This is a genomic window from Microbacterium sp. KU4F, from assembly GCF_056868075.1.
The window spans coordinates 1,403,956-1,461,626 of record NZ_CP200324.1 but is presented as its reverse complement, the minus strand read 5'-3'; the positions used below and the strand labels follow the sequence as shown (position 1 = coordinate 1,461,626).

Annotated in this window: 44 protein-coding genes, 1 tRNA gene and 2 pseudogenes (2 of these 47 only partly in view); 33 read left to right on the top strand and 14 right to left on the bottom strand. The window is 69.4% G+C overall.

The window, feature by feature from the left end; translation table 11 throughout:
• Positions 1–376, top strand: the end of a protein-coding gene (locus AC1VNH_RS07390; RefSeq protein ID WP_483110638.1) for a hypothetical protein. It extends 632 nt beyond the left edge of the window; only the last 376 of its 1,008 coding nucleotides appear in the window; its start codon lies off the left edge, out of view; the stop codon is at positions 374–376.
• 170 nt (positions 377–546) lie between these two features.
• On the opposite strand, the gene aceB is transcribed toward AC1VNH_RS07390, so the two are convergent.
• Positions 547–2,241 carry a malate synthase A gene (aceB, locus tag AC1VNH_RS07385; RefSeq protein WP_483110637.1) on the bottom strand — a complete coding sequence of 565 codons (1,695 nt, stop codon included), beginning with the start codon at positions 2,239–2,241 and terminating at the stop codon, positions 547–549.
• Between the two features lie 39 nt (positions 2,242–2,280).
• Complete coding sequence (gene aceA / locus AC1VNH_RS07380) at positions 2,281–3,597, bottom strand: isocitrate lyase (protein WP_483110635.1); 1,317 nt, start codon at positions 3,595–3,597, stop codon at positions 2,281–2,283.
• Between the two features lie 136 nt (positions 3,598–3,733).
• On the opposite strand from aceA, the gene AC1VNH_RS07375 reads away from it, so the two are divergent.
• From AC1VNH_RS07375 to AC1VNH_RS07340, 8 genes and pseudogenes are all read left to right on the top strand, one after another.
• Positions 3,734–5,191 (top strand): helix-turn-helix domain-containing protein, encoded by a 1,458-nt coding sequence (locus AC1VNH_RS07375; protein WP_483110634.1) that lies wholly within the window; start codon positions 3,734–3,736, stop codon positions 5,189–5,191.
• Between the two features lie 304 nt (positions 5,192–5,495).
• Complete coding sequence (locus tag AC1VNH_RS07370; protein WP_483110632.1) at positions 5,496–7,076, top strand: glucoamylase family protein; 1,581 nt, start codon at positions 5,496–5,498, stop codon at positions 7,074–7,076.
• A 13-nt stretch (positions 7,077–7,089) separates the two neighbouring features.
• Positions 7,090–7,737, top strand: coding sequence for a TetR/AcrR family transcriptional regulator (locus tag AC1VNH_RS07365; protein ID WP_483110631.1), 648 nt, complete (start codon positions 7,090–7,092; stop codon positions 7,735–7,737).
• 101 nt (positions 7,738–7,838) lie between these two features.
• Entirely contained in the window at positions 7,839–9,101 is a 1,263-nt protein-coding gene (locus AC1VNH_RS07360) for an extracellular solute-binding protein (protein ID WP_483110630.1), read from the top strand.
• A gap of 4 nt (positions 9,102–9,105) precedes the next feature.
• Positions 9,106–10,056, top strand: coding sequence for a carbohydrate ABC transporter permease (locus AC1VNH_RS07355; RefSeq protein WP_483110629.1), 951 nt, complete (start codon positions 9,106–9,108; stop codon positions 10,054–10,056).
• 26 nt (positions 10,057–10,082) lie between these two features.
• Positions 10,083–10,923: pseudogene (locus AC1VNH_RS07350) on the top strand (carbohydrate ABC transporter permease).
• Positions 10,924–10,955: 32 nt separating this feature from the next.
• Positions 10,956–12,800, top strand: a complete 1,845-nt coding sequence (locus AC1VNH_RS07345; RefSeq protein ID WP_483110628.1) for a glycoside hydrolase family 3 protein — start codon at positions 10,956–10,958, stop codon at positions 12,798–12,800.
• 38 nt (positions 12,801–12,838) lie between these two features.
• Positions 12,839–13,981: a LacI family DNA-binding transcriptional regulator gene (locus tag AC1VNH_RS07340; RefSeq protein ID WP_483110627.1), complete on the top strand. Its 1,143-nt coding sequence runs from the start codon at positions 12,839–12,841 to the stop codon at positions 13,979–13,981.
• Between the two features lie 38 nt (positions 13,982–14,019).
• Here AC1VNH_RS07340 and AC1VNH_RS07335 read toward each other — a convergent pair whose 3' ends face one another.
• Positions 14,020–15,378 (bottom strand): helix-turn-helix domain-containing protein, encoded by a 1,359-nt coding sequence (locus tag AC1VNH_RS07335; RefSeq protein ID WP_483110626.1) that lies wholly within the window; start codon positions 15,376–15,378, stop codon positions 14,020–14,022.
• A gap of 254 nt (positions 15,379–15,632) precedes the next feature.
• Here AC1VNH_RS07335 and gabT point away from each other — a divergent pair, with 254 nt between their 5' ends.
• From gabT to AC1VNH_RS07310, 5 genes are read left to right on the top strand one after another with little or no spacing between them, the layout of a single operon-like run.
• On the top strand, positions 15,633–16,988 hold the full coding sequence (gene gabT, locus AC1VNH_RS07330; RefSeq protein WP_483110625.1) for a 4-aminobutyrate--2-oxoglutarate transaminase: 1,356 nt from the start codon (positions 15,633–15,635) through the stop codon (positions 16,986–16,988).
• A gap of 32 nt (positions 16,989–17,020) precedes the next feature.
• A complete protein-coding gene (locus AC1VNH_RS07325) occupies positions 17,021–18,382 on the top strand; it encodes a flavin monoamine oxidase family protein (protein ID WP_483110623.1) in 1,362 nt (453 codons plus the stop codon).
• Positions 18,382–19,263, top strand: coding sequence for a universal stress protein (locus AC1VNH_RS07320; protein WP_483110622.1), 882 nt, complete (start codon positions 18,382–18,384; stop codon positions 19,261–19,263). Before AC1VNH_RS07325 ends, AC1VNH_RS07320 begins: the two co-directional genes overlap by 1 nt.
• Positions 19,260–20,807 carry an APC family permease gene (locus tag AC1VNH_RS07315; RefSeq protein WP_483110620.1) on the top strand — a complete coding sequence of 516 codons (1,548 nt, stop codon included), beginning with the start codon at positions 19,260–19,262 and terminating at the stop codon, positions 20,805–20,807. The genes AC1VNH_RS07320 and AC1VNH_RS07315 overlap by 4 nt, the downstream gene beginning before the upstream one ends.
• 32 nt (positions 20,808–20,839) lie before the next feature.
• Complete coding sequence (locus AC1VNH_RS07310; protein WP_483110619.1) at positions 20,840–22,207, top strand: NAD-dependent succinate-semialdehyde dehydrogenase; 1,368 nt, start codon at positions 20,840–20,842, stop codon at positions 22,205–22,207.
• A 42-nt stretch (positions 22,208–22,249) separates the two neighbouring features.
• Here AC1VNH_RS07310 and AC1VNH_RS07305 read toward each other — a convergent pair whose 3' ends face one another.
• Positions 22,250–26,881, bottom strand: coding sequence for an HSP90 family protein (locus AC1VNH_RS07305; RefSeq protein WP_483110618.1), 4,632 nt, complete (start codon positions 26,879–26,881; stop codon positions 22,250–22,252).
• 147 nt (positions 26,882–27,028) lie between these two features.
• On the opposite strand from AC1VNH_RS07305, the gene AC1VNH_RS07300 reads away from it, so the two are divergent.
• From AC1VNH_RS07300 to rplA, 8 genes are all read left to right on the top strand, one after another.
• Entirely contained in the window at positions 27,029–27,469 is a 441-nt protein-coding gene (locus AC1VNH_RS07300) for a pyridoxamine 5'-phosphate oxidase family protein (RefSeq protein ID WP_243232926.1), read from the top strand.
• Positions 27,466–28,356: a hypothetical protein gene (locus AC1VNH_RS07295; RefSeq protein WP_483110617.1), complete on the top strand. Its 891-nt coding sequence runs from the start codon at positions 27,466–27,468 to the stop codon at positions 28,354–28,356. The genes AC1VNH_RS07300 and AC1VNH_RS07295 overlap by 4 nt, the downstream gene beginning before the upstream one ends.
• Complete coding sequence (locus tag AC1VNH_RS07290; protein WP_483110616.1) at positions 28,353–28,805, top strand: hypothetical protein; 453 nt, start codon at positions 28,353–28,355, stop codon at positions 28,803–28,805. The genes AC1VNH_RS07295 and AC1VNH_RS07290 overlap by 4 nt, the downstream gene beginning before the upstream one ends.
• A 144-nt stretch (positions 28,806–28,949) precedes the next feature.
• A tRNA-Trp gene (locus AC1VNH_RS07285) sits at positions 28,950–29,022 on the top strand.
• 45 nt (positions 29,023–29,067) lie between these two features.
• Positions 29,068–29,334 (top strand): preprotein translocase subunit SecE, encoded by a 267-nt coding sequence (gene secE / locus AC1VNH_RS07280; RefSeq protein ID WP_483110615.1) that lies wholly within the window; start codon positions 29,068–29,070, stop codon positions 29,332–29,334.
• Positions 29,335–29,387: 53 nt separating this feature from the next.
• On the top strand, positions 29,388–30,476 hold the full coding sequence (gene nusG / locus AC1VNH_RS07275; RefSeq protein WP_483110614.1) for a transcription termination/antitermination protein NusG: 1,089 nt from the start codon (positions 29,388–29,390) through the stop codon (positions 30,474–30,476).
• Positions 30,477–30,922: 446 nt separating this feature from the next.
• A complete protein-coding gene (gene rplK, locus AC1VNH_RS07270; RefSeq protein ID WP_483110613.1) occupies positions 30,923–31,354 on the top strand; it encodes a 50S ribosomal protein L11 in 432 nt (143 codons plus the stop codon).
• A 14-nt stretch (positions 31,355–31,368) separates the two neighbouring features.
• Complete coding sequence (gene rplA / locus AC1VNH_RS07265) at positions 31,369–32,061, top strand: 50S ribosomal protein L1 (RefSeq protein ID WP_137417827.1); 693 nt, start codon at positions 31,369–31,371, stop codon at positions 32,059–32,061.
• Between the two features lie 52 nt (positions 32,062–32,113).
• Here rplA and AC1VNH_RS07260 read toward each other — a convergent pair whose 3' ends face one another.
• The gene (locus tag AC1VNH_RS07260; protein WP_483110610.1) at positions 32,114–32,389 is read right to left on the bottom strand and encodes an acylphosphatase; all 276 of its coding nucleotides are present in this window, start codon (positions 32,387–32,389) and stop codon (positions 32,114–32,116) included.
• Between the two features lie 89 nt (positions 32,390–32,478).
• The gene (locus tag AC1VNH_RS07255; RefSeq protein WP_483110609.1) at positions 32,479–33,099 is read right to left on the bottom strand and encodes a LysE/ArgO family amino acid transporter; all 621 of its coding nucleotides are present in this window, start codon (positions 33,097–33,099) and stop codon (positions 32,479–32,481) included.
• A 68-nt stretch (positions 33,100–33,167) separates the two neighbouring features.
• Between AC1VNH_RS07255 and AC1VNH_RS07250 the strand changes: the two genes are divergently transcribed.
• The gene (locus AC1VNH_RS07250; RefSeq protein ID WP_483110608.1) at positions 33,168–34,061 is read left to right on the top strand and encodes a LysR family transcriptional regulator ArgP; all 894 of its coding nucleotides are present in this window, start codon (positions 33,168–33,170) and stop codon (positions 34,059–34,061) included.
• On the opposite strand, the gene AC1VNH_RS07245 is transcribed toward AC1VNH_RS07250, so the two are convergent.
• The 4 genes from AC1VNH_RS07245 to AC1VNH_RS07230 form a co-directional block, all read right to left on the bottom strand.
• Positions 34,048–35,076, bottom strand: a complete 1,029-nt coding sequence (locus AC1VNH_RS07245; protein ID WP_483110607.1) for an NADP-dependent oxidoreductase — start codon at positions 35,074–35,076, stop codon at positions 34,048–34,050. The two genes, AC1VNH_RS07250 and AC1VNH_RS07245, sit on opposite strands and share 14 nt — an antisense overlap.
• Before the next feature lie 174 nt (positions 35,077–35,250).
• A complete protein-coding gene (locus tag AC1VNH_RS07240; RefSeq protein ID WP_483110606.1) occupies positions 35,251–35,721 on the bottom strand; it encodes a MarR family winged helix-turn-helix transcriptional regulator in 471 nt (156 codons plus the stop codon).
• A 10-nt stretch (positions 35,722–35,731) separates the two neighbouring features.
• A complete protein-coding gene (locus tag AC1VNH_RS07235; protein WP_483110605.1) occupies positions 35,732–37,423 on the bottom strand; it encodes an MDR family MFS transporter in 1,692 nt (563 codons plus the stop codon).
• A gap of 142 nt (positions 37,424–37,565) precedes the next feature.
• Positions 37,566–38,219 carry a YqaJ viral recombinase family protein gene (locus AC1VNH_RS07230; protein ID WP_483110604.1) on the bottom strand — a complete coding sequence of 218 codons (654 nt, stop codon included), beginning with the start codon at positions 38,217–38,219 and terminating at the stop codon, positions 37,566–37,568.
• 313 nt (positions 38,220–38,532) lie between these two features.
• Between AC1VNH_RS07230 and rplJ the strand changes: the two genes are divergently transcribed.
• The 3 genes and pseudogenes from rplJ to AC1VNH_RS07215 all read left to right on the top strand — a co-directional run.
• On the top strand, positions 38,533–39,021 hold the full coding sequence (rplJ, locus tag AC1VNH_RS07225; RefSeq protein ID WP_137417805.1) for a 50S ribosomal protein L10: 489 nt from the start codon (positions 38,533–38,535) through the stop codon (positions 39,019–39,021).
• A 51-nt stretch (positions 39,022–39,072) separates the two neighbouring features.
• Positions 39,073–39,456, top strand: coding sequence for a 50S ribosomal protein L7/L12 (rplL, locus tag AC1VNH_RS07220; protein ID WP_036290173.1), 384 nt, complete (start codon positions 39,073–39,075; stop codon positions 39,454–39,456).
• 155 nt (positions 39,457–39,611) lie between these two features.
• Positions 39,612–43,640, top strand: a pseudogene (locus AC1VNH_RS07215) (ExeM/NucH family extracellular endonuclease); the annotation flags it as partial.
• Between the two features lie 929 nt (positions 43,641–44,569).
• On the opposite strand, the gene AC1VNH_RS07210 reads toward AC1VNH_RS07215, so the two are convergent.
• On the bottom strand, positions 44,570–45,601 hold the full coding sequence (locus tag AC1VNH_RS07210) for a LacI family DNA-binding transcriptional regulator (protein ID WP_483110603.1): 1,032 nt from the start codon (positions 45,599–45,601) through the stop codon (positions 44,570–44,572).
• A 282-nt stretch (positions 45,602–45,883) separates the two neighbouring features.
• On the opposite strand from AC1VNH_RS07210, the gene AC1VNH_RS07205 reads away from it, so the two are divergent.
• The 4 genes from AC1VNH_RS07205 to AC1VNH_RS07190 all read left to right on the top strand — a co-directional run bounded on the left by AC1VNH_RS07205 (position 45,884) and on the right by AC1VNH_RS07190 (position 52,173).
• On the top strand, positions 45,884–47,215 hold the full coding sequence (locus AC1VNH_RS07205; protein ID WP_483110601.1) for an ABC transporter substrate-binding protein: 1,332 nt from the start codon (positions 45,884–45,886) through the stop codon (positions 47,213–47,215).
• Between the two features lie 99 nt (positions 47,216–47,314).
• Positions 47,315–48,649, top strand: a complete 1,335-nt coding sequence (locus AC1VNH_RS07200; RefSeq protein ID WP_483110599.1) for a carbohydrate ABC transporter permease — start codon at positions 47,315–47,317, stop codon at positions 48,647–48,649.
• The gene (locus tag AC1VNH_RS07195; protein ID WP_137417799.1) at positions 48,646–49,620 is read left to right on the top strand and encodes a carbohydrate ABC transporter permease; all 975 of its coding nucleotides are present in this window, start codon (positions 48,646–48,648) and stop codon (positions 49,618–49,620) included. Before AC1VNH_RS07200 ends, AC1VNH_RS07195 begins: the two co-directional genes overlap by 4 nt.
• An 87-nt stretch (positions 49,621–49,707) precedes the next feature.
• A complete protein-coding gene (locus AC1VNH_RS07190) occupies positions 49,708–52,173 on the top strand; it encodes an HAD-IC family P-type ATPase (RefSeq protein WP_483110598.1) in 2,466 nt (821 codons plus the stop codon).
• Here the strand turns inward: AC1VNH_RS07190 and AC1VNH_RS07185 are convergent.
• The 3 genes from AC1VNH_RS07185 to AC1VNH_RS07175 are packed head-to-tail and all read right to left on the bottom strand — an operon-like array spanning position 52,128 to position 53,937.
• Positions 52,128–52,550, bottom strand: coding sequence for a hypothetical protein (locus tag AC1VNH_RS07185; protein WP_483110597.1), 423 nt, complete (start codon positions 52,548–52,550; stop codon positions 52,128–52,130). The two genes, AC1VNH_RS07190 and AC1VNH_RS07185, sit on opposite strands and share 46 nt — an antisense overlap.
• 24 nt (positions 52,551–52,574) lie before the next feature.
• Entirely contained in the window at positions 52,575–53,228 is a 654-nt protein-coding gene (locus AC1VNH_RS07180) for a DUF305 domain-containing protein (protein WP_483110596.1), read from the bottom strand.
• Between the two features lie 4 nt (positions 53,229–53,232).
• Positions 53,233–53,937, bottom strand: coding sequence for a DUF3105 domain-containing protein (locus tag AC1VNH_RS07175; RefSeq protein ID WP_483110595.1), 705 nt, complete (start codon positions 53,935–53,937; stop codon positions 53,233–53,235).
• A gap of 214 nt (positions 53,938–54,151) precedes the next feature.
• On the opposite strand from AC1VNH_RS07175, the gene AC1VNH_RS07170 reads away from it, so the two are divergent.
• From AC1VNH_RS07170 to AC1VNH_RS07160, 3 genes are all read left to right on the top strand, one after another.
• A complete protein-coding gene (locus AC1VNH_RS07170) occupies positions 54,152–55,501 on the top strand; it encodes a multidrug effflux MFS transporter (RefSeq protein ID WP_483110593.1) in 1,350 nt (449 codons plus the stop codon).
• A 54-nt stretch (positions 55,502–55,555) separates the two neighbouring features.
• Positions 55,556–56,182: a phosphatase PAP2 family protein gene (locus AC1VNH_RS07165; protein WP_483110591.1), complete on the top strand. Its 627-nt coding sequence runs from the start codon at positions 55,556–55,558 to the stop codon at positions 56,180–56,182.
• A 67-nt stretch (positions 56,183–56,249) separates the two neighbouring features.
• On the top strand, positions 56,250–57,671 hold the 5' portion of the coding sequence (locus AC1VNH_RS07160) for an SDR family oxidoreductase (RefSeq protein WP_483110589.1). 111 nt of this gene lie beyond the right edge of the window; the window shows 1,422 of its 1,533 coding nt (coding positions 1–1,422); its start codon is at positions 56,250–56,252; its stop codon lies beyond the right edge, outside the window.

The following is a 57,671-nucleotide window of genomic DNA, read 5'->3' as shown; positions in this document are numbered from 1 at the left end:
CGCGACGGCCGTCCCCGTGCCGCTGCCCCCGCTACCCTCCGCCGACGAGGTGACCGGGATGCGGGTCTGTCGATACGCCCCGGCGTCGCTTCCCGCCGACGGCGCTGTGGTGAGCATCCAGGGGGTACTCCCGTACGCGGGTGTCGACGACCTCGACCGGGAGGGGGCCGCGCGAGCGCTCGCCCTCATCGGCGAGGCGGGTCCCGCGGGGACGTGCGAGGTGGAGGCCACATCCACGGTGGTCCTGCATCCGCTGCCGATGGCACCGGGAGGCCCGACGGCGACCGTGGAACTCGACGGGTGCGGGCGTCTCGTGGGTCCGGATCTGCGGGCCGCTGTCGCTCCGGACGAGCTGCTCGCCCTCCTCGCCCCCTGACGTCCGCGGCTCCCCGCGGGTGGTGCGGATGCTGCCGCGGTCCGAACTCCTGCAGAACACCGTGTTCGCCCGCAGCGAGGCGCATTTCGTGCGCCTTCTGCAGGAGTTCGGGCACGCAGAATCCCCGGCCGCCCCGCAGGGAGCGAAGCGACCGGGGATTGCGGGGCGGATCAGCGTTCCACGAGGAACCGGGAGTACGCGCCGAGCGTCAGGAACGACGGGAACTCCGCGCCCAGGGCGACGTCGCGGAACACCTCGGCCGCGTCGTCGAACCGGTCGCCGTCGCGCCGTTCCACCTCGCCGAGCACCTGTGCGATCAGACCCTCGATGTACTCGCGGGTGATGCGGGTGCCGTCCTCGGTCGAGCGGTCCTGGTGGATCCACTGCCAGACCTGAGAGCGGCTGATCTCGGCGGTCGCCGCATCCTCCATCAGGTTGTCGATCGCGACGGCGCCGAGTCCGCGGAGCCACGCCTCCATGTAACGGATGGCGACCGAGACGTTCCCGTGCACCCCCGCGGCCGTGATCGGGCGCCCGATGTGCACGTCGATCAGCTGGGCGGCGGTCACCTCGACGTCGTCACGCTGGCGGTCCAGCTGGTTCGGCCGGTCGCCGAGCACGGCGTCGAACTCCGCACGGGCCACGGGGATCAGGTCCGGATGTGCGACCCACGTGCCGTCGAAGCCGTCGCCGGCCTCGCGCTTCTTGTCGGCGGCGACCTTCTCGAAGGCGCGCTCGGTGACCTCGGGGTCGCGCCGGTTGGGGATGAAGGCGCTCATGCCGCCGATGGCGAAGGCTCCGCGCTTGTGGCACGTCTTCACCAGGAGCTCGGTGTAGGCGCGCATGAACGGCACCGTCATCGTGACCTCGCTGCGGTCGGGGAGCACGAAACGCGCCCCGCGGCCGCGGTAGTTCTTGATGATCGAGAAGATGTAGTCCCAGCGTCCGGCGTTGAGCCCCGCGCAGTGGTCGCGCAGTTCGTAGAGGATCTCCTCCATCTCGAACGCGGCGGGCAGCGTCTCGATCAGCACGGTCGCGCGGATCGTGCCGTGTGCGAGACCCAGCCGTCGCTCGGTGAAGCTGAAGACGTCGTCCCACAGCTTCGCCTCTTCGCTCGACTCGAGCTTCGCGATGTAGAAGTAGGGCCCGGCGCCGTTCTCGATCAGCCGGTGCGCGTTGTGGAACGCGTAGAGGCCGAAGTCGACGAGCGAGCCGGATGCTGCCAGCGTGCGGCCCGAGCGATCGGTGAACCCGAGGTGCTCCTCGACGAGGTGCCAGCCGCGCGGGCGCATCACGATCGTCGGGGTCTCGGTCGCCGTGACCTCGTAGCGCTTGCCCTCGCCGCTCGTGAACGACAGCTGCCCGCGGATCGCGTCGAACAGCGACAGCTGCCCCTCGATCACGTTGCGCCAGGTGGGGCTCGTGGCATCCTCCTGGTCGGCCAGCCACACCTTCGCGCCCGAGTTGAGGGCATTGATCGTCATCTTCGGGTCGGTCGGACCGGTGATCTCCACCCGGCGGTCCTCGAGTCCGGGGCCGGCGCCGGCGACGCGCCATGACGCATCGTCGCGGATGCGGGCCGTGTCGTCGCGGAAACGGGGGTCGTGCCCGTTGCCGATCTCGTAACGGCGCCGCATCCGGTCCGCGAGCCGGTCGTGCCGGCGCCCGGCGAAGCGGTCGTGCAGCTCGGCCAGGAAGCCGAGCGCGTCGGGGGTGAGGATCTCGTCGTACCGCGCGCGGAGCGGGCCGCGCACCTCGATCGTCGGTGTGTGGGGCCCGGTGGCGATCGGGCCGGTGCCGGGGTGGCGTTCGTCGCCGCGGATGCGGGTGCTTTCGGGCGCGAAGCCCGTTGCGGTGGGGGTCATGGCACTGCCTTTCGAAGGCGGGAGGAAACAGAAGAAGGGTCAGTGGAACTGGGCGGTCTCGGTGGAGCCGGCCAGTGCCAACGTCGCGCTGTCGGGGTTGAGCGCGGTCGAGACGTGGTCGAAGTAGCCGGTGCCCGCCTCGCGCTGGTGGCGGGTGGCGGTGTAGCCGCGCGCCTCGGCGGCGAACTCGGCCTCCTGCAGCTCGACGTAGGCGCTCATGGCGCGCTCGGCGTAGCCGGCGGCGAGGTCGAACATCGCGTAGTTGACGGCGTGGAATCCGGCCAGGGTGATGAACTGGAACTTGTAGCCGAGGTTCGCGAGGTCCTGCTGGAACGTCGCGATCTGCTCGTCGCTCAGGTGTCGCTTCCAGTTGAAGCTGGGCGAGCAGTTGTAGGCCAGGAGCTTGCCGGGGTAGCGCTCGTGGACGGCCGCGGCGAACGCGCGGGCGAGCTCGATGTCGGGCTCACCGGTCTCGACCCAGATGAGGTCGGCGTACGGCGCGAAGGCGAGGCCGCGGCTGATGACCGCGTCGATGCCGGGTCGCACCCGATAGAAGCCCTCGGACGTGCGCTCACCGGTCGTGAACTCCTGGTCGCGCGGGTCGACGTCGCTCGTGAGCAGGTCGGCGGCGAGAGCATCGGTGCGGGCGATGATGACCGTCGGCACGCCCGCCACATCCGCCGCCAGGCGCGCGGCGTTGAGGGTGCGGATGTGCTGCTGCGTGGGAACGAGCACCTTGCCCCCGAGGTGGCCGCACTTCTTCTCGCTGGCCAGCTGGTCCTCCCAGTGGATGCCGGCGGCACCGGCCGAGATGAGCGACTGCGCGAGCTCGTAGGCGTTGAGCGGGCCGCCGAAGCCGGCCTCGGCATCGGCGACGATGGGGGCGAGCCAGTCCTGCGTGATCTCGCCCTCGGCGTGCTCGATCTGGTCCTGGCGGATGAGCGCGTTGTTGATGCGGCGCACGACCGCGGGCACGGAGTTCGCGGGGTAGAGGCTCTGGTCGGGGTAGGTCTGGCCGGCGAGGTTGCCGTCGGCCGCGACCTGCCATCCCGACAGGTAGATGGCCTTCAGCCCCGCGCGCACCTGCTGCACGGCCTGTCCGCCGGTGTAGGCGCCGAGCGCGCGGATGTAGTCCTCCGTGTGCAGGAGGTTCCAGAGGTTCTCCGCACCGCGGCGGGCGAGCGTGTTCTCCTCGCGCACCGAGCCGCGCAGGCGAATGACGTCCTCGGCCGAGTAGGTGCGCTCGACGCCGTCCCAGCGGGGATCCGTGTTCCAGATCTCCTGCAGCTCGGCGGCGGTCTGCGTCATGTCACCCGCGCGCAGCGGGCCCTGGGCGAAGGGGGCGGTGCTGGTCATGTCGGTCTCCTGTGATCGAAGGGACGGTCGTCGTCCCGAGGCGTGTGACCACTGTGGGTGAAGATCAAGGCCGGAAACGGAGGTTTCCGGGGAGAAGATTGCTCGTTCTTCTGTTCTTGTGACACAATCCCGATCCATGACGATCGAAGAAGATCCGATGACCGACGACGCCGACGCCCTGACGATCGGGCGCCGCATCCGCCAGCTGCGCACCGCGCAGGGCATGACCCTCGACGCGCTCGCCGCCGCGGTCGACCGTGCGCCCAGCCAGCTGTCCATGATCGAGAACGGCAAGCGCGAGCCTCGGCTCACGATCCTGCGAGCGATCGCGAAGGCGCTCGGCACGACCGTCGATGCGCTGCTGGAGGCCGAGCCGCTCGATGAGCGCGCCGCGATGGAGATCGCGCTGCAGCGGGCGATGAAGGGTCAGACGTTCCAGGCGCTCGGGATCGACGCGTTCCGCATCGGCAAGACCGTGCCCGACGAGGCGCTCCGGGCGATGCTCGCCCTGCACGGCGAGATCGATCGCCTGCGCGACGAGCGCTCCGCCACGCCCGAAGAGGCGCGACGGGCGAACGTCGAACTGCGCGATCTCATGCGGGAGCAGAACAACTACTTCGCCGAGCTCGAGACCGAGGCCCGGGCGATCCTGGATGCGGTGGCCCACCCCGGCGGCCCGCTCACCCAGCGATCGGCGAGCGACATCGCCGCGCACCTGGGCTTCACGCTGCACTACGTGCCCGACCTGCCCCAGACGACCCGCAGCGTCGCCGACCTCAAACACGGGCGTCTCTACCTCTCGAGCCGGGTCGCCGCGAAGGGCGATGCGCGCACGGCGGTGCTGCAGGCGCTGTCCAGCCGCATCCTCGGGCACCGGGAGCCCACGAGCTACGCCGAGTTCCTGCGCCAGCGGGTCGAGACCAACTACCTCACGGGCGCCCTGCTCGTCCCCGAGTCCCACGTGGTGCCGGTGCTCACCGATGCCAAGGCCGACCGGGCGATCTCGATCGAGGATCTGCGCGATCTCTACTCCGTGTCCTACGAGACGGCCGCGCACCGCTTCACGAACCTCGCCACGGTGCACCTCGGCATCCCGGTGCACTTCCTCAAGGTGCACGAGTCGGGCACCATCACGAAGGCGTACGAGAACGACGACGTGAATTTCCCGGCCGACCGGCTGGGCGCGATCGAGGGGCAGATGTGCTGCCGGCGGTGGACGAGTCGCGTGGTCTTCGACGTCGACGACCGCTTCAACCCCTACTACCAGTACACCGACACCGGTAACGGCACCTACTGGTGCACCGCCCGCGTCGAGTACTCGAGCGAGGGCGCGCACTCGATCAGCGTGGGTGTCCGCTTCGAGGACACGAAGTGGTTCCTGGGGCGAGACACCGCCAACCGCGGGGTCTCGCGGCACTCGGTCGAGGTGTGCTGCCGACGCGCGCCGGCCGAGCTCGAGAGCGCGTGGCGGGAGAACTCCTGGCCGAACGTCCGCACGCCCCGCACCCTGCTCGCGACCCTGCCCACCGGGGCCTTCCCCGGGGTCGACACGACCGAGGTCTACGAGTTCCTCGAGGCGCACGCGCCCAGCTGAGCCACGCGGAGATCGCCGACCTGTCGCTCGTATTGGCGCCGGCGGGTGCGACGTTCCGCGATGAGCTCGAGCACACCTCACGGGCGGTGCACGCCGTGTTCGGCGAGGTGCTCGTGGATGCCGACGCCGCCGAGCTAGGGGAGCGGTCTCCCCGCATCCGGGCTCAGGTGCTCGAGATCCTCTCCGAGAACCTCGCCGACCGCGGCCGCCCTGCGCCAGCCGGGACCTTGAATGAAAACCGATCACGTGTAAGGGTTTGGGGACACGGTTCCCCCCGGAGCCGCTTTCGATGAGGAGAGCGACGATGAGAAAGACCACCCGTTTCGTGCTGGCCGCCGCATCCGCTGCGGTGCTGGCGGTGACGACCGCGACGCCCGCGCTGGCGGATGCGGTGCCCGCAGGCCACGGCCATGGCCACGGCCACGACAACAGCGAGACCCGCACGTTGGAGCGCTACGCCGCCGACACCTGGGCATCGCTGGTGGCGATGACCGACCCTGACACCGGTCTGCCGTCGGACAACATCGACGGCGCGCTGCAGACGGCGGGCGCCTACACCTCGCCGACGAACATCGGCGGCTACCTGTGGTCGACGGTGACCGCTCGCGACATCGGGCTGATCGATCGGCGGGAGGCCCGCGATCGGATGCGGACGACCCTCGACACGCTGGACCACCTCGAGCGCAACGATGCCAGCGGCATGTTCTACAACTGGTACGACCCGGCGACCGGCGCGAAGCTCACGACCTGGCCCGATTCGGGCGACCCCGTCGAGCCCTTCCTGTCGACGGTCGACAACGGCTGGCTCGCCGCATCCCTGCGCATCGTGCGCGAGGCGGAGCCGAGTCTGGCGCGCCAGGCGGACGCCCTCTACCGGTCGATGGACTTCGGCGCCTTCTTCGACCCGGCGGGAGCGGCGGGTCTGCCGGCGGGCACGAACCGCGGCGGCTTCTGGGACTCGGCACCCACGGGCTGCAGCGTCGAAGCGCCCATGTACAACGGCTCCGGTGAGACCGCGTACTACACCTGTCACCACTACGACACCACGGTGAGCGAGAGCCGCATCGCGACGTACCTGGGCATCGCGAACGGGCAGATTCCGCCGACCGCGCTCTACGGTACCCACCGCACGATGCCGCCGGGCTGCGACTGGGCCTGGCAGGAGCAGCTGCCCACCGGCACCACACGCACCTACTCCGGCGTCGACGTCTGGGAGGGCGTCTACTCCTACGACGGCATGAGCTTCGTGCCCAGCTGGGGCGGCAGCATGTTCGAGGCGCTCATGCCCGATCTGCTGATCCCCGAGACCGAGTGGGGCGAGCGCTCGTGGGCGCTGAACCACCCCATCACGGTCGCTGTCCAGGAGCGCCACGGTGAGGACGCGGGCTACGGCTACTGGGGCTTCTCGCCCGCTAGCGATCCGTTCGGCGGATACGCGGAGTACGGCGTAGACCTCGCGGGGATGCGTTCGGACGGCTACACCTCCGACCGCGAGAAGACGGACGTCGACGTCGACCGGCCCGGTTGCTCGATGGGCGCCAACCCCGCCCCGCAGTTCGGTGACGGCGTGGTCACCCCGCACGCCAGTTTCCTCGCCCTGCCCTACGATCGCGATGGGGCCCTGGAGAACCTCTCGCGCATCGAGAACGACCTCGGTGCCTACGGTCCCGGCGGCTTCTACGATGCGGTCGCGGTGCACAGCGGCACGATCGCCGAGCGCTACCTCTCGCTGGACCAGTCGATGATCATGGCCGCCATCGGCAACGAGTTGACCGGCGATAGCCTCAAGGACTACGTCGTGGATCGCGACATGGAGCGCACGCTCCGCCCCGCGATGCAGGCACAGGTGTTCAGCTCGAGCTGGGGCGAGTCGGGCGGTCGATGACGAGAGGGATGCGGTGAGCACACCCGATGAGGCGACCGGGGAGGAGGCGGTCCACGACGCCGTCTCCTCCCCGCCCCGCGGCAAGCGCGGCAGCTACGCGAAGGGGCAGGCTCGTCGTCAGCAGATCGTCGAGGAGGCCCTCGTCGTGTTCGCCCGCAGTGGCTTCGACGCGGGGTCGCTGCGGGCCATCGCCCGGGGCGTGGGGATGACCCCCGCAGGCGTGCTCCACCACTTCTCGAGCAAGGAGGAGCTGTTCGTCGAGGTCCTCCGCCAGCGCGACGAGCGCATCCGAGCGGCCGTCGGTGACCCCGCCGAGCACAGACTCATCGAGCAGAGCGCGGATGTGGTCGCCCACAACCAGGGCGCGCCGCGCGGCCTCTCCGCGCTCTACACGACCGTCGCCGCGGACGCGATCGATCCCGCCCACCCCGCGCACGGAGAGTTCGTCGAGCGCTATCGCGACTCGGCCGCATCCGCCGAGCGCATCATCGCCGCGGGGCAGGCCGCGGGCGAGATCCGCGCCGATGTCGATCCCGCTCGCGCCGGCAGGCTCATCAGCGCGGTGATGGACGGGCTCCAGCAGCAGTTCCTACTGGATGAGGAGGTCGACATGGTCGCCCTCTTCGACGAGTTCGTCCGCGGCTATCTCCGCCCGCTCTGACCTCGCCGTCCACAGGCCCCGTCGATGGGGGTTGCGCGTTCTTAAGCGCTTAAGTACCGTAGTTACGACGCCATCAGGTGTGTCTCGTTCAAGGAGGAACCATGAAACATGTTCGGCTCGGCGCCGTCGCGCTGCTCGCCGTCGCCGCCCTCAGCCTGGCGGGATGCGGACGAGCGGATGATGCGGGAACAGCGGCCCAGGAAGCGACGACCATCGGGAGCGAGCCCGCGGCGGGCAAGATCACGATGTGGGCGATGGGTACCGAAGGGGAGGCTCTTCCCGACTTCGTCAAGACGTTCGAAGAGGCCAACCCCGGCGTCGAGGTCGACGTCACAGCGATCCCGTGGGACTCCGCGTACAGCAAGTTCCAGACCGCGATCGCGAGCGGCAACACCCCCGACATCGCCATGATGGGCTCGACCTGGATGGCGGACTTCGCCGACGCGTTCCAGACCGTTCCCACCGATCTCGACACCTCCGGCGCCTTCGATGGCGCCGTCGAATCCACCAAGGTGGGCGATCGTGCCGCGGGTGTGCCGTGGTACGTCGACACGCGCGTGCTCTACTACCGCACCGACATGGCCGAGCAGGCGGGGTGGACGAGCGCGCCCACCACGTGGGACGAGCTCAGTCAGATGGCCGCTGACCTGAAGTCCAAGGCGGGAGCGGAGTACGGCATCCGCCTGCCCGCAGGTAACGACTCCTTCCAGGGCACACTCTGGATGCCCTGGTCCAACGGGGCCTCGCTCGAAGACGGCTCGACGTGGACGCTCGACACCCCCGAGATGGTCGAGGCGTACGAGTACTACCAGAGCTTCTTCACGGAGGGTCTCGCCAACCCGTCCGCCGATCGCTCCTCCGGCGCACAGGAGGCCGACTTCGTGGCCGGTCGCACGCCGATGCTCATCGACGGCCCCTTCATGATCGGCTCGCTCGAAAAGCTCGGCGGTGCGGACTTCTCGTCGAAGTTCACGACGGCGGTGCTTCCGACGAAGGAATCCTCCACCTCGTTCAGCGGCGGTTCGAACCTCGTCGTGTTCGACGGCTCCGACAACGCCGGCTCCGCCTGGAAGCTCGCGAAGTGGCTGACCGAGCCCGAGACGCAGGCCCGCTGGTACGACCAGACCGGTGACCTGCCCGCCGTCCAGGCGGCGTGGCAGGACGATGCGCTGGCCTCGCAGCCGACGCTCGCGGCCTTCGGTACCCAGCTCGAGACCGCGAAGTCCGTCCCGGCGACGACGACGTGGGTCAAGGTGGCCGCGGCAGGAGACGCCGTGCTCGAGAAGGTGCGTCTGGGAACCATGACCCCCGCCGACGCGATGAAGGAGCTTCAGAGCAAGGCCGACGCGGTGGGGCTGGACTGATCCCATGACGCAGACATCACTGGCCGCGACCGGGGCGGCGCTGGCCGGCTCCGGTCGCGCCGGCGGTGGCCGCCGCTCGAGCCGTCGCCGGCGTCAGGGCCTGATCGCGTGGGGCTTCGCTCTCCCGTTCGTCCTCGTCTTCGCCGCCTTCATGGTCGTGCCGATCGTCGGCTCGTTCGCGATGTCGTTCACCGACTTCCGCGCGCAGGACATCCGCTCGCCCTTCGCGGTCAACTTCGTCGGCCTCAACCAGTACCTGGCCGTGCTGGGAGACCTCACCTTCCTCAAGTCGGCGGGCGTCACCGCGACCTTCGTCGTGATCGGCATCCCCGTCACGATGGCGGTGGCGCTCGCGCTGGCTCTGGCACTCAACTCGGGCGGTGGGCGGATCGTCGCCTTCCTCCGGGTCGGGTTCTACGCGCCCGTGGTCACGAGCATCGTCGCGGTCTCGGTCGTGTGGCGGTACATCCTCCAGCCCGAGGGGCTGCTCAACGCCGCCCTCGCCGTGGTGGGCGTCCAGGGGCCCGACTGGCTCAACGACACCACCTGGGCCCTGCCCTCGCTCATCGCGATGGCGGTCTGGCGCAACGTCGGAACGCTCATGGTGATCTTCCTCGCCGGGCTCCAGGCCATCCCGACCGACGTCAAGGAGGCGGCTGTCATGGACGGGGCGTCCGCCTGGCGCCGCCTCACCGCGATCACCCTGCCGCTGCTGCGTCCGACGCTGCTGCTGGGCGCTGTTCTCATCTCGGTCGGCTTCCTGCAGTTCTTCGAGGAGGCCTTCGTGATGACGCAGGGCGGACCGCTCGACTCGACGCTGTCGGTCGCCTACTACACGTTCAAGCAGTTCGGCTTCGGCGAGTACGGCACCGCATCCGCCGCCAGCTACATCCTGTTCCTCGCGATCGCGCTCGTGAGCCTCGTGCAGTTCCGACTGCTGCGCTCGAAGGACTGAAGGAGGAGATCATGACATCGACGACGATGGCCTCCCGCCGCGCCCGTCGCGCGCTCACCGGGCGCGCGCTCACCTACACCGTGCTGATTGCGGGCCTGATCGTCTGGGTCCTCCCGTTCGTGTGGATGCTGCTGGGCTCGGTCAAGACGCAGAGCGAGATCCTGCAGCGCCCGCCGACCTGGCTGCCGCAGCAGGTCACGTGGGACAACTTCGCCCAGTGGTTCGGGCCCCTCGACATCGGCCGGTTCTTCACGAACAGCGTGGTCGTGGCGCTGCTGACCGTGCTCGGCAACCTCGTCTTCTGCTCGATGGTGGGCTACGCGCTGGCGAAGATGGACTTCCCCGGCAAGAAGGTGCTGTTCGCCGTCGTGCTCATCACGCTGATGGTGCCGGGCATCGTGACCTTCGTGCCGCTGTTCGTGATGGTGTCCTCGTTCGGGCTCACCAGCAGTTACGCCGCGCTGATCCTGCCGTTCGTCACGACACCCCTGGGCGTGTTCCTCATGCGGCAGTTCATGCTGGGCATCCCCGACGAGCTGCTCGAGGCGGCGCGGATCGACGGCGCGGGAGAAGCTGCGCATCTTCGCCCGCGTGGTGATGCCGCTGTGCGGGCCGCCGCTGGCGACGCTCGGCATCCTCACCTTCCTCGCATCCTGGAACAACTTCCTGTGGCCGCTCGTGGCCGCCCAGAGCGAGGACATGTACACCCTTCCCGTCGCCATCTCGCTCTATGCGACGGGGCAGAACGCGACCGACTACGGACTCCTGCTCGCGGGCTCCGTGCTGGTGATCGCCCCGATCATCCTCCTGTTCGTGTTCCTGCAGCGCTACTTCATCCAGGGCGTCGCGACGACGGGACTCAAGTGAGCACCGTCGACACGCACCCCAGAAAGGCCCCCATGTCCGCGACCTTCTCGACCGCCCCCGACGGCACCCGCTACCGCGACCTGAACGGCAACGGCGTGATGGACCCGTACGAGGATCCGCGCCTGTCGCCCGAGGAGCGCACCGAGGACCTGCTGGGCCGGCTGAGTCTCGAGGAGAAGTGCGGGCTCATGTTCCAGACCGTCATCGAGGTCGGTGAGAACGGCGAGCTGCTGGAGCACCCGGGACGCATCTCCAAGTCGCCGACCACGACCGTCGTGCGCGAGAAGCACATGACCCACTTCAACGTGCACGCCATCCGCACCGCGCGGCAGGCGGCCACGTGGAACAACGCGCTCCAGGCGCTCGCGGAGAAGACGCCGCACGGCATCCCCGTGACCATCAGCACCGATCCGCGGCACGCGTTCGTGGAGAATACGGGGGTGGCCTTCTCGGCCGGCCCGTTCTCGCAGTGGCCGGAGGGACTGGGCCTCGCCGCCATCGATGACGTCGAGACCGTGCGCGCCTTCGCCGACATCGCCCGCCAGGAGTACGTGGCCGTCGGCATCCGCGCCGCGCTGCATCCGCAGATCGACCTCGCGACAGAACCGCGGTGGGGCCGGCAGGCGCAGACGCTGGGTCAGGATGCGCAGCGCGTCGCCGAGTTCACCGCCGCCTACCTGGAGGGCTTCCAGGGCGAGCAGCTGGGGCCGGACAGCGTGGCGTGCACGACGAAGCACTTCCCGGGAGGCGGTCCGCAGAAGGACGGCGAGGACGCCCACTTCCCGTACGGCCGCGAGCAGGTCTACCCGGGCGGCATGTTCGAGTACCACCTCGAGCCGTTCCGTGAGGCGATCCGACGCGGGACGGCGGGGATGATGCCGTACTACGGGATGCCGGTGGGTCTCGAGCGCGACGGAGAGCCGATCGAGGAGGTCGGGTTCGGCTACAACCGGCAGATCGTGACCGACCTGCTGCGCGGCGAGCTCGGATACGACGGCGTCGTCGTGACCGACTGGGAGCTCGTGAACGACAACCACGTCGGCGACCAGGTGCTGCCCGCTCGGGCGTGGGGCGTCGAGACGCTCACCCCGATCGAGCGCATGGCGAAGATCCTGGATGCGGGCGCCGACCAGTTCGGCGGCGAGGAGTGCGTCGAGCTGCTGCTGGAGCTTGTGTACTCGGGTCGCGTCAGCGAGGAGCGGATCGACGAGTCGGCGCGGCGCCTGCTGCGGGTCAAGTTCGCGCTCGGCCTCTTCGACGACCCCTACGTCGACGTGGATGAGGCCGAGCGGATCGTCGGCAACGCCGAGTTCCGCGCGGCGGGCGAGCGCGCGCAGGCCCGCTCGCTGACCGTCCTGCTCAACCGCGACGGCGCCGCGGGCCCGGTCCTTCCGCTGAAACCGGTCGGGGCGCTGTACGTCGAGGGGTTCGCCGACACGGACGTCGCCGAGCTCGGTCCGACCGTCGCCGACCCCGCATCCGCCGATCTTGCGATCGTGCGGATCAAGGCGCCGTTCGATGCGCGCGACGACCTGTTCCTGGAGGCGTGGTTCCATCAGGGTTCGCTGGACTTCCCGCCGGGACTGGTCTACCGCCTCCAGCAGATCGGGCGGCAGTGCCCGCTGGTGCTGGTGGTCACGATCGACCGTCCCGCCATCCTCACGCCGCTCGTGGCGGATGCGGCGGCGATCGTGGTCGACTACGGCAGCTCGCCCGCGGCGGTGATCGACGCACTGACCGGCCGCGTCGCGCCCGAGGGGCGGCTTCCCGTCGAGCTTCCGCGTTCCATGGCCGCCGTTCGGGCGTCGAGGGAGGATGTACCGTCGGATACCGGGGATCCGCTGTTCCCGGTGCGTCACGGGCTGCGACTCGCCTAGGGCGCCCACGGCCTGTCGCAGGGAAGGATGTCGCACGCGTGAGTGAACGCCCGCGGACGCGCCGCACCACCGTCTACGACGTCGCCCAGGAGGCGGGTGTGTCCATCGCCTCCGTCTCGTTCGCGTTCCGCCGCCCCGAGCAGCTCAGCGAGGCGACGCGCGAGCGTGTCCTGGACGCGGCCAGGCGGCTCGGCTACGCGCCGAGCGCGTCGGCGCGAGGGCTTGCGCGCGGGCGCACCGGCATCCTGGGTCTGCATGCGTTCGACCTGATGCTCGAGCGGGCACACGAACCGGAGGCGCGGGCGCGGGCGCTGCGCGATCTGCACAGCCCCGACCTCGAAGGCCCGCGGATCATCCCGTGGGGCGAGACCGACGATGAGCTGCTCGCCGACCCGCGGGCGTTCCCTCTGTACGTCGACGAGGTGCAGCGTGGATTCGCCCTGGAGTGCTGGGTGATGGGCAGGCCCGTCATGCTCAGCAGCGGCTCCGACAGCGATGTGTCGGTGGCGGACACGGCGGGGCGGGTGGACGGGCTCGCGATCTTCCCGTCGGAGGGCTCCGCGGCGGTGCTCTCGCGGTTCTCCTCCTCGATACCGATCGTGCTCTTCTCCGCGGCGCCCGCTGCCGACGGGCACCACCGTGTGCGCGTCGACAACACGCAGGGGATGCGCGAGATGATGACGCATCTGCTCGTCGTGCACGGCGTGCGCTCGTTCGCGTTCGTCGGACGATTGGACTCCTGGGACGGCCAGGAGCGCTTCGCCCAGTACCGGGAGAGCCTCGTTCAGGCGGGGATCGCGCCCGAGAACGAGCCGGTCGACGCCACCGTGCGCGGTCCCGACCGGATGGCCGAGCACCTGCACGCGCTCGCCGCGGCGGGACGGATGCCGCGAGCGCTCGTGTGCTCCACGGACCAGAACGCGCTGGCGGCCATGGATGTGGTGCGCGAGCTGGGCCTGCACGTTCCGGAGGACGTCATCGTCACCGGGTTCGACGGCATTCTCGCAGGCCGCCTGAGCGCGCCGGCGCTCACCACCGTGCGTCAGCCGATGGAGGCGATGGGGCGGGCGGCCGCCCGCATCCTCGCGGGCACCGCTGGTCCGCTCCCCGAGGACGGTTCGCCCTTCGATGCCGTCTTCGCCCCGGCGCTCGTCGTGCGCGCCAGCTGCGGCTGCGGCTGAGCGGGCCGCCCCACCAGCTCGCCGAGGGATGCGGCCGGTCAGTCCAGGGCGCGGAGGGCGAGCCAGAGCTGGGCGCGCACCGCGAAGGAGGACAGGTCCACGCCGAGCACGCGCTCGGTGAGGGCGAGACGAGCCCGCACGGTGTGTCGATGCACCCCGAGCGCCCGAGCGGCGGCCTCGTGCGCCGTATCCGCGGCGAGCCATGCGTCGAGGGTGGCGACAAGCGCCGTCGCGTGTTGAGCGTCGTGGCGCAGCAGCGGCTCCAGCTCCGCGCGGGCGATCGCGCCGATGCGCTCGTCGTCGAGGACGGAGAGCAGACCCCCGCGCACCTCGGCGAAGGCTGCGACCGATCCCGCCGAAGCCCGCTCCCGGGCGACGCGCGCCTGCGAGAGGGCGGCGGGGACCGTGTCCAATGTCGCGGGAGCCGAGACGCCCACCCGCACGCCCTGCTTCGCGGCGAGTTCGGCGAACACGGCGTCTCCCACGAGCGCCGCCAGCAGCAGCCCGTCGTCGACGCGTCCGAAGAACAGGGAGCCGCCCCGGGCGGCGACGGCGCTCTCCAGCCACTGCAGGACGTCCTCGCGACGGGCGGCCTCGGCATCCGTCAGCGCGATCGCGATCGCGCCCGTGCCGAGCGGGCCCCACAGGGGCTTGGACACGCGCCGCACGAGGGTGCTCTCGCCGGCCAGCAACGCCTCCGCCAAGCCGGCCCGGAGCGCGGCCGTGGCCTGCGCGAGGGTCTGGCGCTGCTCGAGCGCGAGCCCCGCCATCGCGACGGCCGTCGTCACGACCCCGCGCGCCTCGCGGTCGAACACCTCGGCCGATACGGCGATCGCGCCGCGCAGACGCCCGCCGCGTCCGAGGGTCTGCACGTGGAACGGCGTGGAACCGATGTGCAGCGAGGATCCCGCCCGTGCGCCGCGGCGAAGCAGCGCGGACACCTCGGCGCTGAGGCCGTCGCGCGTGCCCGCATCCAGGGACGCGGCCGGATGCTCGTGCGTCAGCGCCCCGGCGGCGTCGAACATGCCGACCCAGCCGCCCAACTGCCGCGCGAGTTCGTCCAGGGTCGCGGCGAGTCCGTCCGCACGCAACGCCGCCAGCGAAAGCGCGCGTCCCGCGGCGAGCGCCCAACTGCGCCGCGCGTACTCCTCGGCGGCGATCGCCTGCGCGTTGGCGCGCGCGACGGCGATGAAGGGAGTGCGATAGGGCACCTCGAACAGCGGCAGCCCGTGGACGCGGCAGGCCGCATCCAATCCGCGGGGGATGCCCTCGCGCACCACCTCGGTGCCGAACCCGAGCGCGGTGATGCCGCGCCCCCGGAGCCTCGCGACGTAGGCGTCGAAGTCGGGCGAATCGTCGTCGGCGCCGAGGAACTGCGTGCCGGTCGTCAGCAGCACGAGCCCCTCCGCCAGGAAGGGGGTCGGATCGGCGAGATCGGAGCTTGTGCACGCCGTGCACCCGCGTCGCCAACGTCGCGGCATCGAGCTCGCCCGCCGCGCGCAGGTCCAGATCTCGACGGGCGAGAAGGGAGCCGAGGGTGGGGCTGTCGGACGGCGGCGCACTCATGTTGTACATCGTGGCGCATCTCGGGCGCGCACGTGTACGGGCAGGCGAGTGCAGCGCGCGTGGCGTTCGCCCTACGCTCGCCGCCATGAGCATCGCCGACGTCATCACCGCGCCTCTGGGCGGACCCTCGTTGCCGCAGGAGCGGCGCCTCGTCACGGCCATCCCCGGACCGCGCTCGCAGGAGCTCCTCGCACGCAAGGCCGCGGCGGTTCCGGCGGGGGTCGGCCACACCGTGCCCATCCAGGCGGTGGCCGCGGGCGGCGGCGTGGTCGTGGACGCCGACGGTAACTCGCTCATCGACCTCGGCTCCGGCATCGCCGTCACCTCGGTCGGCAATGCGCATCCCGGCGTCGTGGCGGCCGTGCAGGCGCAGGCCGCGCAGTTCACGCACACCTGCTTCATGATCTCGCCCTACGACTCGTACGTCGCCGTCGCCGAGGCCCTGAACCGGCTCACCCCGGGCGATCACGAGAAGCGCACCGCGCTGTTCAACTCCGGCGCCGAAGCCGTGGAGAACGCCGTCAAGATAGCCCGCAAGTACACCGGCAAGCCCGCCGTCGTCGCGTTCGACCACGGTTACCACGGCCGCACGAACCTCACGATGGCCCTCACCGCGAAGGCGATGCCGTACAAGAGCGGCTTCGGGCCCTTCGCCGGCGAGATCTACCGCGCCCCGCTGTCCTACCCCTTCCGTGACGGTCTGAGCGGAGCGGATGCGGCGGCGCGCGCGATCTCGATGATCGAGAAGCAGGTCGGCGCCGACAACCTCGCGGCGCTCGTCATCGAGCCCATCCAGGGCGAGGGCGGCTTCATCGTCCCGGCCGACGGTTTCCTCCCTGCCCTCGTCGACTGGTGTCGCCAGAACCGCGTGGTCTTCATCGCGGACGAGGTGCAGACGGGCTTTGCCCGCACGGGAGAGATGTTCGCGAGCGACGGGTTCGGCATCGTGCCCGACCTCGTCACGACCGCCAAGGGCCTCGCGGGCGGACTGCCGCTCGCCGCGGTCACGGGACGCGCGGAGATCATGGACGCCTCGCACCCCGGCGGGCTCGGCGGCACCTACGGCGGCAACCCGATCGCCTGTGCGGCGGCCCTCGCGGCGATCGACGCGTACGAGCACGAGGGCCTCGTCGAGCGAGCCCGCGAGATCGGTGCCCTTCTCACCGCCCGCCTCGAGGAGCTGCAGCAGGCCGACCCTCGCGTCGGCGACGTCCGCGGACGAGGCGCGATGGTCGCGGTCGAGTTCGTCGACCCGGCGACGGGAGCTCCGGATGCGGCGCTCGCCGCCGCGGTGGCGAAGGCCGCCATCGCCGAGGGCGTCATCCTGCTGACCTGCGGCACCTACGGCAACGTGATCCGGTTCCTGCCGCCCCTGTCGATCGACGACCGCCTGCTCGGCGAGGGACTCGACGTCCTCGCCGCATCCCTCGCCGCCGTCTGAGTCGCAACACCCGAGCACCACGAAGGAGTGAGATGAGCACCACCGAGATCATCAGAGACGTCGTCGTCATCGGCGCCGGAGCCGCGGGGCTCACCGCCGCGAACGACCTCCGCAAGGCCGGTCTGTCCGTCGCCGTCCTCGAGGCGCGCGATCGCGTCGGCGGGCGGCTGTGGACCGACACGATCGAGGGCGCGATGCTCGAGATCGGCGGCCAGTGGATCTCACCCGACCAGCAGGCGCTCATCGACACGGTCGCAGAGCTGGGCCTGTCCACCTTCTCGCGCTACCGCGAGGGAGACAGCGTCTACGTCGGCCCCGACGGCACGGTGACCCGCTTCACGGGAGACGTCTTCCCGGTGGCCCCGGCAACGGCCGCCGAGATCGAACGCATCACCGTCGACCTGGATGCGATGGTCGCCGAGATCGACCCCGACCGGCCGTGGGCGCACCCGAAGGCGGCCGAGTGGGACACCATCTCGTGGGACGGCTGGCTGCGTTCGCAGACCGACGACGACGAGGCGGTGCGCAACCTCGCCTTCGCCACCGGCTCGGCGATGCTCACCAAGCCGACGCACGCCTTCTCGCTCCTGCAGTCGCTCTTGATGGCAGCCAGCGCCGGCAGCTACTCGCACCTCGTCGACGCGGACTTCATCCTCGACAAGCGCGTCGTGGGCGGCCTCCAGCAGGTGCCGCTCCTGCTCGCGGAGCGCCTGGGGGAGGACGTCCTGCTGGACCAGCCGGTGCGCTCGCTCACTTGGGACCAGGACGGCGTCGTGGCAGAGGCCGCATCCGTCACGGTCCGCGCTCGGCGCGCCGTCCTCGCCCTCGCGCCCGTCCTGTACCCCCGCATCTCCTTCGTGCCGCCGCTGCCGCGCCTCCAGCAGCAGATGCACCAGCACATCTCGATGGGCTTCGTCATCAAGGTGCACGCCGTCTACGACCGTCCGTTCTGGCGGGAGCAGGGGCTGTCCGGGACGGCGTTCAGCCCCTACGAGCTCTCGCACGAGGCGTACGACAACACCAACCACGGCGACGAGCGCGGCACGCTGGTCGGATTCGTCTCCGACCGCAACGCCGACGATCTGTTCCGCCTGGACGCCGCCGAGCGCAAGGAACGCATCCTCGAGTCGCTCTCGCACTACTACGGCGCCGAGGCCAAGAACCCGATCGTGTACTACGAGAGCGACTGGGGCAGCGAGGAGTGGACGCGGGGCGCGTACGCCGCGAGCTTCGATCTGGGCGGCCTTCACCGCTACGGCGCCGATCTGCGCACGGCGGTCGGGCCCATCCACCTCGCCTGCAGCGACATGGCGGGCGCCGGCTACCAGCACGTCGACGGAGCGATCCGGATGGGGCACCGCGCCGCATCCGAGATCCTCGAGGAGCTGCGCTGATGACCGCGCCGGTGGTCGTCGGCTACACCGCGACGGATGCGGGCGCCGACGCGCTCGCCCTGGGGGCACGGCTCGCGGTCGCGACCGGGTCGGTGCTCGAGATCGTGATGGTCCTGCCGGGGGAGCGCTCCGTCATCACCCCGCCCGACGCGGGATACGACCGGCTCGTGCGCGAACGGGCGCGCCAGTGGTTGGCGCGGGCCTCCGAGACGCTGAAGGAGACCGTCGCCCACGGCCGTCACGTGCGCTACGGCGAGTCGTTCGCCGAGGGACTCATCGCGGCAGCCGCCGAGTTCGGCGCCGGCATGATCGTCGTCGGTGCCGCCAACGGCGGACTCCGCGGCCGCCACCGTCTCGGCACCGTCGCCAACGAACTCATGCACTCCTCCGATGTGCCGGTCGTGCTCGCGCCGGAGGGCGCGCGCGAGGTCGCCGCGTCCGTCGGCATTCAGCGGGTCACCGCGGCCATCGGCACCCGGCCGGGCGGTGATGTGCTCCTGGCCGAAGCGGCGAGCCTCGCCACCGCGTCGGGCGCGCCCCTGCGGCTGCTGTCGCTCGCGACGGTGGACCTCCCCGCCGGCGTCGACACCGGCGTCATCCGGCTCACCGAGGCGACGCACGCCGAAAAGGTGCTCGCCCAGGCGCGCGCGTCGCTCGGCGAAGGATCCGTCGCCGAGGTCGTCAGCGCGCAGGGCGCCGACATCGAGGATGCGGTGTCGCAGATCGAATGGCTCCCCGGCGAGATCGCCATGGTCGGCTCGAGCCGACTCGCGCAGCCGCGGCGGCTCTTCCTGGGCTCGACGGCGGCGAAGATGCTGCACGTGCTGCCCGTTCCCATGATCGTGGTGCCACGCACCCGCAACGCAGAAGGGGCTCGATGATGAGCGCACCCGAATCGCAGGCCGTCGCGGCCGAGACCGGCGGACTCTCCAAGAAGGGGCTCTCCGCGGGAACGGTGGGCCTGATCGGCGCGGTCGTCATCGGCATCTCCTGCATCGCGCCCGCCTACACGCTGACCGCAGCGCTCGGACCCACCGTCTCCGCGGTCGGTGTGCAGGTGCCGGCGATCATCCTGGTCGGCTTCATCCCGATGCTGCTGGTGGCGTTCGGCTACCGTGAGCTGAACCGGCGCATGCCCGACTCCGGCACGTCGTTCACCTGGGCCACGCGCGCCTTCGGCCCCTGGATCGGCTGGATGGCCGGATGGGGGCTGGTGGCCGCCACCATCCTCGTGCTCTCCAACCTCGCCGGAATCGCCGTCGACTTCCTGTTCCTGCTGATCGCCCAGGTCACCCAGAACCCCTCGATCGCCGACATCGCGGCGCAGCCGGGAGTCAACGTCCTCGTCTGCCTCGCGTTCATGGCGGCGGCCACCTTCGTCTCGTACCGCGATATGCAGACGACGCAGAAGCTGCAGTACGTGCTGGTCGGGTTCCAGGTGGTGGTCCTGGTCGTGTTCGCGGTCGCGGCGATCATCGAGACGATGAACGGCAACGGCTTCGATGCGACACCGTTCGACTGGTCATGGTTCGACCCGTTCGCCGTCTCGTCGTTCAGCTCCTTCGCTGCGGGTCTCTCCCTGTCGATCTTCATCTTCTGGGGGTGGGACGTCACCCTCACCATGAACGAGGAGACCAAGGATCCCGACAAGACGCCGGGTCGCGCGGCGACCATCACGGTCCTGGTGATCGTCGCGCTGTACCTGCTGCTCGCGGTCTCGCTCATCATGTTCGCCGGAGTCGGCACGGGGGAGTTCGGGCTCGGCAACCCCGACATCCAGGACAACGTGTTCTTCCACCTGTCAGGGCCGGTGCTGGGCCCGCTCGCGGCCCTCGTGTCGCTTGCGGTGCTCACCAGCTCCGCCTCGTCGCTGCAGTCGACGTTCGTGTCGCCGGCGCGCACGCTGCTGGCCATGGGGCACTACGGCGCCCTGCCGGAGCGCTTCGCCAAGGTGAGCCCCCGCTTCTTCACCCCGGGCTTCGCGACGATCGTCGCCTCCGTCGTCGCATCGGTGTTCTACGCCGTCATGCGCTTCGTCAGCGAGAACGTCCTGTGGGACACCATCACCGCCCTCGGCATGATGATCTGCTTCTACTACGGGCTCACGGCCTTCGCGTGCGTCTGGTACTTCCGCAAGCAGTGGTTCGACTCGGTGCGCGCCTTCGTGTTCACGTTCCTCTTCCCGCTCGTGGGCGGAGCCATCCTCGCGGTGCTGTTCGTGACGACCCTGGTCGACTCCATGGATCCCGATTACGGCTCGGGCTCGCAGATCTTCGGTCTCGGACTCGTGTTCGTGCTGGGCGTGACCGTCATCCTGCTGGGCGTCGTGATCATGATCTGGCAGGCGGTCAAGCGTCCCGACTTCTTCCGTGGGCGCACGCTGAGCCTGGATGCGCCCGAGAGCCTGCGCCGCCGTCGGCGGTGACGGCAGACTGAGACCACAACCAAGGAGGACGAATGAGCAGCGAATACGCGGTCGTGAACCCGGCCACCGGTGAGCAGCTGGCCACCTACCCCGCCCTCAGCGACACCGACGTCGAGCAGAAGCTCACTGCATCCGAGAGCGCCTACCGGCGGTGGCGCGAGATGCCGGTGGCCGAACGCGCCGCGCTCGTGCGGCGCGCCGCCGAGCTGCACCGGGAACGCCGTGACGAGCTGGCGGCCATCGCGGTGCGCGAGATGGGCAAGCCCCTGGCCGCGGCCCTGGGCGAGGTCGACTTCGCCGCCGACATCACCGAGTTCTACGCCGACCACGCCGAGCAGATCACCTCGGACCGCCCGATCGACATCCTCGGCGAGGGGTCGGCCGTCATCCGCCCGACGCCGCTCGGGGTGCTCCTGGGCATCATGCCGTGGAACTTCCCGTACTACCAGGTCGCCCGCTTCGCGGCGCCGAACCTGGTGCTGGGAAACACCATCCTGCTCAAGCACGCGCCGCAGTGCCCGGAGTCGTCCGCGGCGATCGAGGCGATCTACCGGGATGCGGGTCTGCCGGAGGGGGCGTACCTGAACCTCTACGCGAGCAACGAGCAGGCAGCCGCGATCATCGCCGATCCGCGGGTGCAGGGGGTGTCGGTCACCGGGTCGGAGCGCGCCGGCGCCGCCGTCGCGGAGATCGCCGGTCGCAACCTCAAGAAGGTCGCGCTGGAGCTCGGCGGATCGGACCCGTTCATCGTGTTCTCGACGCCCGACCTGGACGCCACGGTCGCCGCCGCCGTCGAGGCGCGTATGGACAACAACGGGCAGTCCTGCAACGCACCCAAGCGCTTCATCGTGGTCGACGAACTGTACGACGCCTTCCTCGAGAAGTTCACCGCCGCGATGGCCGAGACTCCCTTGGGCGACCCCTTCGCCGAGGAGACCCTGCTCGGGCCCCTTTCGTCTCTCGCCGCCGCCGAGCGGCTGGAGGCGCAGGTCGACACGGCCGTCGCGCAGGGTGCTCGGCTGGTGACCGGCGGCACCCGTGACGGCGCGTTCTACGCGCCCACGGTGCTCACAGACGTCACGCCCGAGATGGACGTGTATCGCGAGGAGCTCTTCGGGCCCGCCGGCGTCGTCTACCGCGTCCGGGATGAGGAGGACGCGGTGCGCGTGGCGAACGACACGAGCTTCGGGCTCGGCTCCTACGTGTACACGACCGATCCCGCACAGGCCGAGCGCGTGGCGGATCGGATCGAGGCCGGCATGGTCTATGTCAACTGCGTGCTGGCCGATTCTCCGGAGTTGCCGTTCGGCGGCGTCAAGCGCTCCGGCACGGGCCGGGAGATGGGCCTGCTGGCGGCGGACGAGTTCGTCAACAAGAAGCTCATCCGCATCGCCGACTGAGCGGTGACGAAGGTGGGGGCGAGTATCTCGCCCCCACCTTCGTCACGCGGGAAGGGTCGCGCGGATCTCGGCCGCCTCGGCGGGCCGGCCGAGGCTCTCCAGCACGTCGCCGAGCTCGAGCGCGGCGGTCTGTCGCAGCGCCTCGTCGTCGCCGGCGTGCTCGAGCGCTGCGCGGTAGAGCGCGACCGCATCCGCGGGACGCTGGGCGCCCACCAGGATGCGCGCCGCGACGAACTCCGAACGGCCGGCGGCTGTCGCGTCGCCGGCCTGGACGAAGCCGTCGGCCGCCTGCAGGGCCGTGGCCACGGCCTCGTCGGTGCGCTCCGCGGCGGCGAGAGCGCGTGCGCGCGTGTCGAGCACGTCGGCGACGAACCATGCCGCCTCGTGTGCGCGGCCGAGCTCGACGGCCTCGTCCAGCAGGGCGAAGACCTGCTCGAGGTCCCCGCGCTGCTGGTGCGCCTGCGCGAGCGTGTGGAGCCCGTCGGCCAGCAGCCCCACCTGTTCTTCGTCGCCCCGAACGAGTTCCACAGCCTGCGTCAGCGAATCGATCGCGTCGTCGATCTCGCCGAACCGGCCCAGCAGCCGTCCGTGCTCCTTGAGGGCGTAGGCGCGCGCCGCGCGCTCTTCCGCCTCCTCGTGCAGCTGGGCGGCGAACTCCCAGCCGCCGAGAGCATTGCCGAACTGGCCGGCCTGCTCGAAGGCGCGAGTGAGCAGCCCGACGGTGATCGCGCGGGAGCCGGCCGGCTCCTCCGCTGCCGTCTCCTCCTGGAGAACCTGGTCGAGCACCTCGATGGCCTCCTCGCCGAGTCCCGCACCCAGGAGGGCGCGGCCGAGACGGAAGCGGAGGTCCGTCGCCGCGGCGCCCGTGGCCTCACGGCGTTCGGTGGCGACACGGTAGCGCGACACCGCCTCGCCCATGGCGCCCGCATCTTCGTGCAGCGCACCCGCGAGGAAGAACACGTTGCTCACGAGGCCGTCATCGGCCCCGGCCAGCAGGTGGATGCGGGTGGCTTCGTCGGCGTCGGCGGCGCCCTGGGCGTACTCGCCCCGACCACCGCGCGTGCGCGCGCGCAGCAGCAGTGCCCGCGCCCGGCGCGCGTCGCTGATGCCCTCCTGCGCGACGAGCGCGTCGAGGAGTTCCGCGGCCGCATCGAGGTCGCCCGAGGCCGCCGTCATGTCGGCCTGCAGCCAGCGCTGCGAGTAGGCGAATCCGGGCTCGCCGGCCTCGGCGAACAGCGCCGCAGCCTGACTGAACAGCTCGGCGGTGCCTCGCCGCTCGTCCGGTTCGGTCGCCGTCTGGTCCTTCAATCGAAGGAACGCGAGCGTCGCGATGACGTCGGCGCGCAGGCCCGCGGGTGCGTCCTCGAGTTCGTCGAGCGTGCGCTGCAGCGTCTCGGCGGCGCCCTTCGCATCGGCCCCGAACAGCAGCAGCCCGAGGCGCTCCTCGAGCTCCGCCTGCGCGGTGCGGCCGGTCTGGCGCAGAGCCTCGATGCGTGCGGGCAGCGCGGCCTGCGCTTCTTCGAGGCGATCCAGGGCCACGAGGATTCCGAGCTGTCCGTGCGTGAGCGCGACGCGCTGCTCGGCATCGGCATCGTCGAGGGCGTCGATGATCGCCTCGAGTGCGGCGATCGAGCCGAGCTGATCCAGGGCGAGCGCGCGCTCGACCCGCTCCGCGGGGGTCCGGGGCACGGAGGCGGTGGACCGGGCCGCGAAGTCGTGGGAGCTGATCGGCACCTCGTAGCGCTCGGCGCCGACGGCGCGCTGGCCGGCGAGCCAGGCGGTCTGGGCGTCGGTGCCGTTGCGAGCGTCGAAGGCCTGGGCGATGCTCTCGGCGGCCGCCCACATCCGCGCGGCGAGCTCGGCGGCCGGCCAGACGCCGTCGTGCGCGCCGATCAGGGGGACGAGCGCCTCGGCGTCGGAGCCGCGCACGGCGGCGTCGGGGTGACCGGCGGCGGCGACCGCATCCAGCGCGACGGCGAAGGCCGCAAGGGCCTCCAGGTGCGCGCTGGCGTTGAGCCCGTCGTGGGTGAGCCAGGGCAGGTGGCGCTCGACGAGGGCGAGCGCGCGCGCCTCGTTGCCGGTCACGGCGCAGAAGACGATGTTCTTCGCGACGATGGAGAGGTTGTCGGCGTTGTCCTTCGCGAGGCGATAGCTGCGCAGATGCGCGGTGCGCGCCTCATCCGGCCGGCCGGCGTGCAGGTAGGGGAGGAGGGAGCGTGCGAGGGCGTGCTCGGGCTCCTCGCCGCACGTGAAGCCGCCCTCCACGAGCTCCTCGACCAGGCGGATCGCCTCCGCCTCATCGCCGGTCTCCGCGAAGAACCCGGCGAACTGGCTGCGCGTGCAGGCGTCGCAGTGGCTGTACTCGTCGCGGGGCGTGGCCTCGAGCCGACGCCGAAGCTCGGCCGCCTCGTCGAGGCGTCCCGCCGACCACGCGTCCTCGAAGCGCGCCATCAGCACGCCGCTCATGCCGTGACCGGCCCGTTCGTAATGGGTCTGCATGTCATCGAGCACGGCGGTGATCTGCTCGGACGAGAACTCGGGCGAGCCACGGAGGGCTCCCGCCATCCACTTGTAGTGCCACATGAGGTCGCCCGCGGGCTCCAGCTCGGCGGGGAAGCGCTCGGGGTCTGCGTCGTGATGACCCAGGCACCACGCGAACGAGGTGAGCATCAGATCCGTGTCGCCGCCCATGTTGGCGCTGGCGGTCTGCCGCATCCGCGCCTCGTACTCCAGGCGTTCGTCACCGCTTTCCTGCGCCAGCGCGACCGCCTCTGCGACCAGTGACCTCTCGGCCGGCCCCCAGGGCGTGCGGTCGATCTCGTCGAACAGCGATCGGATGCGGGTCGCGTAACCGGTCATGATGCTCCTTCCGGGTCGGGGGTGGCGGCGAGCGCTCTCTCGAGCAGCTCCGCGAGCGAGGTGCTCATCACGGCGCGGTCGCGCGGGCTGAGCGGATGATGGCCGGCGAGCAACGACTGCACGTGCAGCAGTCGGATGCCGCTGTCGAAGACCGCCGTGTCGCCCGCCGCCGCGAGCGCGCGGACGGTCGGGTTGCCCCAGTTCAGGCACAGCCTCGCGACGGGCGGTGCCGCATCCGCGTCGGCGCCGGTGACGGCCTTCTCCGCGCGGTCGAGCACTCCCGACCACAGCGCGCCGGCGGCGCCGCGAGCGCGTCCCCGGTCGAGCGCCCGCAGGGCCTGCGGGTCCGCGACGAACAGGCCGGGCAGCTTCCCGGCGTTCGAACGAACGCACCGAGACGTCTATGTCGCCGAGCGCCGTGCGGGCGCGTCGTTCGAGCTCGAGGGCTGCATTGCGGTCGTCGAGGGGAGGGAGATCGAGCCGGTCCATCTCGGCGCCGACCTCGACGCGCTCCACGGAGACCTCGGGGAAGATCTCCGGCAGAAGCCGGATGAGCTCGGCGTCGTAGAGGTAACCGCCGTCGACCAGCAGCGTGCCCGGCGGCACGATGCTCGCGAGCTGGCGGAACTCGTCGACGGTCTCGGCGTAGCGGACCTCGGGCGAGCGGCGCACGAGCTCCTCGATCCGCACGCGCCCCGCGGTCGTCTCCACCGACAGCCAGCGCACGATGAAGCGGGCCAGCTCGTCGTCGTGGCGCACGAGGGACTTCAGAGCGACCTCGTGGACGGCGACGAACTGCGCGAGCCGCGCGGGCTCGCGCAACGCCAGCTCCAGGATCCAGCGCCGGATCGCGTCACCGATCTCGCCGCGGGTCTGCTCGAGCGCGTCGTCGTCGACGAGCGCCTCCCGGCTGGCGGTCGGATGCAGCCCGCCCGAGTCGATGACCGCGCGCGCGAAGAACGCCCAGTCGGGCAGCAGATCGTCGGCGCGCTCGGCCAACAGCATCCGGCGCAGGTACACGCGTGTGCTCTGGCGCGCCGAGGGCGGCGGCGCGAAGGGCAGCACGTAGGCGACGCCGCGGGTCTGCGTGGCGGCGACCGTCAGCTCGATCGCGTCCAGCGGCTCGACGCCGATGAGCTCGCGCCCGTACGCGAGCCGGGTCTCGAGGTCGCCGTCGAGGAAGGGGGCGGGCTCGGTCACGGTGGTCTCACCGCCGCCGGGCAGATCCACCACGACCGTCACCGGCAGGTAGCGGCCGAACGTCTCGGCCAGCTCCAGCACCGTCGCACCCGTGAGCAGAGACGCACTGTCGCTGCGCGGGGTGAGGTGCACGCTGGTTCCGACCGGGATGTCGTCGTCGCACGGCTGCACGGCGAACGTTCCGTCCGAGCGTCCGACCCATTCGACCGCAGGACCTCCGGCGGCGCTCCGCGAGCGGATCACGATCGTGTCGCACACCATGAAGCACGACAGCATCCCGATGCCGAACTGGCCGAGGAAGTCGCTGCGCGGAAGGTCGAAGATGTCACGCTTGGAGCTGCGCCCCACGGTCGCCAGCAGATCGGCGACCTCGCTCTCGGTGAGGCCGATGCCGTCGTCGCGGATGATGAACTCGGGGGCTTCGACGCCGGCCGGGGTGATGCGGATGCGGCCGCCGCCGCCATCCAGCGCGCGACGTGCGGCGATGGCGTCCACAGCATTCTGCAGGAGCTCGCGGAGGAAGACGCGGGGGCTCGAGTAGATGTGCCGACTGAGAAGATCGATCACCCCGCGTAGGTCGACCTGGAACTGCTGGGGGGCCGGCACCTCGTTCACCGTCGCTCCTCGAACCTCGTCGCAGCGCCGCCCATCGGGTGGTGGGCGGCGACCGATTCAGCGTACTCCGGGAGCGCGCGCGGACCTGAGCGCCTGGGGAGAGAACGACCCCGTGCGCCCCTGGCCCGGTTGGGCCAGGATGGGGTCATGAGCGACACGACGCAGACCGACGGGGTACGGGTGCTGGACGAGGAGGCCATGTGGCGCCTGCTCGCGACACAGGAGGTCGGTCGCCTGGTGACCAGCATCGGCGAGCGCATCGACGTGTTCCCCGTCGGCTACGCGCTCGACGGCCGCAGCATCCTGTTCCGCACTGCGCCCGGCACGAAGCTGCTCGAGCTCACCGCCCGCGACGAGGTGCTGTTCGAGGTCGACGACCACAGCGAGCGCGATGCATGGAGCGTCGTCGTGCGCGGGACGGCGGCGGCCGTCGACCATTCCGACGAGATCGCGGCCCTCGAGTCCCTCGCCTCGGCACCCTGGGCGCCCACCGTCAAGGACGTCCTCGTGCGCATCACGCCGTCGGTCACCACCGGACGCGCCTTCGAGCGGCGCAGCGCCGATCCCGCCGAAGGGGCGATGGCGTGACGCTGGATCCGGCGCCGGCTGCGGGGCCGCCGACTGCCGCACCGCGACGCCGCACTCGCGGGGCGGGCTGGATCATCGGCCTCTCACTGGGCCTCATCCTCATCCTTCTGCTCGCCGCCGGCACGGGCGGCGCGTGGCTCATCTGGCAGCAGCGCGAGCGACTGCTCGCTTCGCGGGTGATGAGCCCCGAGCAGGAGTCGGCGGTCGCCGATGCGTTTGCCGCCGCGTCAGAGAAGGTGGCCGCCACCCAGCAGGCGACGGCCGACTACGAGAGCGATCGTCGCGCCTGGGACGACGAGCACGCGCAGGTCGAGGAGTGGAAGACCGGGACCGACTCGCCGCTGCTGGCCGTGCCCAACCCCGGAGGGACAGCGATTCCCGGCCCGGATCCCGACGGGCGCGGGTTCCTCTCGTCGATCGGCGCGGACCGTGTTCAGGTCGCGTTCGATGCCGGGGACGAGAACTGCGGTTACCACCTCTCCGAGCGCACCGGGTACGAGATCGTCGTCGGCGGCTGCTACTCCACCCGGTATCCGCGCTGGTTGTTCCTCGCGTGGGATCCGGGCATGGAATCGTCCGTGTGGGCCGTGTTCGTGCACGAGGCGATGCACTGGTACCAGTACCAGAACTACTATCCGGCCTTCCTCGCAGCCGATCGGGCAGGCGTCACCGACGACCAGTACGGCCCGGAGCTGGAGGCGGATGCGAGCTGTCGTGCCGTGTACGTCTACGGCATCCCGGCATCCGACTACGTCGACACCTCCTCGCCGTGCGACATCGACGGCTGGTACGACGGCTGGCTGCTGGACCATCTCGCATCGCTCGGCGTCCAGGTCACGGAACCCGTCGCGACAGACTACGAGGTGCTCGAGGTGGTGCGACCGTGAGGGCGCGTTCCGGCCTGGCAGCCGCGTCGTTGTCGGCCGTGCTCGCGCTGACGGCGTGCTCGTCGGTGGATGCGGATGCGGCGGATCGCCGGATGAACGAGGTGTTCGACGATCTCGTCGCTCAGGCATCGGCGGTGGATCCCCAGGTGCTGCGCACTCTCGAGACCGCCGAGCCGCGCACGCAAGCGTGCTCCCGGCCCGCCGACACCGAGCAGGTCGTGCTCACGGCGACCGGAGTGCTCGCCGTCGCCGCCGACGTCTCGCAGGCGACCGGGGTGCGCGACGATCTCGGCGAGAGCCTGGATCCCGACGTGTGGCGAGCGCTCGCCGACGCCGATCCGGGCGCCGAAAGCCAGGGCTGGATCTCGGAGGACGGCGTCACCGTGACCCTGGCGGCGGAGGGTCCCGCGGTGGTGATCGCGGTCTTCTCGCCGTGCCTTCCCGCGTGAGCGCGTTCGCGCCCCCGTGTGCCATGCCGTACACTTGAGCGTGCAGTTGAAGTCTGCATTCTTTCGCCGTGCCCGTCATCGGGACGACACATCCCTTTGGATCAGGTCACGGCAGGAGTGCGGGCGCGAGACCTCCGGGTCTCTAGGGCGGTAGCTCAATTGGCAGAGCAGCGGTCTCCAAAACCGCAGGTTGCAGGTTCGATTCCTGTCCGCCCTGCGCGCCAGCGCATGCTGGCACGACGTAAGCGATTCAGGTGGGTGCATGGTCCAGGACGAGCCGAAGGGCGAGGTCGTCGCCGCTGGCGGTGCCATGCGCGAGAAGAAGCCCAACTTCTTCCTGCGCATCGTCATCTTCATCCGCCAGGTCTTCGCCGAGCTTCGCAAGGTCGTCACCCCGACGCGCAAGGAGCTGGTGAAGTTCACCGGCGTCGTCCTGGGCTTCGTCATCGTGATGATGGCGGTCGTCTACGGACTCGATGTCGTGTTCGTCTGGCTGACGACAGTCGTCTTCGGAGTTCCCGGAGCCTGACATCGCGAGGCGCGGGTGTCGCCACCCGCAGACCAGAACGAGAGAGTACGTAAGTGTCTGAGAAATACACCGACGACGCCGATTGGGCGACCGCCGCCGAGCAGTCCAGCGAGGACGACGAGGCGCAGGAGGGCAACACCCTCGCCGCCGAGGAGCGCTCCGTCGAGGCCGCCGAGCACGTCGCGCTGCACATCGAGGGTGACGACGACGACGAGGACTCCGACACGGGCTACGACGCGGATGCCGACGTGGAAGACCCCGAGGCCGACGCGATCGTGAACGACGCTCTCGAGATCGACGAAGCCGCCGAGGCGGAAGCGGCCGCCGAGGTGCTGAGCGAGTCGCTCGCCGAAGAAGAAGCAGAGCGCGCAGCCGAGGAGGCCGACGAAGTGACGCCCTACGACGGACCCGACATCAACGGTGAGCCCGACGCTCCCGTGCTCGACCCCGAGTTCGTGGCGGAGATCGACGACGCGGCCGCTGCGGTGGACGAGGTCGAAGAAGAGGTCGACGCGGACGCCGATCCTTACGAGGCGTTCCGCCAGGAGCTGCGCTCGCTCGAAGGCAAGTGGTACGTCATCCACTCCTACGCCGGCTTCGAGCGCAAGGTGAAGGCCAACATCGAGCAGCGCAAGTCGACGCTCGAGGTCGAGGACGACATCTATCAGGTCGAGGTCCCGATGGAGGACGTCGTCGAGATCAAGAACGGCCAGCGCAAGATGGTCACCCGCGTGCGCATCCCGGGCTACGTGCTCGTGCGCATGGAGCTCAACGAGGACACCTGGTCGGTCGTTCGTCACACGCCCGGTGTCACCGGCTTCGTCGGCAACGCCCACAACCCGACGCCGCTGCGCTTCGAAGAGGCGTTCAACATGCTCAAGAGCCTCGTCGAGATCAAGGACGTCGCTCCGGCCAAGTCCGGCGGCGGCAGCTCCGCCCCGGCGGCTGCCCGCGTCATCGCGGCAGAGGTCGACTACGAGATCGGCGAGACGATCACGATCAAGGAGGGCTCGTTCGCGGGTCTTCCCGGCTCGATCAGCGAGATCAAGCCCGAGAGCGGCAAGCTCACGGTCCTCGTCTCGCTCTTCGAGCGCGAGACCCCGGTCGAGCTGTCGTTCGACCAGGTCTCGAAGATGATCTGACGCACGGATTCCTCGAACGCCCCGCCCGGCCCAGCCGGCGGGGCGTTCGTCGTTCCACCGTTGCGCGGCGCGCATCGTGCATCACAGGGCGCGCATCCCCGCTCGGTGTCTCACTTATCCACGTTTGGGACGGGTTTCGGGTGAACGGCTGAGACACGGAGGCCCGTCAGGGCGAGGTGTGTGTCTCGGTGTCTCACTTGTGCACGGCTGGGATGCGTTTTGGGTGAACAAGTGAGACACGGAGGTGTGTCGGGGCGGGGTGCGCGGGAGGGGTGACGGATGCGGTGTCCCGTGGACGGGGCGCCGGTGGATGCAGCGACACGCCCGGTGATGCGGTAGAGTGTTGTGGTTTGCGTGCCGCTCCGGTGCGCTGCGACAACCGCTTCCCTCGACGGGATGCGGGAGAGCCGATGCATCCGGCATCCGCTCGATGAAAGGAAAGAAGAATGGCACCGAAGAAGAAGGTGACCGGCCTGATCAAGCTTCAGATCAACGCCGGTGCAGCCAACCCGGCGCCGCCGATCGGCCCCGCGCTCGGTCAGCATGGCGTCAACATCATGGAGTTCTGCAAGGCGTACAACGCCGCGACCGAGTCGCAGCGCGGCAACGTCATCCCCGTGGAGATCACCGTCTACGAGGACCGCAGCTTCACGTTCATCCTGAAGACCCCGCCCGCCGCGGAGCTCATCAAGAAGGCCGCCGGCGTCACCAAGGGTTCGAAGACCCCCCACACCGTCAAGGTCGCGAAGCTCACCAAGGACCAGGTGCGCCAGATCGCCGAGACGAAGATGCCCGACCTGAACGCGAACGACATCGAGGCTGCCTCGCTGATCATCGCCGGCACCGCCCGCTCCATGGGCATCACGGTCGAGGACTGAGGGAGATAACGAACATGGCTACCAAGTCCAAGGCATTCCGCGCGGCCGCCGAGAAGATCGAGGCCGACAAGTTCTACACCCCGACAGAGGCTGTGACCCTCGCGAAGGAGACCGGGTCGAAGAAGTTCGACTCCACCGTCGAGGTCGCCCTCAAGCTGTCGGTCGACCCCCGTAAGGCGGACCAGATGGTGCGCGGCACCGTCATCCTGCCGCACGGCACGGGCAAGACCGCCCGCGTCATCGTGTTCGCGACGGGCCCGGCCGCCGAGGCCGCTCTCGCAGCGGGCGCGGACGAGGTCGGCGGCGCCGAGCTGATCGAGAAGGTCGCGGGCGGCTACACGTCGTTCGACGCCGCCGTTTCCACCCCCGAGCTCATGGGTCAGGTCGGTCGCCTCGGTAAGGTCCTGGGTCCCCGTGGCCTCATGCCGAACCCGAAGACCGGCACGGTCACCCCGAACCCGGCCAAGGCCGTCGAGGAGATCAAGGGCGGCAAGATCGAGTTCCGCGTCGACAAGCACGCCAACGTGCACTTCGTCGTGGGCAAGGCCTCGTTCTCGGCCGACCAGCTCGACGAGAACCTGAAGGCCGCTCTCGAGGAGATCGTCCGTCTGAAGCCGTCCAGCTCCAAGGGCCGTTACATCCAGAAGGGCGCGGTGTCGACGACGTTCGGCCCCGGCATCCCGCTGGATGTCAACGCACTGGTCTGAGACACGTCTCACAGGAAGGGCCCCGTCTTCGGACGGGGCTCTTCCTGCATGTTCAGGCGTCTTCTCGGATGTCGAAACTGAGCGGCCCCGTGGGAGTGGCCTCCGAGACCTCCACGCGCTCGACGTGCGCGGCGGGCGGCCCCTTGCGAAGCCAATCGATCATCCGATCCACGCGCCCTTCCTCGCCGTGGAGCTCGGCCTCGACAGTGCCGTCATGGCGGTTCCTCACCCAGCCGGCGACGCCGAGGCGAGCGGCCGCATCATGGGTGGAATAGCGGAAACCGACGCCCTGCACGGCGCCGCTGACGATCACTCGGACATGACGCATGCGCACATTGTGCCGCGGATGCGCCGGCGATGCTGTGGGCTGTCGCGAACGACGAGCCGGTGGCAGGATGCCCTGCGCGTGTGCCCTCATCAGGCCCCGAGGATGAGGCTGAGCGCGATCAGCGTCATGACGACGGCGATGAGGCCATCGAGAACACGCCAAGCGATCGACGATGTGAACATCCGGCCGAGCAGTCGGGCGCCGTAGGCGAGGGAGAGGAACCAGGCCAGGCTCGCGAGCATCGCGCCGGCCGCGAACCACCATCGGGAGTCGCCATGCGTGCTCGCCACGGAACCGAGCAGGAAGACCGTGTCGAGGTACACGTGCGGATTGAGCCAGGTCAACGCCAGGCAGGTGAGCAGAGCCGCGGTGCGTGAGGTTCGTGTTGCCGCAGGAATGGATGTTACATCGACGGTCGGCACGTCGACGGGGCGCCAGGCCCTGCGCGCGGCGAGCAGTGCGTACCCGAGGAGGAACGCGGCGCCCGCCCATCGTGCCACCTGCACCGCCCACGGAGCGGACTCCAGGAGGAGCCCCAGCCCCGACACCCCGACTGCGATGAGCACCGCATCCGAGGCAGCGCAGACGAGTGCGACCGAGAGCACGTGCTCTCGCCGGATACCTTGGCGCAGCACGAAGAGATTCTGCGCGCCGATGGCGACGATGAGCGAGAGGCCGAGCCCGAGGCCCGCGGCCAGTGAGGGGAACACCCTCCGACGCTAGGTCGGCTGGAACATGAGCACCAGTTCTGATTCCTTCATCCACATAAGCTGGGCTCATGATCGACCTTCCCGCGGAACTCGCGGCGACCCTCGCCGCCGTCGTAGACACGGGCACGATGGATGCGGCGGCTCACCGCCTGCACATCACGCCCTCGGCGGTCAGTCAACGCATCCGCGTGCTCGAGGAGCGTCTGGGTCGTGTGCTTCTCGTGCGATCCAAACCCGCGCGGGCGACCGCGGACGGTGAGCGTGTCGTGCGTCTCGCCCGGCAGTACGCCCTGCTCTCGCACGACGTCCTGCGGGAGTTGGGCGAGCCCGTCGAGGGAGAGGGCGCGACACCGGTCAGCCTGTCGCTCGCCGTGAACGCGGACTCGTTGTCGACCTGGTTCGTCGCCGCGCTGTCGCAGGTCGTCGCGGTGCACGATGTGGTGTTCGATCTCCACCGGGACGATCAGGACTTCACCGCAGAGCTGCTCGCATCGGGGCGTGTGGTCGCCGCGGTCACCTCCCGGGCCACCCCAGTGGCCGGGTGCCGAGTGACTCCGCTCGGCGCGATGCGCTACCGCGCCGTGGCGACGCCGGCACTCGCGCGTGAGCTCGAACGTCGAGGCGCCGAGCATGTGCGAGTCGTCGACTACGACCGCCGCGACGAACTGCAGTCCAGGTGGCTACGAGAGCGGGGCGTCGATCCCGCGTCGCCGCCGCGCAGCTTCGTTCCCGGATCGCACGCCTTCGCCGATGCGGTGCGCGGCGGTCTCGGATGGGGGATGCTACCCGATCTTCAGACGGAGGCGGACCTCGCCGACGGCTCCCTCGTGCTGCTGCCCGGGTCGCCCGTCGACGTCCCCCTGCACTGGCAGCAGTGGAACCTCGCCTCCGGGCTGCTGGATGCGGTCGCGGATGCGGTGACGCGGACGGCGCGCACGGCGCTGCGGATCACGCCTCGCTGATGCGCAGTACCGACTTCCCCCGCGTGCGTCCCCGCTCCAGCGCGCGGTGCGCCTCAGCCGCATCCGCGAGGTCGTAGACGGTGTCGATGTAGACCTGGATCGATCCGGTGTCGAGAAGCCGGGCGAGGGTCGCGAGAACGTCACCGTCCGGGATGACCTTGTAGCCGGTGGCACGCACTCCCGCCTCGGCCGCCGCTTCGGCGAAGCCGGGCCAGCCGCCGCTGGGCACCATGACGTACAGGCCCCCGGGGCGGATGACACCGAGCGATCGTGTTCCGATCTCGTCCTCGGTGTTGGCCACGAGGTCGATCACGACGTCCATGTCCGCCACGACGTCCTCGAACCGCGTGGTGGCGTAGTCGATGACCACGGATGCGCCGAGCTCACGGAGCCACGCGGCGTTGCGGGCGGAGGAGGTGACCGTCACGTGCGCGCCGAAGTACGCCGCGAGCTGTACCGCGAAGTGGCCCACTCCGCCGCTCCCAGCGTGGATCAGCACGCGCTGACCCTCGTGGGCGTGCGCGGTCTCCACGACCACGCCCCAGGCGGTGAGGGCGGCGAGGGGGATGCCGGCCGCCTCCACGTGCGAGAGCGATGCGGGCTTTCGGGCGAGGGACTGGGACGGCACGACGACGTACTCGGCGTAGGTGCCGCCGGTGCGCGGGAAGGGCACCATTCCGAAGACCTCCGTGCCGGCGGGGAAGGGGTGCGCTTCGAACGGAGAGGTGACGACGACGCCGCTGAAATCGAAGCCCAGCGTGGTCGGGTAGCCCGCGATCGCGCCGCTCACCCCCTGGCCCGCACGCGTCTTCGCGTCGATGGGGTTCACTCCGGCGGCGACCACGCGCACGAGCAGCTCGCCGAGCACAGGCTGCGGAACCGGCAGCTGAGTCTCGTGGAGGAGCTCCGGTGCTCCGGTGGTGGTGATGACGGCGGCGCGCATCTGCGTCGGGACGTCCTCGGCCCGCATCGGTGCGGGGGAGGAAGCGTCGTGTCTCAGCGGTCGGGGGATCATCGGCCGCTCCTTTCGCTGCGGGAGGCATCGGCCATGCGATGCGGTGTCTGCCCTCAGTCAATCGCGGCTATGTCTCGCGGGCGTTACCCCGGTGTCACCGTGCGGAGAACCTCTTGCCCCGCAGAAGCGGAGAGCCCCCGCACCGGATGTCGGTGCGGGGGCTCTTCCTGGCCGTCAGGAGACGGTGTCGGGGCTGATGCCGGCCATGAGTGCTTGGAGCAGGCGGCGCAGGTTGTCGATGTCCGAGACGTCCCAGCTCTCGAGCGCGCGTACCAGCACGCCCTCCTGCGGAGCGCGGGCGGCGGCGAGCCGCTCGAGGCCGTACTCGGTGGGTGAGAGCAGGCTCGAGCGCCCGTCGGCCGGGTCCGGGGAGCGCGTGATGAGGCCGAGGGCCTCGAGTTCGCGCACGGTTCGGCTGAGCTGGCCCTTGTCCAGCAGCAGGTGATCGGCCAGCGTCGCCTGCGTCACGGTCTCGTGGCGCGCGATGGTCGTGAACACCTTGTACGCCCCGGGGAGGAGCCCTGGGCTGACGCGATGGGCGTTCTCGCTGATGACGCGTCGGAACTGTCCGATGAGGTCGCTGAACTGTGCCTCGAGTGCACGCACCGCCTCGGTGCGCTCCTCGTCGCTCGACTTCTCGGACATCGTGATCACTCTACTTGCGCTCGTCGCCCGCATCCGGCGTTCCCGACGGCGTCGTGATGGCGCCGGTCGCGGTGAGCGTGGCCATGGCCTCGGGCACCGACACGGTCGCCAGATCCGCCTCGGAGGCGTGTGCCCGCTCGGTCGTGGTCATCCGCGTCAGCGGTGTGTTCGGGAGGAACACGATCGCCAGAACGCTCAGCACGGCGACGGGCACCGCGATGAGGAACGCGTGTGAGATGCCGTTCGCGTACACATCCTCGAAGATGACGCGCAGCGGACCCGGCATGGCAGCGACCTGCGGCAGAGTGCCCGAGCTCAACTGCGTGGCCCACTCGGCGCCCTCCTTGCCGAGCCCGGCCAGCACCGTGCGGACCTCGTCTGCGCGATCGGTGAGCAGGTCCGTCACGCGGGTCGCCAGGGCAGCGCCCATCACGGAGACACCGATCGTGCCGCCGAGGCTGCGGAAGAACGTGACGCCCGAGCTCGCGGCGCCGATCTCGCTCGGGTGCGAGGTGTTCTGCACGACGAGCACGAGATTCTGCATGGTCATGCCGACGCCGGCGCCCAACAGGAACATGTACACGGACACGAGGGCGAACGGGGTGTCGTAGTGGATCTTCGACAGCAGGGCGGAACCCGCTGTCAGGAGCACGCCACCCGCGATGAGGTAGGGCTTCCAGTGGCCGAACCGGGTGATGAGCGCTCCGACGCCCATGGACGCGACGAGCAGTCCTGCGATCATCGGGATCGTCATGACACCGGCTTCGGTCGGCGTGGCGCCGCGGGCCGACTGCATGTACTGGCTCAGGTACACGGACGCGCCGAACATCGCGATGCCCGTGGCGATCGAGGCGATCACGGCCAGGGTGAACGTGCGGTTGCGGAAGAGCGTCAGCGGGATGAGGGGCTCGCGCACCCGCAGCTCCACGATGATGAACAGAATCGTTGCGAGGACCGCGCCGCCGACCATGAACAGCGTGTTCAGGCTCCACCACTCGAAGTCCTTGCCGGCGAGGGTGATCCAGATCAGCAGGAGCGAGACGGCGGTGCCCAGCAGGACGATGCCCATGTAGTCGATCGACACCTTGCGCGGTGTGCGCTGGGGCAGGTGGAGCGTGCGCTGCACGATGAGCAGCGCCGCGACGGCGAAGGGGAGCGCGACGAAGAAGTTCCATCGCCAGCCCCAGGCATCCGTGATCACGCCGCCGAGCAGCGGGCCGCCGACGGTCGCGACGGCCATCACGGCGCCGAACAGGCCCATGTAACGACCGCGCTCACGCGGGCTGATGATGTCCGACATGATGACCTGGCTGAGCGCGGCCAGGCCGCCGGCGCCGATGCCCTGCACCGCGCGGAACGCGATGAGCATCTCGGGGCTCTGCGAGAATCCCGCGGCCGCGGTGGCGAGAACGAAGATCGCGATCGCCAGCTGATACAGCACCTTCCGGTTCGTGAGGTCCGCGAGCTTGCCCCAGATGGGCGTCGTAATGGCGGTGGTCAGAAGGGTCGCGGTCACGACCCAGGTGAACGAACTCTGGTTCCCGGAGAGGTCGTGGATGATCACGGGGAGCGATGTCGAGACGACGGTCGAGGCGAGCATCGACACGAACATGCCCAGCAGCAGGCCGGACAGGGCTTCGAGGACGTGACGGCGCGCGGTCTTGCTCGACGCGTCCGTCGGTCGGGAGATGGTGGTGGTCACAGCGGCATCCTTCGGTGGGGTGCGGCGTCGTCGGCGCAGTAAGTTGATATATGTCAACGATTGAGTCGGGTCAACTATATTGTCAATCGTTGAGACGCGTCAACTATTCCCGACTGTTAGGAAGCGGGAGGCGAGCGACGGGTCAGTCGCTGAAGACGAGCGCGCGGTACTCGCGACGCGGCGGGGCTTCGGGAGCCGGCGCGGGAGTTCGGCCACGTGTGGTGCGCAGGTGCAGCTCGTCGATCAGGGCGGTCGCGAGGCGTACGAGCTTGCCGATCTCGACCTCGTCGCGCTCGACCCAGGCGCACCGCGGCTCGTCGTCGACCGGCACGAAGCCGTCGTGCTGCTCCCAGGCGACGAGAGTGCGCTCGGCTCCGAGCACGTGCTGCTGCCACCACACCTGGCGGAGGTAACCCCGGGGGATCGACCGCCATGATTTGTTGGTCGTCTTGATCTCCGCCAGCGTCACCCGGCCCTCGGCGTCGACCGCGATGCCGTCGGGGGTCGCGAGGTGCCGCTTCTCCACGACCGCGTGGAACAGGGCGGATGAGGGCTGGATGCCGTGGGTCGCCGCGACCCAGGCGGCGATCTCAGGCTCGCGTCGTCGACCGTGATCGGTGTAGGCGTTGCCGGAGAACCGCGAGCCGCCCAACTTCTGGTCGGCGGCCTTCGCGATCGCCCGCTCGCTCGTGAGGGAGGCCACATCCGTCGCCGTGATGCCGCGTGAGCGCGCCCGGATCCACGCCACTCGATCGCGGGAGTCCGCGACGATGCGGGCGGCGAGTTCGGGGGTCACCTCTCGAGCGTACGCCCGGCGCCGGACGCCTTCGAGAGCGACATGCGCCGCGGATGCGCCGGCCTGCCCCGATTTGGGGCAACGGGCGACGTGGCGTACTCTGGTGAACAAGCCAAAGACCGCTGGTCATCGCTGTGCGTGCAAACGCGATGCGATCGAAGCTCTGCCATGCAGGGGCCCGCGCAGGTGACACTGAACTTCCTCCTTCGGGAACCGAGCTCCGTGCGCTTGCGCCGGAGCTTTTGTCATGTGCGGGTGGTCGAGGCCGACGCTCCGCCACCGCGGGGTGTCACGTTCACATCAAGGAGTGACCATGGCGCAGAAGGATGCATCGGTCGCCGAGCTCACGAAGAACTTCGAGGACTCGACCGCCGTTCTGCTGACCGAGTACCGCGGTCTGACGGTTGCCCAGCTCAAGCAGCTGCGCAACAGCATCCGTCAGGACGCGAGCTACGCCGTGGTGAAGAACACGCTGACCAAGATCGCCGCGAACAATGCGGGGATCACGGCGCTGGACGAGGACCTCAAGGGTCCCTCGGCCGTGGCGTTCGTGCACGGTGACTTCGTCGCCACCGCCAAGGCTCTGCGTGACTTCGCCAAGGCCAACCCGCTTCTCGTGATCAAGGGCGGCATCTTCGAGGGCAACGCCCTGAGTGCCGACGAGGTCAACAAGTACGCCTCCCTGGAGAGCCGTGAGGTTCTGCTGGCGAAGGCCGCGGGCATGATGAAGGCGACGATGGGCAAGGCTGCGGCCACCATCGACGCGCTTCGCGAAAAGCTGGAGACCGCCGAGGCCGCGTAAGCATCCGGCGAGCTCTTTCCCACACACCCCCACCTATCTAGGAGATACATCATGGCGAAGCTCACCACTGAGGAGCTGCTCGAGCAGTTTGCCGGCCTGACCCTCGTCGAGCTCAGCGAGTTCGTGAAGGCGTTCGAGGAGAAGTTCGACGTCACCGCTGCCGCCCCCGTCGCCGTTGCCGGCGCTGCGGGTGCTGCTGGTGGCGCGGAAGAGGTCGAGGAGAAGGACTCCTTCGACGTCATCCTCGAGGCCGCTGGCGACAAGAAGATCCAGGTCATCAAGACGGTCCGCGAGCTCACCTCGCTCGGCCTCGGCGAGGCCAAGGCCGTCGTCGACGGTGCTCCCAAGGCCGTGCTCGAGGGCGCGAACAAGGAGACCGCCGAGAAGGCGAAGGCCGCTCTCGAAGAGGCCGGCGCGACGGTCACCCTCAAGTAAGGTTCCACACCTTCTTCACGAAGGCCCCGGATGCGGTTCGCCGCATTCGGGGCCTTCGTGCGTCTCGTCGCATAGCATCCGCGGATGAGAGCAATCTCATCGAACCGTCATCTTCTCGTAAGCCGCGGAGGGGTCCTCTCTTCGTAGTCTCCTGAATGTCCCCCCAGCAAAACCTCAGGAGATCCATGTCCCCCTCCCAGCCGAGGCGCCCTCTCGCGGCGCTCGCCTTCGGGATCGGAACCGCGGTCGTCGCAGGCATGTTCGTGCCCGCCGTCGCCGTCGAGCCCGCCGATGTCATCATCAACGAGGTGTACCTCAAGGGCGGAAGCGCCAACGCTCCGTTCCACAAGAAGTTCGTCGAGCTGTACAACGCCGGCGACACCGCGCAGAGCCTGGACGGCTGGTCGCTCCAGTACCGCTCAGCCGACGGAACCGGCGGACCCTCGGTCACCGAGCCGCTGAGCGGCGTCATCGAGCCCGACGACTACTACCTGATCGCGTGGAACGGCAACGGCGCCGTGGGTGCCGAGTTGCCCGTCACCCCGGACCTGTCCTTCGACAAGGGTTTCAACGCCTCCGGCACGACGGGCACGCTCTACCTCGCGGACACCACGCAGGCGCTGACGCTTCCCACCGGATCCGTCGTCGAGCAGCAGCACGTCGTCGATCTCCTCGGCTACGGCGCATCCAAGACGTTCGAGACGAGTGTGGCCCCGGTCACCGGCAACAACAGCGTCCCCAACTCTCTCGCCCGCACGAACTTCGTCGACACCGACAACAACGCGGCCGACTTCAGCCACCCCGTGCAGATCACACCGCAGGCATCCGCAACCTCCGGCACCGACCCGGGAACCGACCCCGATCCCGGCACGGACCCGGATCCCGGCACCGACCCGGATCCCGGCACGCCCGCACTCAGGACGATCGCCGAGATCCAGGGCTCCGGCAACGCGACACCGCTGCTGGGCCAGACGGTCACCACACGCGGCGTCGTCACCGGTGCTTACGCGGAGGGCGGCTTCAACGGCTTCACCATCCAGACTCCCGGCACCGGCGGCGCGGTGGATGCCTCGCACACCGCTTCCGACGCCGTCTTCGTCTATGGCGGAACAGGACAGGCCGGCGCAGCCCTCGCCGCGAAGGCCCCGATGGGCGCCTACGTCGAGGTGACCGGCGTGGCCGGTGAGTACTCGAGCGTCAAGGACGACGCCCAGACCCTCACCCAGCTCAACGTCTCGGCCGGCTCGGTCACCACGATCGACGAGCAGGTCGCGGCCGTGACGCCGGTGCCCCTTTCCTGGCCGATCGCGCCCGCGGACCGCGAGAAGTTCGAGAGCATGCTCGTGACGCCCCAGGGCCGGTTCACGGTGAGCAACACGTACACGACGAACCAGTTCGCCGAGATCGGGCTCGCCTCCGGCGACAAGCCGCTCATCACGCCGACGGATGTCGCGCGTGTGGGCACCCAGGAGTACACGGACGCCGTCGCCGACAACGCCGCGCGCGGTGTCGTGCTCGACGACGGCGCGTCGATCAACTTCCTCGGCGGCTCGACCAACAAGGCGATCCCGTTGCCGTACCTCACCGACGTCCCTGTCACGGTGGGCGGCGCAGTGTCGTTCACGCAGCCGGTGATCCTGGACTACCGCAACGGTGCCTGGAAGGTGCAGCCGACCACACAGCTCAAGGCCGGCGACCCTCTGCCCGTCACCATCGGATCGGCGCGCGCCGCATCCGCGCCCGACGCGGTCGGCGGCGACATCTCGATCGCCAGCTTCAACGTGCTGAACTACTTCACGACCACTGCCGCGGAGGTGGGCTGCACGTCGGTCTACACCGACCGTGACGGTACCCCCATCACGGCGAACCAGTGCCCGAACAACGGCCCGCGTGGCGCGGCGACCGACGTCAGCCTGAAGCGTCAGCAGGACAAGATCGTCGACGCGATCAACCACCTCGGCACCGAGGTCGTCTCGCTCGAGGAGATCGAGAACTCGGCGGCGTTCGGCAAGAACCGCGACACCGCCCTGTCGAGCCTCGTCGACGCGCTGAACGCCGATCTCGGCAAGGACGAGTGGGCCTATGTGCCCTCGCCCAGCCAGGTGCCCGCCGGTGAGGACGTCATCCGCACCGCGTTCATCTACAAGGCCGATGAGGTATCGCCGATCGGCGACTCCGTCATCGATCTCGATGCCGCCTTCGTCAACGCGCGACGCCCGCTCGCTCAGGCGTTCGCGCCCAAGGGTGAGACGGATGCCGCCTTCCTGGCGATCGTCAACCACTTCAAGTCGAAGGGGGACAACCGCGACAACCCGGCCACGGGCGACAACGCCAACGGGCCGCAGGGCGCCTACAACGGCGACCGGGTCCGCCAGGCGCACGCGCTCGTGGACTTCGCCGACGAGCGGAAGGCTGCGGCCGGAACAGACCGCGTGTTCCTGCTCGGAGACTTCAACTCGTACACGCAGGAAGACCCCATGCAGGTCTTCTACGCGTCCGGGTACACCGACCTCGGATCGCGCACGGGCAAGCACACGTACTCGTTCGACGGCGCGAGCGGTTCGCTCGACCACGTCCTCGCGTCGTCCGCCGCGGCCAAGATGGTCACCGGCGTCGATGTGTGGAACATCAACGCGGGGGAGTCGATCGCGCTCGAGTACAGCCGGTACAACTACAACGCGACGAACTTCTACGACGTCTCGCCCTACCGCTCCAGCGACCACGACCCCGTCGTGGTGGGCGTCGCGTGGAACCCGACCGTCCCGATCAACCTGCTGAACATCAACGACTTCCACGGTCGGATCGACGCCAACACGGTGAAGTTCGCCGGCACGGTCGAGCAGTTGCGCGCCGAGTACGGCGACGACAACACGCTGTTCCTCTCCAGCGGTGACAACATCGGCGCCTCGCTGTTCGCCTCCTCCTTCGAGGACGACCAGCCGACGATCGATGTGCTCAACGCCCTCGGTCTGAAGGCGTCGACCGTCGGCAACCATGAGTTCGACAAGGGCTTCGCCGATCTGAAGGATCGCGTGCAGCCCGCCGCCGACTTCACGTACCTGGGCGCGAACGTCTACAAGAAGGGCACCACGACGCCGGCGCTTCCCGAGTACGCGACCTTCGAGGTGGATGGGCTCACGGTCGCGGTCATCGGCGCCGTCACCGAGGAGACGCCGACGCTGGTCACGCCGGCAGGCATCACGGACATCGAGTTCGGAGACCCGGTGGATGCGGTCAACCGCGTTGCGGCGAAGCTCGAGGCCGAAGGCAACGTCGATGTGATCGTGGCCGAGTACCACGAGGGCGCCGCCTTCAGTCAGGCCGATGTCGCGACTCTGCCGGAGAAACTCGAGGAGGGGAAGGCGTTCACCGACATTGTGCAGAAGACCTCGGCATCCGTCGACGCGATCTTCACGGGTCACACGCACATGAAGTACGCGTGGAACGCACCGATTCCTGGGGAGCCCGGAAAGACCCGCCCCGTCGTCCAGACCGGAAGCTACGGCGAGAATATCGGGCGCGTCGTGCTCAACGTCGACGCGGACAGCGGCGACGTCATCTCGTACGAGGCGGAGAACGTCGAGCGCACGAAGACCGATGACGCGCAGCTCGTCGCCACCTACCCGCGGGTGGCGGAGGTCAAGAGGATCGTGGACGGCGCCCTCGCCCGCGCGAAGGCCGTCGGCGACAAGCCGATCGGTTCGGTGACCGCCGACATCACCAGCGCGTTCGCTGGCGGGGCGTACACGGGCGGCGTCTACGCCGGTGGCACGCGCGACAACCGCGCGGCGCAGTCGACGCTCGGGAACCTCGTCGCCGACTCGCTCGTGGCGACGCTGTCCGACCCGCTTCGGGGCGGCGCCGAGATCGGCGTGGTGAACCCCGGTGGTCTTCGTGCCGAGCTCCTGCGCGGCGACGACGGCGTGATCACGTTCGCCGAGGCGAACGCGGTGCTGCCCTTCGTGAACAACCTCTGGACGACGACCCTCACGGGGGCCCAGTTCACGCAGGTGCTCGAGGAGCAGTGGCAGATCGATGAGGAAGGCCAGGTCCCGTCGCGGCCTTACCTCGCCCTCGGTCTCTCGAAGAACGTGACCTACACCTACGACGCGGATGCGCCGCAGGGATCCCACATCACGGGCGTCTGGATCGACGGGAAGCCGATCGATCCGAAGGGTTCGTACCGGATCGGCTCGTTCAACTTCCTGCTGACCGGCGGCGACAACTTCCGCACCTTCAAGGAGGGCACCGATACGCGCGATTCGGGTCTCATCGACCGGGACGCCTGGATCTCGTACCTGACGGCGAACAGCCCGGTTTCGCCGAGCTACGCCAGCCGCAGTGCCGAGGTGACGGGGCTTCCCGCATCCGCCGCCCGCGGTGCGCAGGTCTCGTTCCAGGTGGGCGGGCTGAACCTCACCTCGCTCGGCAGCCCGGAGACGACCTCGCTGCTGGTGAGCATCGAGGGCAGCACGGCCGTCATCGATCCGGTGACCGTCACGAACGGAGCGGCAACGGTCGCCTTCACGGTGCCCGCCGACGCTCCGGCAGGCAGCACGATCGTCCTCCAGGCGCCGCAGACGGGCACGGAGCTCCGCCTGCCGCTGAAGGTGACCTCCGACACACCGCCGACGACGACGCCGCAGCCCGCGGACCTGAGCCAGCTCGTGTCCGCCCTGCAGGATCTCATCAAGGTCATCACGGGCGAGCTGCGCGCCGGAGCCACGATCACGATCCACGTCGGCACGCAGTACGCGGGCGACTGGGTGACGGTCTGGCTGTACTCGACGCCGCGGCAGCTGGGGGATGGCATCAGGTGGATGCGGCGGGCAACGTCACGGTCACCCTGCCCGCCGATCTCGCGGGCGATCACCGGCTCGTGGTGCTCGATGAGAACGGTCAGGTCATCGGCTGGCAGGCGGTCTCCATCGCTCCCAGGTCGGGCTCGTTGGCCGCGACCGGTGTTCAAACGCAGTGGATCGCGGGTGGGCTGCTCGCCGCATCGCTGCTGCTCGCGCTCGGCATCGTCGGACGCGCCCTCCCGATGCGTCGACGCAGCTGATCGACGACGGATGACGCGAGGGCGTCGGCGCTTCGGCGCCGGCGCCCTCGTTCACACCGTGGCGTCGGCCGCGGCGCGATCCGAACGCAGTGGGCCGGTGGAGCTGCGCACGACCAGTCTCGGCTTGAGGCGCTGGATGACGGGAGCGAGCGTCGGGTCCTGGATCTGGCGCATGAGCAGCTCGACGGCCGCGGCGCCCTGCTCGCGCGGAACTTGGCGGAAGGTTGTCAGCGCGAACATCTCGGCGAACTCGTGGTCGTCGATGCCGATGACGCTCAGTGCCGCCGGAACGTGCAGGCCGAGGCGCCTGGCCGCGATGATGGCACCGATGGCGACCTCGTCGCACGCGGCGACGATCGCGGTGGGGCGCGTGCGCGTATCGCTGAGCAGTTCGACCGCGGCGTCGTAACCGGCGGGCAGCGTCAGCTCCGACTCGGTGTGGGTCGCCTCGTCAGCCAACCCCGCGTCCGCCATCGACTGCATGTAGCCGTCGAGTCGCGACGATTCCACGTGCGGCCAGCGGGTGCGCGAGCCCGCGCCCAGGAAGGCGATGCGACGATGCCCGAGCTCGATCAGGTGCTCGGTGGCGCGCCGGGCGGTCAGCGCATCGTCGAGGGTCACGACACTGGTGCGTTCGTGGTTGCCGACCACGCTCACGACGGGCTTGCCGAGCGCGAGCATGCTGTCCAGCTCGTTCTCCTCGGGTTCGAGCCCGACCGCGATCAGGCCGTCGAACCGCTTGCGCGTCAGGAAGCTCTCGAAGATCCGCTCTCGCGTGTCGCTGCCGGGTTTGGCGTCGTAGAGGGTCAGATCGAGCCCGCGCTCAAGAAGGGCGGCCTGGATGCCCTCCAGTACCTCGGCGAAGAACCACCGGTTGACGTAGGGCATGACCACGCCGATGTTCTGGGTGCGCCCGGTCGACAGGCTCTGCGCGTTCGTCGACGGCACGTAGCCCAGCATCTCGGCTGCGCGCGTGACGCGGTCTCTCGTCTCGTCGGAGACGTAGCCGGAACCGCTGAGCGCGCGCGACGCCGTGGACTTGGAGACACCGGCCTGACGCGCGACGTCGGCGATTCCGCTCATGAGAGCCACCCTCTTCCTCGACGGGTGATGTGGGGACGTTCCACATGCTAGGCCAAACTCGCGTCGATAGGGAACCGGTTCCACACGGTCCCAAAGACGCGGGAGCGCTCCCATGACCGTCTCTGGTCATGGCGGGAGCGCTCCCATAGGCAGGTTATCGAGTTGTGATCGTTCGCTGTTGTGTCGGATGCGGGATTGGATTACGGTGGCCTGGAATCGGTTCCTGAGTGAAGCCGATACGCGGGGCAAGATGCTCCTGCGTGCTCAAAGAGGAGGAATCACATGACCAGGTCACAGCGACGTCGGGTGCTCGTCCCGATGGCTCTGTTGGGAGTCGCCGGCCTTGCACTCGCAGGCTGTGCCGAGACCAGCTCGTCCCAGGGCGGCGGCTCGGTCGAGGGCGCGACGGTCCAGATCGCCGGCGGCATCACCGGTGGGGAGGCGGATGCGCTCAACAAGTCCTTCGAGCAGTTCACCGCCGACACCGGCATCAAGGTCGTCTACACGGGCGACAAGAGCTTCGAGGGCAATATCGTGACGAAGGTGACGGGTGGCTCGGCCCCCGACATCGCGATCGTGCCGCAGCCCGGCCTGCTCAAGTCGCTCATCGATACGGGCGAGGTCAAGGAGGGCTCCGACGCGGTCTCCAAGAACGTCGACGAGTACTGGTCCGCGGACTGGAAGAACTACGGCTCGGCCGACGGCACCTTCTACGCCGCGCCGATGCTCGCGAATGTCAAGGGCTACGTCTGGTACTCGCCCGCGAGCTTCAAGGAGTGGGGTGTCGAGGTCCCCAAGACGTGGGACGATCTGCTGACTCTCACCCAGACGATCCGCGACAAGACGGGCGCCGCACCGTGGTGCGCGGGCTTCGCCTCCGACGCCGCATCCGGCTGGCCGGGTACGGACTGGATCGAGGACCTCGTGCTGCGTCAGTCGGGTGCCGACGTCTATGACCAGTGGGTTGCCAACGAGGTGAAGTTCACCGACCCGCAGATCAAGGAGGCCTTCGAGGCCGTCGGCAAGATTCTCCTGAACCCCGACTACGTCAACGCGGGCTACGGCGACGTCAAGAGCATCAACTCCACCGCCTTCGGCGATGTCGCGGCCGCGGTCGCCGACGGTCGCTGCGCGATGACGCACCAGGCGTCGTTCCTGTCGGCGAACTTCCTCGAGGCCAAGACCGCCTCGGGTGCCACCCCGACGGTCGCCCCCGACGGTGATGTCTACGCGTTCCTGCTGCCCGGCATCACCGCCGACGGCGAGCAGAACGTCGAGGCCGGTGGCGAGTTCGTCGCCGCCTTCAGCGACGACGAAGCCGTGCAGAAGGTCGTGGAGTACATGTCGACTCCCGAGTTCGCCGACGCGCGCGTCAAGCTCGGCGGCGTGATCTCCGCGAACAAGGGCGCCGACCCGTCGCTGGCTTCCAGCGAGTTCCTGACGGACGCGATGAAGACGCTGCAGGACCAGTCCACTGTCGTCCGCTTCGACGCCTCCGACCTGATGCCGGCCACGGTGGGCAACGGATCGTTCTGGAAGGGCATGGTCAACTGGATCGACGGCCGTCCGCTCGACCAGGTGCTCAGCGACATCCAGGCGGGATACGACAACTAATCCCGTCGGCTCGCTCGCGACCGCGGGGTCGCTCGGCACTTCTGCCGGGCGGCCCCGCGGCCCCGCCCGCGGGCGGCCGCCCGGACGACAAGGACCCAGATGTCCCAGACGAAAACGACGGAGCCGCTCGTCTTCCATGACGAGCTCCAGCCTCCGAAATCGCCCCGTGCGCGCAAGATCGCCACGATCATCGCCATCGCCGCCGCGGCTCTCGCCGTTGTGGCGGCCCTTCTTCTGTGGCTGAGCCCGAAGGTCGACGACGCACCGCCGACCTCGCTCGGCTTCTCCCTCAACAGCTTCTTCGTCTGGCTCGGTGGGCTGAACCCCATCGTGCAGATCCCGATCGTCCTGATCGTGTTCGGCGCCGTGGTCGGGCTCGTCCTGCTGCTCATCGAGTTCGCGCCGCGGCGCGGTCGCGGCTACATGTGGCTGCGAGTCGTCGCGTGCTTCGCGATTCCGCTGCTCGCCTTCATGCTGCTGCGTCCGTATCAGAACGCTCTCGTCTACGTGCTCGCCATCGCGCTGGGCGTGGGCGCCCTGCTCTTCTTCGCCGACTATCGTTCCCGCGAAGGTGCGGGATACGTGTTCCAGCTGGTCGTGTTCCTGGCCCCGGCGATGCTGCTGCTCCTGCTCGGCCTCATCTACCCGGCGATCTCGACCTTCTTCCAGTCGTTCTTCGACAAGACGGGTGACAACTTCGTCGGTCTCGAGAACTACATCTGGACGTTCACGAACCCCGAGGGCTTCTGGTCGGTCATCAACACGATCATCTGGGCGTTGTTCGCGCCGACGCTGTCGACCATCATCGGCCTCGCCTACGCCGCCTTCATCGACCGCGCCCGCGGTGAGAAGATCCTGAAGGTTCTCGTGTTCATGCCGGTCGCGATCTCGTTCGTCGGTGCCGGCATCATCTGGAAGTTCGTCTACGACTACCGGCAGGGCGAGCAGATCGGTCTGCTGAACGCGATCGTCACGATGTTCGGCGGCGACCCGGTCGGCTGGCTGGACGCGCAGCCGCTCATCAACACTTTCGCCCTGCTGGCCGTGTTCGTGTGGACGCAGACCGGCTTCGCGATGGTCATCCTCTCGGCGGCGATCAAGGCGATCCCGACCGAGCAGCTGGAGGCCGCGCAGCTCGACGGCGCGTCGGCCTGGCAGCGGTTCAGGAACGTGACCGTTCCCGGCATCCGCTCATCGCTGATCGTCGTGCTCACGACGATCACGATCGCCTCGCTGAAGGTCTACGACATCGTCGCCGTCATGACCGGCGGTCGGTCGAACACCTCGGTGCTGGGCTTCGAGATGGTCAACCAGCAGCAGCGGTTCCAGAGCTACGGGCACTCCTCGGCGCTGGCCGTCGTGCTCTTCCTGTTCGTGCTGCCGCTGATCATCTACAACGCGCGTCAGATGCGCAAGCAGAAGGAGATCCGATGAGCGCCGCCGCCCCGACCACGCCGGCGTTCGACGCCAAGGCTGCGCGCAAGGTCGCGCGCGACACGCGCCGCAACGAGAAGACGGCGCAGAAGCGGATGACGTCGAAGACGGCCACGCTGATCGCGATCATCATCGCGATCTTCTGGACCATCCCGACCTTCAGCCTCTTCGTCACCTCGTTCCGCCCCGGTGCCGACTCCCAGACGAGCGGATGGTGGACGGTCTTCGTCGACCCCGCCTTCACGCTCGACAACTACTTCGACGCACTCACCTCCGGTGGCACCGCGTTGACGCTGGGAGAGTCGTTCCTCAACTCGCTCGCCATCGCCATCCCTGCCACCGCCATCCCGATCGCGCTGGCATCGCTCGCGGCGTATGCGTTCGCCTGGATCGACTTCAAGGGCAAGAACGGCCTGTTCATCTTCGTGTTCGCGCTGCAGATCGTGCCGATCCAGATGGCCCTCGTGCCGCTGCTCAGCCTGTTCTCGCGCGGCCTCGAGATCAACGGCGTCGCCGTCTTCCCCGGCTTCGAGCTGCGCGGAGTGGAGCACAGCTTCGCGACGGTGTGGATCGCGCACGCGATCTTCGCCATGCCGCTGGCGATCTTCCTCCTGCACAACTTCATCTCGGAGATCCCGAGCGAGGTCATCGAGGCGGCGCGCGTCGACGGCGCCGGCCACGGGCAGATCTTCTTCCGTATGATCCTGCCCCTGGCGATGCCGGCGATCGCGTCGTTCGCCATCTTCCAGTTCCTGTGGGTGTGGAACGACCTGCTGGTGGCCACGATCTTCGCGCCGAGCTCATCGCTGCCGTTGACGCAGACGTTGAACTCGCTGTCCGGATCGTGGGGCGACCGCTGGTATCTCCAGTCGGCGGGCACGTTCATCTCGATCATCGTTCCGTTGATCGTGTTCTTCGCCCTGCAGCGGTTCTTCGTGCGCGGCCTGCTGGCCGGCGCGACGAAGGGCTGACACCCCGCGCGACACGCATCAGGGGGCCGTATCCGAGGGGATGCGGCCCCCTGATGCGTTCAGGCGGCAGGCGGATAGGGTGAGCGCATGCATCAGGGGGCGGGCCCATCCGAACAGGCACTGTCGATCGCCGATCCGGACACGGGCCTCGACGCGCAGGAGGCTGCCCGCCGTCTCGCCGCGGGTCTCGGCAACTCGGTCGACGCCGACACGTCGCGCAGCGTCTGGAACATCGTGCGCGCCAACGTGTTCACCCTCTTCAACGGCATCGTCGGCGCGTGCTTCCTCGTGCTGCTGCTGGTGGGCCGGTGGCAGGACGCCCTGTTCGGACTGGCTGCCTTCGCCAACGCGATCATCGGCACGGTGCAGGAGTTCCGCGCCAAGGTCGCCCTCGACCGTCTCGCCCTGCTGAACGCGCCGCGCGCCCGCGTGCGGCGCGAGGGTCGCGAGGCGGAGATCGCGCCGGCGGAGGTCGTGCTCGGCGACGTGCTCGTGCTGCGAGCGGGCGATCAGATCGCTGCGGACGCCGTGCTGGAGCGCTCCGTCGCGTTGCAGGTCGACGAGTCGATGCTCACCGGCGAATCGGATGCGGTCGACAAGCGTCCCGGTGATGAGGTGCTCTCGGGATCGATCGTCGTGGGCGGGGAGGGCGACGCGCGGGTCGACAAGGTCGGTGCGGACTCCTACGCGAATCGTTTCCAGTCCGAGGCCAAGCGCTTCTCGATGGTGCGCAGCGAGCTGCGCACGAGCATCGACCGCGTGCTGAGGTGGGTGAGCTGGGGGATCGGCCCGATCGGGTTGCTCGTGCTCAACGCGCAGGTCATGGTCGCGGGCGGCTGGTCGGTGATCTTCTCCGAGGGGCGCTGGGAGCAGGCGGTCGTCAACACCATCGCCTCGCTCACGGCGATGATCCCGTTGGGGCTTGTCCTGATGACCTCCATCGCGTTCGCTGTGGGGGCGGCGAAGCTCGCGGCCAAGCAGGTGCTGGTCAACGAGCTGCCGGCCGTGGAAGGACTCGCCAGGGTCGACGTCATCTGCCTCGACAAGACCGGCACGCTGACCGAGGGGGAGATCGCTTTCGACGCCGCGCATCCGCTGCCGGACGCGACAGGGGCCTGGGAGAGTGCGCTCGCCTGGTACGGGTCGGCGCCCGATGCCAACGCCACGGCGCGGTGTCTGCGGGAGCCGTACCCGGAGGCGCCCGCCACTGCGCCGACCGCGCGGATCGGCTTCTCGTCCGCCCGCAAGTGGAGCGCGGTCTCGCTGGCCGGCGAGACCTGGGTGCTCGGCGCTCCCGAGATGGTGTTCCCCGAAGAGGCGACCGATGCCGCATCCGTCCTCGGGGGACTCGTGACCGCGCTCGCCTCGCAGGGGTTGCGCACGCTCGTGCTGGCGCAGGCGCCGGTCGAACTCGACGAGAGCGACGTGGCTCAGGAGCGGCTTCCGGCGCGGCTCCGCCCCGTCGCGGTCGTCACGTTCCGGGAGCGCGTGCGCCCGGACGCGGCGCAGACCCTCTCCTACTTCCATGCACAGGGTGTCGGCGTGCGCATCATCTCCGGCGACAACCCGCGCACGGTCGCCGCCATCGCCCGTGACGTGGGGCTCGACGTCGCAGAGGGGTACGACGCGCGCACGCTTCCGGAGGACCCCGAAGCGCTGGCCGACGTGCTCGAGACGCACACGGTGTTCGGTCGGGTGACGCCCGAGCAGAAGAAGGCCATGGTGCTCGCGCTCCAGAGCCGCGGACACACCGTCGCGATGACGGGAGACGGCGTGAACGACGCGCTCGCCATCAAGAGCGCCGACATGGGGATCGCGATGAACTCCGGTGCTGCTGCGACCAAGGCGGTCGCGCGCCTCGTGCTGTTGGACGGCCGGTTCTCGCACCTGCCCGACGTCGTCGCCGAGGGGCGCCAGGTCATCGCGAACATCGAGCGCGTCTCGATGCTGTTTCTCACCAAGACCGCCTACGCGACGGCGTTGGCCGTCCTGTTCGGCACGCTGGTCCTGTCGTTCCCGTTCCTGCCGCGTCAGCTGTCCATCACCGACGGGCTGACCATCGGCATCCCCGCATTCTTCCTCGCGCTCATGCCGAACGCCCGGCGCTACATCCCGGGGTTCCTGCCGCGCTCACTCGCGTTCGCCCTACCCTCCGGGCTCATCGTCGCCCTCACGCTCACCGGATACGCCCTCGTCGCCCGTTCGATCGGCGTCGAAGAGGATCAACTGCGCACGGGCTCGACCATCATCCTGGCGGTCGTGGGCATCTGGATCCTGTCGATCCTGTCGCGTCCGCTGAACCGCTTCAAAGTGATCGTGATCGGGGTCATGTTCCTCGCGCTGATCACGCTGTTCACGGTGCCGTTGTCGATCGAGTTCTTCCAGCTGGTCGATCCCGGCCGCGAGGGAGCGTACGCCCTGACGCTGTTCGTGATCGTCGCGATCGGCGCGATCGAGATCGTGCGCCTGTTCCACGTACGGTTCGTGCGCGCCTCGCTCGCGCGTGCTCAGGGGGCGAAGGGGTCCGGCGCGGCATCCCGCGAGCGGAAGTAGCGCGAACCCAGCGGCGTCCAGAGGACGACGATCAGGGCGATCTGCAAGGCGATCTGCACGAACAGCAGGCCGTCCCAGGCATCGCTGGTGACGATGGTGATCACGTGCAGCGTGAGCTGGATGGCGACGTAGATGGTCACCAGCAGCCGGGAGAGCCGGCTGCCCCGCGCGACTCCGGAGGCGACGGCGAGCGTCAGGAGTCCGAACAGGATGATGCCGGCGCCGATGAGCGAGACGGCCAGCACGTCCTCGGCGGCGACGTCGTAGCGGCTCAGCAGCACGAGGATGCCGAGCACGACGTCGTACGCGCCGGTGAGGGAGACCAGCACGACCGCGAGGGTCACCGCCACGGGGCGGCGGACGTGATGCTGGTTCACGCGACCACCCTAGCGGCCGCCGTGTCAGCCGGCCGAGCAGCCCAGCCGCGCCTGCGAGGCGTGCATCGCATCGATCTCCGCCGTCTGGTTGACCTTCATGGTCTCGGCGACCTGGAGCACCCGGGGGATGCTGCCGCGCTCGAGCACGGCATCGGCCATGGGGATGGCACCCTCGTGGTGACGGATCATGAGCGTCAGGAACTGGCAGTCCAGCGCGGTGCCGGTCGCGTTGCGGAGCTCTGCCAGCTCGGCATCGGTCGCCATTCCCATGGCGGCGCGGAGCTCCGCCGGATCAGCGTCGGCTCCGGCGCCGTGGGCGCTGTGTTCGTCGGTGTCGCCCATCCAGCTCATCAGGGTGCCCTGCTGCGGTACGCCCCACTGCGTCAGCCATTCGAACATCATCCCGTTTTGGGCGGCCTGGCCCGTCGCGATGTCGTAGGAGAGCGCCTTGACCGTGTCGTCGCCGCTGCCCTGGTACGCGATCATCGCCATCTCGACGGCCTGGTCGTGATGCACCTGCATGTCGCGCGCGAAGCCGATGTCGGCCGCGTTGGGTACGGCGGGGCCGTTGCTGAAGAGCGAGAAGCGCCCGATCGCGAAGCCGACCGCGATCACGGCGAGCGTGACCAGCCCGATGGCGATCCATCGGGCCGGTCGGCGCTCAGTGCGTTCGGTCATCGGGTCACTGACGGCCGGGGGCGTCGACGCCGCCGCTGCACACGGCGGTCGGCTCGGGCGCGTTCTGGCTGCGCCAGTACTCCTCGAAGAACTCCGGGATGCGGGTGTCATCGGCCGTGTCGAGCTTGAGCTGCGCGTTCCACGCGCTGAGCACGATGGGGGAGTCGAGGCCCTCGTAGGGCGAGAGCAGCGTGTACGTCTGCGGGAAGTAGCTCTTCAGCGTCTTGAGTTCCGCGTCGCCCACACGTGCGGGGTCGTACGTCACCCAGACCGCACCGTGCTCCATCGAGTGCACGGCGTTCTCGTTGGGGACGGGCTCGGTGTAGATGCCGCAGTTGAGCCAGATCGGGTTGTGCTCGCCGCCGGCAGGCGGGGTCTGCGGATAGTCGACCGGCCCTTCGACGTGATTCGTGGTGTTGGAGAAGGTCTCCACGCCGTCGATCACGGCGCCCGTGGAGTCCTGGGCGCCGTACGTGACGGGCTTCGGGGTGAACACGATCGAGGCGACCACGAGGGCGACGACGACGACCGCCCCTCCGGAGCCGACGACCCACCAGACGAGCTTGCTGCGGCGACGCTTGGCGAGCTGGCGCTGGTACTCGGCGAGCTTCTCCTGACGGCGCTGCTCTCGCTCCTGCTTCTGGGAGCTGGCGATCTTCGCCTGCGTCGCGGGATTGCCGCTCTGGCGCTTGTCGGGCGTCGGGGTCATGTGATGTACGTCCTCGGGTGGGTGCGGGCACGGAAGGGCGGAACACGGGCCATGCTGTCGGCCCGCAAGGATTGTATGCGAACGCATTTTGTGCGGGCTGGGAAGTGGTCTCGGCCGGTGTCGGAGGAGCTCGGATAGAATCGATGTGCCGCTCGAATCGTTTCGAGCTCGGCCCGCCGCTCGGCGCCACCCTCTCCTGCGAACTGGTACTCCTTTGTCTGACGTCCCCGCTCCCGACCGCAACGAGACCACCGCCACCGGTTCGGTGCGCGTGCCGCGCCCGGCGACGGGCGCCATCCGCACGATCGGCTCGAACCCGGCGACCGCCCCCATCGTGCTGCACCCCGGCGATGCGATGCCGACGTGGCGTCGCGTGCTCTACATCGTGCTGCTGGGCGCCCTCACCGCGCTCGGCCCGTTCACGATCGACCTGTACCTGCCGGCGTTTCCGATCCTCGAGGCGGACTTCGACACGACGGCGGCGATGATCCAGCTGACCCTGACGGGGACGACCATCGGCTTCGCGCTGGGACAGCTCGTCGTGGGGCCCCTGAGCGACAAGCTCGGGCGCCGCATCCCACTGCTGATCGTGACGGGCCTGCACGTCGTGGCAAGCGCCGCCGCAGCCTTCGCCCCCGACCTCGTGAGCCTGGGTGTCACCCGCGTGCTCATGGGCGCGGGCGCCGCCGCCGGCGGTGTCGTCGCGGCCGCGATCGTGCGCGACCTGTTCGGCGGTCGCCGGCTCGTGGTCATGCTGTCGCGCCTGGCGCTCGTCTCCGGCGTGGCACCCGTGCTCGCGCCCCTCGTCGGCTCGTGGCTGCTGCAGGTCATGCCGTGGCGTGGGATCTTCGTCGTCCTCGCGATCTACGGCGTCGTCATGCTGGTGTCGGCCCTTGTGTTCATCCCCGAGACCCTGCCGCGCGCACGTCGGCAGGAGCGGGGCTCGACGACGATCTGGCAGCGCTACCGGAGCGTGTTCAGCGACCGCGTCTTCGTGGGCGTGCTGATCATCGGCGGTATGACCTTCAGCGGTCTGTTCTCCTACCTGTCGGCCTCGTCGTTCCTGTTCCAGCAGAGCTACGGCTTCGATGCGCAACAGTACGGTCTGCTGTTCGCCGCGAACTCGGTGGGTCTCGTGATCGGCGTGCAGACCGCATCCCGACTCGCCGCCCGATTCGGCCCGCAGTGGGTGATGGCGTTCTCGACCGCGGCCCTCGTGGTGACCAGTGCCGCCATCATCGTCGGCGATCAGCTGCACCTGGGCGTCTGGGGCACCGTCGTGCCGCTGTTCCTGTTCATGACCACGTGCGGATTCACCTTCCCGTGCGTGCAAGTGCTCGCGCTCGACCGGCACGGCAACGCCGCGGGAACCGCCCAGTCGATCATCGGGGCCACGAACTTCGGCGTCGCCGGCATCATCTCCCCGCTCGTGGGCGGGCTCTCGCACGGGGCGCCCATCTCGCCCACGACCATGGCATCGGTGATGGTCGGGTGCGGCGTGATCGCCGCGCTGTCGCTCTGGTTCATCGTGCGCCCGCGCACGGTCGCTCAGCTCGCGCCCTGATACACCATCGCGATCCACCCCGCGGATCCCGCATGCGGGTGCCAGACTGAGGCGATGAACCAGCCCAGCGCGCCCTCGCTTCGAGGCATCCTGTGGATCGGGGGAGGGCTCGTCGCGCTCGGGGTGGCGATCGGGGTGTGGATCGCGCTGAGCGGCGACGCCCCGTTCGCCATCGACACCGCCTGGAACGATCTGCTCGCCGCGGCTACCTGGCCGTTCCTCGCACAACTCTCGCTGTTCCTCAACGTCGCCGGAGGGACGCTGGTCGGCTCGCTCGTCGTGCCCGTCGTCGGCGTCACGCTCCTCATGTTGGCGCGACGCCCCTGGTGCGCCGCGACGCTCGTGATCGCGATCGCGGCGAGCGCTCTCGTCGTGCAGATCCTGAAGAACGTGTTCGCGCGCGGTCGCCCCGCGGACATGACCGTCATCAGCGATTTCGGCTCGTACCCCTCAGGCCACGTGGCGAACGCCGCGACGGTGGCGACGATGCTCGTCGTGCTGCTGCCGCGGTTGTGGACGATCATCGTCGCCGCTGCGTGGGTGCTGCTCATGGCGTTCAGTCGCACCTACCTGCACGCGCACTGGCTCACCGATGCGATCGGCGGCATGGCCGTCGGCGTGGGCGTCGCGCTGGTGTGCGTCGCGCTTCTCGGACGCCGCCTCGAGCCCGAGCGCCGCTGAGGCTGCTTTCACGCGGGGCCTGTCAAGAGCCGGTCCCGGCGGCGGTGAGCAGGCTTACCCTCGCAGCATGACGACGCTCTCCTCGCCCACTGGGCACGAGCCCGCCCTGCGTGCCCCGCACCGCGAGGACGGCACGACGCCGCTCGTTCTGGTGCTGGGCGCGACCGGGTACATCGGCGGCCGGCTCACCCCGCGCCTGCTCGCCGCGGGCTACCGCGTGCGCGTGCTCTCCCGGGACGGCGAACGCGTGCGGGCGCTGTCGTGGGGGAGCGACGTGGAGATCGTCGAGGGATCCGTCACCGACCCGGGTGCCATGGCAGAGGCGTGCGACGGTGTCGATGTCGTGTACTACCTCGTGCACTCGATGGGGCAGGGCAAGGGGTTCGAGGACACCGACCTCGCCGCCGCCCGGACGGTCGCGGATGCGGCGGCCGCCGCATCCGTCTCGCGTCTCGTGTACCTGGGGGCGCTTCACCCGGAGGACGTGGCGCTGTCGCCGCACCTCGCGAGCCGGGTCGAGGTGGGCGAGGTTCTCCTCGACAGCCCCGTGCCCACCGCGGTGCTCCAGGCGGGCATCGTCATCGGCTCGGGTTCCGCATCCTTCGAGATGATCCGCCACCTCACCGAGGTGCTGCCGTACATGCCGGCGCCGAAGTGGGTGCGCAATCGCGTACAGCCGATCGCGGTGCGCGACGTCCTATACTACCTGCTGGGAGCGGCCCGTCTCGCCCCCGAGGTGAACCGCGCGTTCGACATCGGTGGGCCGGATGCGCCGCGCTACGGCCAGATGATGAACGGCTACGCGGTCGAGGCTGGCCTCCCGCAGCGCCCCATCGCGCCGCTACCGGTGCTGACCCCCGGGCTCGCCTCGCACTGGGTCAACGTCGTCACACCGGTGCCCCGCTCCATCGCGCGACCGCTCATCGCCTCGCTGCAGAACGAGTGCGTCATCAAGGACCGCTCGATCGACGAGGTCATCCCGCCGCCCGAGGGTGGGCTGACGTCCTATCGGCGTGCGGTCCAGCTCGCGCTGGGACGCGTGGATGCCGACGACATCGAGACGAGCTGGCAGGACGCCGAGGTCTCCGGGGTTCCCAGCGATCCGCTGCCGAGCGACCCGGACTGGGCGGGACGCACGGTCTACACCGACGCGCGCAGCGCCGCGACCACCGCGTCCCCGGAGGACCTTTGGAGCGTCGTGGCGGGCATCGGCGGTGAGAACGGCTGGTACTCCACGCCGATCCTCTGGGCCGTGCGCGGCTGGATGGACCGCGTCGTCGGCGGCGTCGGCCTGCGTCGCGGTCGGCGCAGCCGCACCCGCGTCGCCGTCGGAGACGCGATCGACTTCTGGCGCGTCGAGGCGGTGGAACCCGGCCGGATGCTGCGCCTGCGCGCCGAGATGAAGGTGCCGGGCCTCGCATGGCTCGAACTGTCGGTGACGCCCGAGGGCACCGGATCGCGCTACGACCAGCGGGCGGTGTTCTTCCCG

What these genes read in the sequence shown, in the direction of transcription:
- aceB (WP_483110637.1), bottom strand. Translation starts at nt 2,241, where the DNA reads ATGACCCCCACCGCAACGGGCTTCGCGCCCGAAAGCACCCGCATCCGC.
- aceA (WP_483110635.1), bottom strand. Translation starts at nt 3,597, where the DNA reads ATGACCAGCACCGCCCCCTTCGCCCAGGGCCCGCTGCGCGCGGGTGAC.
- AC1VNH_RS07375 (WP_483110634.1), top strand. Translation starts at nt 3,734, where the DNA reads ATGACGATCGAAGAAGATCCGATGACCGACGACGCCGACGCCCTGACG.
- AC1VNH_RS07370 (WP_483110632.1), top strand. Translation starts at nt 5,496, where the DNA reads ATGAGAAAGACCACCCGTTTCGTGCTGGCCGCCGCATCCGCTGCGGTG.
- AC1VNH_RS07360 (WP_483110630.1), top strand. Translation starts at nt 7,839, where the DNA reads ATGAAACATGTTCGGCTCGGCGCCGTCGCGCTGCTCGCCGTCGCCGCC.
- AC1VNH_RS07355 (WP_483110629.1), top strand. Translation starts at nt 9,106, where the DNA reads ATGACGCAGACATCACTGGCCGCGACCGGGGCGGCGCTGGCCGGCTCC.
- AC1VNH_RS07345 (WP_483110628.1), top strand. Translation starts at nt 10,956, where the DNA reads ATGTCCGCGACCTTCTCGACCGCCCCCGACGGCACCCGCTACCGCGAC.
- gabT (WP_483110625.1), top strand. Translation starts at nt 15,633, where the DNA reads ATGAGCATCGCCGACGTCATCACCGCGCCTCTGGGCGGACCCTCGTTG.
- AC1VNH_RS07325 (WP_483110623.1), top strand. Translation starts at nt 17,021, where the DNA reads ATGAGCACCACCGAGATCATCAGAGACGTCGTCGTCATCGGCGCCGGA.
- AC1VNH_RS07320 (WP_483110622.1), top strand. Translation starts at nt 18,382, where the DNA reads ATGACCGCGCCGGTGGTCGTCGGCTACACCGCGACGGATGCGGGCGCC.
- AC1VNH_RS07315 (WP_483110620.1), top strand. Translation starts at nt 19,260, where the DNA reads ATGATGAGCGCACCCGAATCGCAGGCCGTCGCGGCCGAGACCGGCGGA.
- AC1VNH_RS07310 (WP_483110619.1), top strand. Translation starts at nt 20,840, where the DNA reads ATGAGCAGCGAATACGCGGTCGTGAACCCGGCCACCGGTGAGCAGCTG.
- AC1VNH_RS07300 (WP_243232926.1), top strand. Translation starts at nt 27,029, where the DNA reads ATGAGCGACACGACGCAGACCGACGGGGTACGGGTGCTGGACGAGGAG.
- secE (WP_483110615.1), top strand. Translation starts at nt 29,068, where the DNA reads ATGGTCCAGGACGAGCCGAAGGGCGAGGTCGTCGCCGCTGGCGGTGCC.
- rplK (WP_483110613.1), top strand. Translation starts at nt 30,923, where the DNA reads ATGGCACCGAAGAAGAAGGTGACCGGCCTGATCAAGCTTCAGATCAAC.
- rplA (WP_137417827.1), top strand. Translation starts at nt 31,369, where the DNA reads ATGGCTACCAAGTCCAAGGCATTCCGCGCGGCCGCCGAGAAGATCGAG.
- AC1VNH_RS07260 (WP_483110610.1), bottom strand. Translation starts at nt 32,389, where the DNA reads ATGCGTCATGTCCGAGTGATCGTCAGCGGCGCCGTGCAGGGCGTCGGT.
- AC1VNH_RS07250 (WP_483110608.1), top strand. Translation starts at nt 33,168, where the DNA reads ATGATCGACCTTCCCGCGGAACTCGCGGCGACCCTCGCCGCCGTCGTA.
- AC1VNH_RS07245 (WP_483110607.1), bottom strand. Translation starts at nt 35,076, where the DNA reads ATGATCCCCCGACCGCTGAGACACGACGCTTCCTCCCCCGCACCGATG.
- AC1VNH_RS07240 (WP_483110606.1), bottom strand. Translation starts at nt 35,721, where the DNA reads ATGTCCGAGAAGTCGAGCGACGAGGAGCGCACCGAGGCGGTGCGTGCA.
- rplJ (WP_137417805.1), top strand. Translation starts at nt 38,533, where the DNA reads ATGGCGCAGAAGGATGCATCGGTCGCCGAGCTCACGAAGAACTTCGAG.
- rplL (WP_036290173.1), top strand. Translation starts at nt 39,073, where the DNA reads ATGGCGAAGCTCACCACTGAGGAGCTGCTCGAGCAGTTTGCCGGCCTG.
- AC1VNH_RS07210 (WP_483110603.1), bottom strand. Translation starts at nt 45,601, where the DNA reads ATGAGCGGAATCGCCGACGTCGCGCGTCAGGCCGGTGTCTCCAAGTCC.
- AC1VNH_RS07205 (WP_483110601.1), top strand. Translation starts at nt 45,884, where the DNA reads ATGACCAGGTCACAGCGACGTCGGGTGCTCGTCCCGATGGCTCTGTTG.
- AC1VNH_RS07200 (WP_483110599.1), top strand. Translation starts at nt 47,315, where the DNA reads ATGTCCCAGACGAAAACGACGGAGCCGCTCGTCTTCCATGACGAGCTC.
- AC1VNH_RS07195 (WP_137417799.1), top strand. Translation starts at nt 48,646, where the DNA reads ATGAGCGCCGCCGCCCCGACCACGCCGGCGTTCGACGCCAAGGCTGCG.
- AC1VNH_RS07190 (WP_483110598.1), top strand. Translation starts at nt 49,708, where the DNA reads ATGCATCAGGGGGCGGGCCCATCCGAACAGGCACTGTCGATCGCCGAT.
- AC1VNH_RS07180 (WP_483110596.1), bottom strand. Translation starts at nt 53,228, where the DNA reads ATGACCGAACGCACTGAGCGCCGACCGGCCCGATGGATCGCCATCGGG.
- AC1VNH_RS07175 (WP_483110595.1), bottom strand. Translation starts at nt 53,937, where the DNA reads ATGACCCCGACGCCCGACAAGCGCCAGAGCGGCAATCCCGCGACGCAG.
- AC1VNH_RS07165 (WP_483110591.1), top strand. Translation starts at nt 55,556, where the DNA reads ATGAACCAGCCCAGCGCGCCCTCGCTTCGAGGCATCCTGTGGATCGGG.